The organism is Ruegeria sp. AF8 (assembly GCF_056541825.1).
In genome coordinates this window covers 168,026-224,539 of the sequence record NZ_JBQFYW010000004.1, presented here as the reverse complement: position 1 = coordinate 224,539, position 56,514 = coordinate 168,026, and the positions used below count along the sequence as shown (strand labels likewise).

Genomic DNA, 56,514 nt, shown 5'->3' with positions numbered 1-56,514 from the left:
GCCGGGACAACGGTATCCGCACAGGTTTCGCCAAACGGAGATATGACACCGCAAGCGCTGCTGGATTACTTCGCCGTCATGAGACAGACATTCAGAAGTGTCTCGGACACGGTCGATCTGGGTGGCTACCGCGCATCCTCCGCGTCACAGTCCGCGAAAACGCCTGCACCCGCACCGATTTCGTTCTATGCCGGCTCCGGCATAGATTTCAGCGCCCCCCTCAGGCCGGACCAGTGCGAGGATGAGGTAAAAAAGATACTGGTAAGCATTTCGGACATGCTGACGGTTCAGGGCGCTGGCACGGCGCGCGCCGCAAGCTCTCTGCAAAACCCCGAAATCCTGTTCGACATCACGCTGCGGACCAAGCTGATCCAGTTCATCCGCTGCGCCCGCAAACAGGAACCGCTGTCGCCATTCCATTGGCTGGGGTCCGGCAAGTCGTTCAAGATCGACAACACCTATCAGTTGCAGCGGGAATACCGGGTGGTTTCGAAATGGTGGCTGCCATCGCTGTACGGAGCGTTGGGAGCAATGGTTTATACGCTGGGCTTCATGCTGAGCCGGACCATACCCGACCCCAAGTTCTTCCGCTCGGTCGTTCGGTTGATGATGGGGTCGCTTGCGGGCGTGGCGGTGGTGAATTTCTTTACCCCCGAGGTCGCCAACATGATCTATGTGCCCTTCAAATCCATCGGATTGCTGGCACTGGCTTTTCTGGCGGGTTTCTCGATCGAAGTGGTGCTGGCGCTGCTGCGCAGTATCATCAACCGATGGAGCGAGCGGGTCTCGACCGTTGGCAGCGGGGCGCATTGACCGAAACAGAAAAGGGCCGCCCGGTCGCGGCCCTTCTCCGGATGTCCCTAATTTTCAGTTCTGCGCGCCGAAGGCTGACAGGCCCTTGAGAATATCGATGGCATAGGCCAGCTGATAGTCCTGCTCGCGCAGTTCGGCCGTCGCCTCTGCCTTGGCACGGTCCTCTTCAATCTGGCGAATTTCATCCTCGGACAGGCTGTCATTGTTCAGGCGACCGCGCAGATCGGCCTCGGACCGGGTGCGGGGGTTTTTCTCTTCCTCCGTCTCTGTCGCAGGCTGACGGCGCGGCTGTTCGACAACGATATCCGGGCTGACGCCCAGCGCCTGGATCGAACGGCCCGAAGGGGTATAGTAGCGCGCCGTGGTCAGGCGCATCGCGCCATCGCCACGCATCGGCATCACCGTCTGAACCGATCCCTTGCCGAAGCTTTTGGTGCCCACGACGATGGCCCGGCGGTGATCCTGCAAGGCACCGGCAACGATCTCGGACGCCGAAGCCGAGCCACCGTTGATCAGCACCACAACCGGCTTGCCCAGCGCCAGATCACCCGAGGTCGCATTGAACCGCTCGCCGTCTTCCGGGTTACGGCCACGGGTGGATACGATTTCGCCCTCTTCCAGGAACGCGTCCGACACCTTGATGGCCTGCGTCAGCAACCCGCCGGGGTTGTTGCGCAGATCCAGCACGACGCCGTTGATCTTGTCGATACCGCCCGCTTCCTCGACCTGTTTGTCCAGCCCTTCCTTGAGGTTCGGAAAGGTCTGGTCATTGAATGTCGTCACGCGCAGGACCACACTGGTGCCTTCGGTGCGTGCGCGCACGGCGGTCAGTTTGATCGTGTCACGGATGATCGTGATGTCAAAGGGTTCGGCCTCGCCTTCCCGTACGATGGTGATCACGATCTCGGACCCGACCGGCCCGCGCATCAGATCGACCGCCTTGTCCAGCGTCAGGCCCAGAACGCTCTCGCCATCGACATGGGTGATGAAATCGCCCGCCTCGACCCCGGCCTCGTCCGCCGGAGTGTCGTCGATCGGCGAGACGACTTTGACAAAACCCTCTTCCTGCGTGACTTCGATGCCCAGACCGCCGAATTCACCGCGGGTCTGGACCCGCATCTGTTCCGCATCGTCCGGCGACAGATAGCTGGAATGCGGGTCAAGCGACGTCAACATGCCGTCGATGGCGGCCTCGATCAGTTCGTTTGCTTCGACCTCTTCCACATATTGCGCACGGATGCGCTCGAATATGTCTCCGAACAAATCGAGCTGCTCATAAACGCTGGCATTGTTCTTTGCTTCCTGCGCAAGCAGCGGGCCGGCGATCTGCGTCGTCGCAATCACCCCCGCCAGTGTTCCGGCCAGACCGGCCATCACGAATTTTTTCATACTCGTCTATCCATCCTTGTCCGTTCGGAACCACGCCTCGGGGTCCACCGGGCTTTCGCCCTCTCTCACCTCTATATAGAGCGTTTCTGGGCGATCAGTTCCAGTGCCATCACCGCTTGTTGACAATATTGCGCCTATTTCCGGTGTCGACCCCGCCATGAGGCCGACCGGGCTGCCTGCGGGAACGACCTGACCGGGCGCGCCGAAAACCTCCTGTAGACCCGAGAAAACGAACAGCAAATCGGGTTGCGGTTCAAGAATGATCACATTTCCCAAATCCAGCAAGGGGCCGCGATACCGGATCGTCGCCGCCGTCGGAGAAATCACCAGCGCGCGCGGCCTGGTGGCGACGATCAGACCGTCGCGCCTGATTCCGGCAGCATCCGCCTCGCCGGCACGGCGCAGAACGAGGCCCTGCACCGGCAGCTCGATCCGGCCTTTCTGCGCCGATATGTCAGCTTCGGTCGCCGCAATTTCGCCCGCCGCGATTTCGGACAGCCCGCTGGCGAACCCTTCCAGTGTCTCGGTCGAAGAGATCAGAATCGCGGCCCGAATCGGATCTTCGGTGAAGCGGCGCGGCAGGTCGGTGCGGTCGGCTACCGCCTTGCTGAGTTCCGCCCGCGCCCTCTGAACCCCCGCCAGCCCTGTCGCAAGCGTATCCGCCGCCCTTTGCTGCAATTCGCGCAGGGTTTGCACTTCGTTCAGATCCCGCCTCAGTTCCTCTGCCCGCGCGGTCAGCCCCGGTGTGATCTCGGCCATCATCATCCCGGACCGGGCTGCGCCCAGAGGGCCCGACGGGTGCAGCGTCAGAACCGGCGGCGGTGTGGTTTCGATGGTTTGCAGCACACCCAGCAGATCCGATATTTCCTTTTCGCGCGCACGCAGCTGGGTCGCGAGCTGCGCCTCGCGGGTCGCCGCCTTGCGCAAGCCGTCGCGCATCGCCGCCAGCCCCGCCTCAAAAGCCTGAATGGTCGTGGTCAGCGCGCGCACCCGGTTGCGCGCGCCTTTGGCCTCGTCGAGAGAGACCGAAGCTTGCTCCAGCCTCGCCGCGGCCTCGCGCGCCTCGCTGGCGGCATCGCCTTGGGCATGGGCCGCGCCGGACCAGCACAGCGCAGCCAAAAGCGCCACCCGCAAAGTCATGCCAGCAGGCTCTCACCCGTCATCTCGGGTGGTTTGGGCAGACCCATCAGCTCCAGGATCGTCGGCGCCAGATCGGACAGACGCCCCTCGCGCAGTTTCGCCCCCCGGGGTCCGCCGACCAGTGCGACCGGGACCGGATTCAGCGTATGCGCCGTATGAGGGCCGCCGTTTTCCGGATCAGCCATGGTTTCGCAATTGCCGTGATCGGCAGTCACGATCATCGCACCGCCGGTCTTTTCCAATGCCGCCACCACTTTGGCCATCCCCTGATCCACCGCTTCACAGGCTTTGATTGCCGCCTTCAGATCGCCGGTGTGGCCAACCATGTCGGGGTTGGCATAGTTGGTGACGATCAGGTCATAGCCCGCCTCGATCGCTTCGACAAATTTCGCGGTCACCTCGGGGGCGCTCATCTCGGGTTGCAGGTCATAGGTGGCGACCTTGGGCGATTTCGGCATATAGCGGTCTTCGCCCGCTTCCGGCTCTTCCTTGCCGCCATTGAGGAAAAACGTGACGTGCGGGTATTTCTCGGTTTCGGCGAGACGGAATTGGCGCAGGCCCTGTTTGGCAACCCATGCGCCCAGCGTGTTGGCGATTTCGCGCTTGGGAAATACAGTGGTCATATAGGCATTGTGGCGGTCGGAATACTCGACCATGCCCAGCAGGGCGGCCAGTTCTGGGCGCGGGCCGGTGTCGAATTCGGCAAAGCCCGGCTCGCCGATGGCGCGCAGGATTTCCCGCGCCCGGTCGGCCCGGAAATTGAGGCAGAAAAAGCCGTCTCCGTCCTTGAGTCCCTGGTACCCGGAAAGGACGGTTGGGGCGATGAATTCGTCTGTTTCCGACTGGTTATAGGCATGGTCCACCGCCGAATGGGCGGTGCTAACCGGGCGGCCCTGGCCCTTGACGATGGCCTCATAGGCCTCGGCCACGCGTTCCCAGCGGTTGTCCCGGTCCATGGCGAAATAGCGGCCGCAGACAGTGACGATGCGGGCATCCTCGGGCAGGCGTTCCTCCAGCTCGGCGATATAGCTGAAGGCGGATTTCGGGGCCACGTCGCGCCCATCGGTAATGGCGTGCAGCGCAACCGGAACGCCGGCCCGCGTGATCGCCTGCGCCGCAGCGACGATGTGGTTGAGATGGCCGTGCACCCCGCCATCCGAAATCAGCCCCATCAGGTGCGCGACCCCGCCGGAGGCTTTTGTTTTGGAAACAAACTCTTGCAGGGCGGCGTTCTCAAAAAACGAGCCGTCCTCGATGGCGAGGTCGATCTGGCCGAGATTCATCGCCACCACCCGCCCCGCGCCGATATTGGTGTGGCCGACCTCGGAATTGCCCATCTGACCAGTGGGCAGACCGACATCCGGGCCATGTGTGATCAGACGGGCGTGCGGGCCTTTCGACATGATGGCATCGAAGGTCGGGGTGTGGGCCAGAACCGGGGCATTTGCGCGCGCGTCATCGGACAGGCCCCAGCCGTCGAGAATGCACAGGACAACAGGCTTGGGCGCGGGCATGGTGGTTCTCCGGAAACTGCTCTTGGCGGTCTTCTACCGCGTGCCCGACCGGGGGTGAACCTGCTTTTTTGTAGCAGTTTGTACCTGGTTTGCGGGAGCCATGGTGCGATTTGTACAATCCGCGCTGGCCGGCAACCTGTGCAGCACCCACAGGACATAGCCCGAAAGCACCGCCGCCAGAAAACACCAGATCGAGGTAAAGGCATAGGAGGCGAACAGGAAACCAACCGCGACGGAAACGGCGATCAGACAGCCGAAGATTTGCACCTGCCGATGGCTGGAGCCGATCAGCGGCACGACGATGATGGCGGCATAAACGATCCGTATCGCGGTCTGGAACACTTCTCCGGAAAATAGCCCGTCATATTCGTAGCGGATGGAATGATGCATCTGAACGATATGCAGGCTGTCCGGATCAAAAAGCATCGGCAGGAACAAAACCAGCCCCAGCACGAACCCCGCCACCGACAGCCACGAAAACAGCTTCGCGCGCGCCGCGTCGGTTTCGATCAGCGCCGAGGACAGAGGCACCCAGAAGGGCCAGAACCAATAGGCGAAGAACAGAAAGATCAGCTCGGGCGGCAGGGGCCAGCCCGCAGCGCCATCGAGCGACAGCCAGAGAAAGCCTTCGGACAGTTGCTGTATCCCGAAAAACAGCGGCAAGGCGGCAAGGGCAAGATAACGCCGCCCGGCACGGCGCGCGGCGGCGGTGGTGAAATAACTGCACGAGATCAGGGCGGCGCCGGCGACAAAGCTGGCCTGGGCGGAAAAACACATGGTGAGAGCAACTTACACCGTTCATCCCGATGCGCCACCGGCTGGTTCGGGAAATTTCCGTGCCGTCACTTTTCCGCCCGCGACCGTCCAAGGGCCCTGACGACATGGCGCAGGGCCCTGGCCGCCCCCTTGCGGTCGCCCGCCTGCCATTTGCCGTCGACGATATCCAGGGCCGCGTCGAGCCGCGCCGCCGCCTGCGGGTCGGTCCGCGACCGGGCCGAGACCAGCCGGCCGGCCCGCGCCCGCAGCCCGGTCCAGCCGCTGTCGGCGGAAATCTCGGGCGCGGCGACCTGTTCCAATGGGGGCGGGATGTCCTGCAGCACGACCTTGAGTTTCAGCCCCTGACCATGAAGGAAGCGCTTGATCCGCCGTGCCAGCCGCGGCGGCGGGCGGTTTGCGCAGCTGAGCACCATCACCCTGCCCCGTGTCGTGACCGTGCCATAGGCCACTTTCGGGGTCTCACCCAGATGTCTCGCCGTCCGGCCCATGACCTCCGGGGCGCGGTCGCGATGCATCACCAGAACGCTGGTTTCAACCGATGTGCCCACACAGAAGCCATAGCTGACCGGCCTCTGGCGCGACAGCGACACCATGGTTTTCAGGTCTTCGGCGTCGGGGACCGGCCCGCTCATCCCCACCCCCTGGCCCGGATCAGCCGGTGCAGGCACACCAGAACGACAATCCCCACAACCGAGAAGACCAGCAGCGTCGGCCAGTCGAGGTTGCGCATATGCGCGCCGAGCCAGGTTGACAGCAGCGTGATCGGCAGGATGCCGATGGCGGTTGTCCAGACAAAGGTCCAAAGTCGCACACCGCTCAGACCGGCGGCATAGTTGATCAGGTTGAAGGCGACCACCGGCAGGAACCGCAGAATCAGCAGCGTGAAGGCGCCTTGCCTGCGGGTCCAGTCATCCAGCCGATCCGCCTGCGACCGGCTGAGCCATCCCCGCACCACGTCACGCCCCAGCCAGCGGGCGAGACCAAAGGCCACCAGCGCCCCCGGCATCGCGCCGCACCAGATCAGAACCGCACCGGTCAGCGTGCCAAAGACCGCGCCGGCGCAGATGGCCAGAACCTCGGCCGGAAAGGGCACGAAACTGTGCAGAATCATCAGCCCGATCACCATCGCCGGAGCCCACATCCCATAGCTGCGCAGATAGGCCGCCATTTGCTCGGGCGTGGCGAAGCGGTCGCCATGGGCATAGGCCAGCCACGTCCCGGCCAGCAGGATGGCAAGCACCCCGGCACATAGGATCAGGCGGGCGGTTGTCGTCATGGTCGGTCGCCCCCTCGGCGGATCGGACGACATAGTATAGGGGGCCGCACCGGGAACATCCTATTGATTTCCCATCGGCCTCGCGAAGGTATGAACTCAGAACTTGCCGTTGTCGTTTTTCCAGACCTCGCGGGGCGGAACCGCTTCGATTGTGTCCCAGTGCTCGACAATCCGGTCCGACTCGACCCGGAACAGGTCATAAAACGAGCTGTGTACGCCCCGGCGGGACCCTTCGCATACCGACAGGACGAAATTGCCTTCGGCCAACAGACGGTGATTGCGACGGTATTGCAGCGCATTCGCCCCATCCGCTTGTTCTTCCAGAGCCGCGCGCAACGCTTCCGCTCCGTCCTCCATATCGGGATTATGCTGGATCAGCCGCGCATCGACGAAGACGTCCAGATCGGAGAGATGCCGTCCGATCAGGACACGGTCGACAAAGCGCCCGACCAGATCGCGGCTGGCCTCGGTCCGGTCGGTATCCGTGGCCTCGACCGGGCCGTCGACCATGCTGTGCCCCGAGGGGTTGGGGCCTTGCCGGGGCTGGATGTTGTCCCAGTGTTCGACCGCCTGCCCGTTCTCGAACCGGAACACTTCGAACCCGATGCGGGAGGTGGCGAAATCGTATTCGGTATGGCCGAACACGAAATCCCCGTCCTCGAAGGCCCGCACGACATTGACGCGGGGCGAGGTTTCGGAGAGCCGTTTGAACAGCGCGGCCAGCCCCTCGCTGCCTTCGTGGGTCTGTGGATTGTGCTGAATGTATTTCGCCTCGTTCACCACTGCGACGGGTCCGGGATCGCCGGTTTCGATGCTTTTGAGCAGCGCGCGGATCTTGTCCTTGTTGCTGGTGGTCATCGCGGTTGTCCCTTTTGTTTGTCGCAGGTTTGTTGAGGCCAGTCAGCCCGACGCGCTGCGATAGGCGAGCGCAGCCACGGCCAGATCGCCGATCGCCAACCCGCGAAACACGAACGCGGTACGGCGTGTGGGGACGAAGCGGTCCGGAGTATCGCCCGCGACCAGTGATGACAGGTCACCCGAGATCAGGCCCGGCGCGACCATCGGCTTGTCCATCGCCGCCTCCTGCTGCTGATCGTCCACATAGATGGCGCCAAATGTCAGCATCTTGCCGGGAAGCCATGGCAGGGCCAGATCGGTGACGGTGGCAAACGCGCCGGGTTTCAGCCAGCTGGCGTCGAGAAACGGCTCGATATCATAGTTCAGCGTGACTGATGTGACCACGATATCCGCGCCCTCCAGCGCCGCGCGCGGGTCGGCGACGGCCTGCGCGGCCAGCCCCTTGTCGCGGGCATAGGTGCAGAACGCCTCGACGTTGGCGGGAGTGCGGCCATGCGCGCGCACCTCGGACAGCGGGAACAGGTCGGCGAAGGCGTCAAGATGGCTGCGCGCCTGCACCCCGACGCCGACGAAGGCCGCCACGGTGGAGGCCGGGTTGGCCAGTCGCCGCGCGGCCACCGCGCTGAGCCCCGCTGTTCGCACCGCCGTCACCCAGCCGGCATCGAGCACCGCCCGCAACGCGCCGGTTTCACTATCGAGCAGCATGATCGCGCCATTGATTGCGGGCAGGCCGCGCCCGGGGTTGTCCGGGCTGACCATCACCGATTTGACGGCGATGACGGGCGGCGCATCGGCAACGGCAAGCGTCGCCATCATGTATCGCCCGTCGCCGGGCAGGATGGCCGCCTTGGGCGCTGTCCACAAGCGCCCGTCCGCCTGTTCGCGCAGGGCCTGTTCGATGCAGTCGGCAATCCCGGACGGCGGGATGTTCAGCGCGGCAAGGCGCGCGTCGGACAGATAATCGAAGGGCAGATGCGCGTCGGGCATGGCGAGAGGTCCTCCTTGGAATCAGTTCAGGAGTGGCAGAGTCCGCAGCCGCTCGGGGTAGTCCGCCGGGAATTGCCAGATGGCGTTGCCCTGCGGGCGCACGAGGCCGCGTTTGGCCGGAGAGGCGCCACGGCTGAGCGTCAGCAGGATGTCGCTGCTGGCCCAGGGGGCCGACCGGAAATACCAGTGCCCGTTGCCCGCATCCGCGCCCGGCGCGTCGGTGGCGTTGATCAGGGCAAGGCGGTTTTCGGCCAGCAGTTTCCGCTGCAGCCAGTCGGGCGTGGCCTCGGTTCCCGCGATCTGGCCCAGGCGGTTCTGGCCAAAGACGAATTCGGACAGGCCCAGCGCCGCGTCGCTGCCGGACATATAGATCGACAACTGGTCCATGCCGTCCAGAATACCGTCCGCCAGCGCGTTGACGAAATAGAGCCGGTCGAGATCGCTGCCGATCAGCACCACCTGCCCAAGTTGCGCGCGCCCCTCGCCCTGCAAAGCGATCTGATAGGCGGTCTCGAACACCAACCGCGATCCGGCGCTGTAGCCGATCAGATGCACCCGCCGCGCCTGGGTTCGGGTCGACAGAAACTCGATCAGTTCGCGCAGGTTGCGGCGGGTGGCACTGGCTGTTTCCAGATCGCGGAAATAGGCGAAACGGCTGGGCGTGGCGGGCCAGTTGTAACTGACAAAGGCGCCGCGATAGCCCAGATAGTGCTGCAATTCGCGCGCCACCAGCGTGGGATATTCGAAATCGACATTATAGCCGTGCACATAGATCACAACGTCGCGGCCGCCCGACAGCGACAGTTGCCGGTTGATCGCACCGGCAAAGTCGCGCGCGGCGCGGTCGGTCTGGGCCTGATCGATCTCGGCCCCGGTCCGGTCCGAGATGGAAAACGGCATCGGTCCGAATTCGCGCACCGCGACCACCGAGAGGCTGCGTTCGGTGTCATCCTGCCCGGTGGAGATCCGGCGCAGGGTATCCCAGTCGCCCGCAGGCGGGGTCATCGCCACATCCACCGTCCCGGTGCGCAGCACGAGGCCTCGGTCGTTGGCGTAGAAATCCGAGGCATCCTCCGGCCCAGCGACCCGGCGGTCGGTGGCATAAAACAGCTTGGCCTGCTGCGCCTTCCGGCGTGCGGTGGCCGAGGCGAAGGGATCGAGCGTGCCGCCCTCGTAAACCGTGGGCGGCGGCATGAGGGCGATCTCGTTATAGGATGTCTCGCCACAGGCCCCCAGCGCCGTGGCAAGGCAGAGCCCGGCAATCCATCGCTTGATGCGCCAATTTGAGATCCGCATATTCCCCCCGATCTGGCGGAATGACTAGAGCATAAATGCCGGGGCAAAAAAAGCCCGCGCCGACGTAGCGCACGGATCGGGCGAAATGTCGGGTGTTATGACGGTCCTGATTGAACTAGCGTCGGGCAGAATTCGGTTAAGTATTTGAATGGAAAATCAATGTCAGAAGACAATTCGGGAATCTGGGCGAGCTTGGCGGGGTTTGATCCGAGCACAAATAGGTTTTTTACCAGTGATGTTGAGTATCGAGACAAACAGCTTTCTTCCGATATTCGACATCGCATCAACAGAGGCGAGCCTCTACCTCCTGAAAGCTTCGCCAAAGAGATGTATGCCGACTACAAGGATACTATTCATAAACGCCAGCCTCACCTATTTCGCGTTGGTCCTTTTTGGGTTGTGTCTTCGCAATGCGCAGGGGTCTTGCGGCAATTTGATCTTGGGCAAGGCGGGCTGTATCCCACCCGGTTGTTTCAGTTCGACCGGAAAACGCCCGTTGAAGGCGAGTATTATTGTCTGAACATCGGAAATACGAAAAAGACCGCACTTCCGGAAATTTCGTCGGGTGTGGAGTATCTTGAAGTGGCGAAGGTCTGGTTCGCTTCTCCGGTCCTACAGGATGATGAGCTGATGGTTCTGCCTTCCGCGTCTTCCGGCCCTGACATTTGGATCGATCCGGATTTCGAGAAACGAATATTCTTCCTCAGCGATCTGCTGGCGCGTGCGCTCAAGAAAGCAAAGGTCTCACCCAAGTTCGGATTGCGCAGGTGCAAATCACACCTTTTGAACTAGAGAGGGTCAAATGCCAAAAAAACCCGCCGTTTCCGGCGGGTTTCTTGTTTCAAGTGGCGAGTGGCACCGCCCTTTAATGCACCACCGCATCATCGGGACGCGGCCGGTCGGAGGTGCCCAGCCGATCACCGATGATCAGCCCTTCGGACCCGGCGGAGACGGGGACGGTTTCACCATCCCTGATCTCGCCCCCCAGCAGTGCCTCGGCCAGCGGGTTCTGCAGGGCGCGCTGGATCACGCGCTTGAGCGGACGGGCACCGAACACCGGGTCATAGCCTTCGTTGGCCAGCCATTCCCGCGCGCCGTCGTCCAGCGCCAGCTCGATCTTGCGACCGGCCAGACGCTTTTGCAGGCGGGCAAGCTGAATATCGACGATGCCGTCCATATCCTCGCGCTTGAGCCGGTCGAAGATGATCGTCTCATCCAGACGGTTGAGGAATTCGGGGCGGAAATGCGCCCGCACCGCATCCATCACGTCACGCCGCGCCTGGCTGCTGTCGGCGCCCTCGGGCAACTGGCTGAGCGCCTGGCTCCCGAGGTTCGAGGTCAGCACGATCAGCGTCTGCTTGAAATCGACATGGTGACCCTGACCGTCGGTCAGAACGCCATCGTCGAGCACCTGCAACAGCACGTTGAACACATCCGGATGCGCCTTTTCGACCTCGTCGAACAGCACCACCTGATAGGGGCGGCGGCGCACGGCTTCGGTCAGCACCCCGCCCTCGTCATAGCCGACATAGCCCGGAGGCGCGCCGATCAGGCGGGCGACCGAGTGTTTCTCCATGAACTCGGACATGTCGATGCGCACCATCGCGGCGTCGTCGTCGAACAGGAATTCGGCCACGGCCTTGGTCAGTTCGGTCTTGCCGACGCCGGTGGGGCCGAGGAACAGGAACGAGCCCAGCGGGCGGTTCTCGTCGTTCAGCCCGGCGCGGGCACGCCGCACGGCATTGGCCACCGCGTTGACGGCGGCGTTCTGACCGATGACCCGGCGGTGCAGGTCGTTTTCCATCCGCAAGAGTTTCTCGCGTTCGCCCTCGAGCATCTTGGCGGTGGGGATGCCCGTCCAGCGTTCGACCACGGCGGCGATCTGTTCGGGGCGCACGGTTTCCTCGGCCATCAGGCCGCTTTCCTCATGCGCTTCGGCCTCGGACAGTTGCTTTTCCAGACCGGGGATCACGCCATAGCTGAGCTCACCCGCCTTGGCGAGGTTGCCTTCGCGCTTGGCGATGTCCAACTCGGCGCGGGCGCGGTCGAGCTGTTCCTTCAGGTCGCGGGCCGAGGCCAGCTTGTCGCGCTCGGACTGCCACTGGGCGGTCATCTCGGCGCTGCGTTCCTGCAGGTCGGCCAGATCCTTTTGCAAGGTGGCAAGCCGATCTTTCGATGCCGCGTCGTCTTCGAGTTTGAGCGCCTCTTCCTCGATCTGCATCTGCAGGATGTTGCGGTCGAGCTGGTCCAGTTCTTCGGGTTTGCTGTCCACCTCCATGCGCAGGCGGCTGGCGGCCTCATCCACGAGGTCGATCGCCTTGTCGGGCAGGAAGCGGTCGGTGATGTAGCGGTGCGACAGCGTCGCCGCCGAGACCAGCGCCGAATCCGAGATGCGCACGCCATGGTGCAGCTCGTACTTCTCCTTGATGCCGCGCAGGATCGAGATGGTATCCTCGACCGTGGGCTCCTGCACCACGACCGGCTGGAACCGGCGGGCAAGGGCGGCGTCTTTTTCCACGTATTTGCGGTATTCATCCAGTGTGGTGGCGCCGATGCAGTGCAGTTCCCCGCGCGCGAGCGCCGGTTTGATCAGGTTGGCGGCATCCATTGCGCCTTCGGATTTGCCGGCACCGACCAGCGTGTGCATCTCGTCGATGAACAGGATGATTTCACCTGCGGCCTCGGTGACCTCGGTCAGAACCGCCTTGAGGCGTTCCTCGAACTCGCCGCGGTATTTGGCACCGGCGATCAGCGCGCCCATGTCGAGCGCGAGCAGCTTCTTGTCCTTGAGCGATTCCGGCACATCGCCATTGACGATGCGCAGGGCCATGCCCTCGGCAATCGCGGTTTTACCGACGCCGGGTTCGCCGATCAGAACCGGGTTGTTCTTGGTGCGGCGCGACAGAACCTGCATCGAGCGGCGGATTTCCTCATCGCGCCCGATGATCGGGTCGATCTTGCCTGCGGCGGCGGCCTCGGTCAGGTCGCGGGCGTATTTCTTGAGCGCGTCATAGCCCTCTTCCGCCGAAGCGGTATCGGCGGTGCGGCCCTTGCGGATGTCGTTGATGGCCTCGTTGAGCTTCTGGGCCGTGACGGCCCCGGCCTCCAACGCCTCCTTGGCCTTGGATTTGACCATGCAGAGCGCCATCAGAACGCGCTCGACGGGGACAAAGCTGTCGCCCGCTTTCTTGGCGATCTTTTCGGCCTCGTCCAGCACCTTGGCGGTCTGGCCGTCCAGATAGACCTGACCGGCATCGCCGCTGATCTTCGGGATCTTCGACAACGCCACATCCAGCGCCTCGACGACGCGGGCCGGTGCGCCGCCGGAGCGGGAAATCAGATTGCTCGCCAGCCCCTGATCGTCATCCATCAATGCTTTGAGAATATGTGTGGGCTCCAGCCTCTGGTGCCCCTCGCGCAGTGCAATGGTCTGCGCGGCCTGCACGAAACCACGTGCCCGCTCGGTGAACTTCGACAAGTCCATCTTTATCTCCTTTTCCAAGCGCCCTGTTTTGTTGCGCCCGCTTGGCGGCACGCGTCTGTCTGGGCCTCGCATTCAATTTGGGGAATATCGCATCGGCTTCAAGAGGCTAGCGGTCAGAAATCGGCGTCAACCGCGTGGTATCGTGAAAACGGTATAGCCACCGGTTTCGGCCACCTGCTGCGCATTGTACATTTCAACAAGCGAGTTCTCTGCCTCGCTGCCTGTCGGGCAGGAGACAAGATCGGCGGTGTGGTCGAGGAAATTGGCGGTAAATTCGGTTTCCCCGGTCAGCTGGCACCAGTCGTCTTCCGAGCGATAGCCACGCACAAGGCGCAGATCATCATTGGTCAGTGCCGGCGCGGCACCGGTATCAGAACCACCGCGCTGCGGAGCTTGATCACAGGCTGCGAGTGCCACAAACAGTGAAAGTGCAGTCCGCATAGTCATCCCTGGGTCCCTCGGTTTGGCTTTCAGCTAAAGTTGCAGGCACGATAGCACAATCCGATATCCGCGCACTGACTTTGGTTCCGTGAACCAAACATGGACAGGCCGCCCCGAACCCGCTAGGAGGCAGGCGTTTGCCAAAAGGAGCGCCCCGATGTCCGATGACCGCCTGATCGTAGCCCTCGATGTTCCCAATGCCCTGCAAGGGCTGGCCATGGCCGAACGGTTGGGGGACAGCGTTTCCTTTTACAAGATCGGGCTGGGGATGCTGACAGGCGGAGGTCTGGCGCTTGCCAATGAGCTGAAACAGGATCACGGCAAGCGCATCTTTCTGGACATGAAGCTGTTCGACATCGGCAACACGGTGGAAAACGCCGTGCGCGGGCTGGCGCAGTTCGATCTGGATTTCCTCACCGTGCATGGCGATCCGCACGTGGTGCGCGCCGCGAAAGAGGGCGCATCGGGCAAGGACCTGAAGATTCTGGCGGTGACCATCCTGACCTCGCTGGAACGTTCCGATCTGGATGCGGCGCTGATCAAGCCGGGCGATGTGCGGGATCTGGTGATCGAGCGGGCTGCCAGGGCGTTCGAGGCCGGGGCCGACGGTGTCATTGCCAGCCCGCAGGAGGCCGCATTGATCCGCGCCCTGCCACAGGCGGAAGGGCGTCTGATCGTGACGCCCGGTGTGCGCCCGGCGGGGGCCGATCTGGGCGATCAGAAACGCGTCGCCACCCCGGCCAGCGCAGTTGCAGACGGCGCGGATCACATCGTGGTGGGCCGCCCGATCTATCGCGCCGCGGACCCGAAAGCCGCCGCCGAGGCGGTTCTTTCCGAGTTAAATTCTTTGACCCGGCACTGATCCGTCACCGGGATTCCGGGGCCAGAACGGGTCCGATGGTCCTGCAACGAATTGACCTTACGTCAGTTTTTCGGACAGCCGCGCCAAATCGTCTCTGTGCCTGAAAACACACATCAAAAGCTCGAGTTTTGGCGGTGTTCCGCCAAAGCTTTCGAAATCCGCGGATTCGGGCGATTCTAGGGGCGGAATACTCCCCGACGGGCCACCTCTTCCTGAGGTCCGTTACCTTCCCCCCGCGCCAATGCGGGGGGTCTTCTTGTCGGGCGCTCCACCCATTGCTCATGCTTTTGCCTTTGAAAGGGAACCCCGCAATCGGTCCGCAAAATGCGGAACGGCCAGAGGGTTTTCCAAATAGAGTTCCGGCGGCATCAGATGCCACCCCTGAAGCCTTCGAGGCGCTCATTAGACATCTCGCCAAGGTGGGCAAACAATGTATGATCAATTTTGTGACCGTTCGTTTGGGGAGAGGTTTCGCGAGTGCAACTGAGGGAGAACAAGAATGGAAGAGGAATTTATCTTTAGAAAAACAGTCGAAGCTGGACCGGGCGAAGAGAGAAGCAGCGGGCCGGGCGCCGGAGACGTGCCGATTTTACACACTGGCTGGACCCATCTGGGGCCGGCAAAAGTAAATGGCGACTTCGAATTCACAACGGATGCTGATTTGGACGATATCTCCGGGGACTTTGTCCTTCAAATCAACATATACACCAATCCTGTTGAGCTGGAGTTTATTTGAACCGGCCCTTTTCTGGCCGGTGTCCGTGATACGAATCAATTCCTGCCATGTTGCGGCCAAGGCCCCACGAACGCGGCAAATGCGGCTAAAAAGTGAGAGCCTTGGAACGGAATCGCATGTGGTATAGTCGAGATCGAAACGTGCCATTCTGAGGATCGTGTATGCCGGGCCTGTGCCGTGATTGCCTGAGCCGTTTCGAGGACGCGCGGCGCTGCCCGTCCTGCGGCAGCCCCCGTGTGAAAACACATCCGGAGCTATTCGATCTGACCATCGCGCATATGGATTGCGACGCGTTCTATGCCTCTGCGGAGAAGCGCGACAACCCCGAACTGGCAGACAAGCCAGTGATCATCGGCGGCGGCAAGCGCGGGGTGGTGTCAACCGCGTGCTATGTGGCACGCATTCGGGGTGTACGCTCGGCGATGCCGATGTTTCAGGCGCTGAAACTGTGCCCCGATGCGGTGGTGATCAAGCCGCGCATGTCGGTCTATGCGGCAATCTCGAAACAGATCCGCGCGATGATGGATGAGTTGACGCCGGTGGTGGAGCCCCTGTCGCTGGACGAGGCGTTCATGGATCTGTCGGGCACCGAGCGGCTGCATGGCGCGCCGCCAGCGGTGATGCTGGCGCGGCTGGTGAAGCGGATGAAGGACGAACTGGGGCTGACGGGCTCGATCGGGCTGAGCCACAACAAGTTTCTGGCCAAGGTGGCGTCGGATCTGGACAAGCCGCGCGGGTTTTCGGTGATCGGCCAGGCCGAGACGGCGGCGTTTCTGCATGACAAGCCGGTGCGGCTGATCTGGGGCATCGGTCCGGCGGCGCAGGAGTCGCTGGAGCGCGCCGGTATCCGCAGCTTTTCCGATCTGCTGCGCTGGGAGCAGGAGGCGCTGACCGCCCGGTTCGGCTCGATGGGTTATCGGCTGTGGCATCTGGCGCGCGGGCAGGACAAACGCAAGGTGTCGGCGCATGAGCCGATGAAGTCGATCAGCAACGAGACCACGTTTTTCGAGGATACCGCCAGTCTGGACATTCTGGACGGGCATCTGTGGCGGATGGCCGAAAAGGTGGCCGATCGGGCCAAAGCCAAGGATCTGGCCGGACGGGTAGTGACGCTGAAGCTGAAAAAGGCCAATCACAAGATCCTGACCCGGCGGGTGTCGCTGCGGGACGCGACGCAAATGGCCGACCGCATCTATCGCACCGCAAGGGGGCTGTTCGATCAGGTCGGCGATCAAGGCCCATATCGGTTGCTGGGCTGTGGCCTGTCGGATCTGTGCGACGCGGATCAGGCGGATGTTTCGGGCGATCTGCTGGACCCCGGTGCGGTGCGGCGGTCAAAGGCGGAACGCGCCACGGACGAAATCCGCAAACGGTTCGGCAGCGACGCCATCGTCAAGGGGCGGTCGCTCAGATAGGTCAGCCCGCGGCGCGCCAGCCGGTTAGGCTGTAGGTTTCAATCGGGTTGGACAATCCTTTCAGGGTCAGCGCGCCAATGGATTGAGCCGTGACCTGATCTTCGACTTCCATCAGGGCACGCTGGCCGATGAGGATCTGATCCTCGCCCGCCGCATCGCACAAACGGGCCGCGATGTTCACGACACCGCCGATCGCGGTGTAATCTGCGCGGCCCTTTTTCCCCACCAGCCCCATGGTCGCGTGGCCGCTGTCGATGCCGACACCCAATCCGACGGAATGGCCCATACGCCGCCACGGCGCGCAGATTTCCGAGAACGCTTCACGGATGTCCAGCGCCAGTGATACCACCTGTTGCACTGGTTCGTCGCACGGCACCGGGTCATTGAAGAACACCATCAGCCCGTCGCCCGAGCGATAGCCGATGGTACCGCCCCGCTCGGCCACCAGCGTGCCGGCGCTGTCGTGGAAGCGGCGCAGGATGTCGATGACGTCCTCGGGCTCCAGCGCTTCGGACAGGGCGGTGAAGTTGCGGATGTCGCAGAACAGGCAAGCGATATACCGGCGGTGAATCCGCAGCAGATCCTCGCGCCCGTCCGCGACCACGGCCTCGGCGATCTGGGGGGCCAGGAATTCCTTGAGCCGTTCCAGCCGCCCGATCTCGCCCGCCTGTTGTTCGACGCGGGTCTCCAGCTGCGCATTCAGGGCCGAGATTTCCGCCGTCTGCGACTGCACCGTGCGGTTGAGATCGCTAAGCAGGATATTCTGGTTCAGCAAGGTGGCAATCACCAAAAGCACATAGGCCAGCGCCTCGATCCGATGGTCGTAACGGACATAGAGCGTGACGATCAGGATCACGACCGCCGCGACGGCAAGGGCAAGCGGCAAGGCGCGGTTGTGGCGCGCATAGTCGCGCCAGACGAACCAGGTGGCCACCAGCGCCAGCCCCCACATGAACACCGCCTGCACATGCGGGTTGAAGGGCACGGCCTGCACGTTGAACAGGGTTTCGAGCGCAAAGCCGACATAGCACGCGATCAACGAGGCAAAGGCCGCAACCGTCGCCGCCCCGCCAAATGAAAAGGCGGAACGCGCGAGCATTGGAGACATGAAGCCCGGGAATTCGCGATGTATCATGGCCGTACAGCCCGTCCTTTGTCACATCAGACTAGGTGGGTTTCGGCAATGGGTCAAAACTTTGCGGGGCGCGGCTCCTGCCCTGCAGCCCGGTCATTCGGCGGCCAGCGGCACCGATTTCTGTCCGATGGCCGCGATTTGCGCGATGACATCCCGCAGGCGCGCGCGGAAGGCGCGATAGTTCCCGTTCGGCACGATCTGCTTTTCGTCGATGTAAAGCGAGCGGTCGATCTCGATCTGCACCGCGTGCTGCTGGCGGGAGGGGCGGCCATAGGACTGGGTCACATAGGCACCGGCAAACGGCGTATTGCGCATCACCTTGAACCCGGCCTCGGCAAAGGCGGCTTCGATCCGGTCCACCACCTCGCCCGAGGCGGAGGCGCCGAAGCGGTCGCCCAGTACGATCTCGGGGCGCCCCGAAGGCTTGCGATCCAGATTGGTCACCGCCTCGTGCGGCATCGAGTGGCAGTCGATAAGAATCGCCTGCCCGAAGGCGCGGTGCGACTCGTCCAGAAGCGACTGCAACCGGGCGTGGTAAGGTCGCCAAAAGGCGTCGATCCGGTGCCGGGCCTCGTTCATCGTCAGCTTGCCGCGATAAATCGCGCGCCCGTTGGCCACAACCCGGGGAATCACGCCCAGCCCCGAGGCCACGCGCGGATTGTGGCCGTGCTGGCGGGCACCTTCGATCACGGCCGGGTCAAGCTCGTCCGCGCTGCGGTTGAGGTCGAGAAACGCGCGCGGAACGGCCCCCTTGATCAGCGGCGCGCCGAATTCCGTCGCCGGTTCGAACAGCAGATCGACAAAGGCGTCCTCGGACGAGCGAATCACATGCTGATTCAGAACCGAACGCCGCAACAATTCCGGCGGATAGCTGCGGCCGCTGTGGGGCGAGGAAAATACCACGCAGGAAGTGCGATTCGCGGGTGTACTGAGATGATAGGCGACGTTCTGCATGGACTCTCCTTGTCAGGAACGAACATAGACCGGAAAATTGTTCGGCCAAACCCCTTGATCCCCCTCGCGACTCCTTTTATAGACCCCTCCACCGGCGCGGGGTTCCGCGCCCCATTTCGTTATGGGGCAGGTTTCGCAAAGGTCATGTGGGCGGTTAGCTCAGCGGTAGAGCACTTCGTTGACATCGAAGGGGTCACAAGTTCGATCCTTGTACCGCCCACCATCTATTCACTGCTTCGGGCTTCCGGGGCACCCGCTAACCCAGGCGCTGGCCACGTCCTTGATGAAGGCGCCGCAGATTGGAGACAGACCATGAAGGTCAAGAACTCGCTCCGCTCGCTGAAGAACCGGCACCGCGACTGCCGGATCGTGCGTCGCAAAGGCCGCGTTTATGTGATCAACAAGACGCAGCGCAAGTTCAAAGCTCGCCAGGGCTGAGAATTTTGCATATCGGTTGTGAAAACCGCGCCTTCGGGCGCGGTTTTTCGTTTTTGGCACTCCTCCAACTTTCGACGCCAAGGTTGGCCGGGCCAAGCTGCCGGTGAGTACAGGCGCAGATGCTTCGGTGCCGGTCACGTGTTATCCTTGGGCCAGAACAAGGGAGCGCGGATGACATGTCGGGATCGGACATCAAGGTTCTTGTGGGCACCACCAAGGGCGCATTCATCGTGAATGGCGGGGCGGATCGGTCCGGCTGGACGGTCAAAGGCCCTTATTGCGACGGCTGGTCGATCAACCATGTGATCGGCGACAGCGAGACCGGCACGCTGTGGGCCGGGGGCGGCAGCGACTGGCATGGCGCGGGGGTCTGGCGGTCGGACGATGGCGGCGACAGCTGGGAGGTCACCCGGCTGACCAAGGGCGAGCAGGACGAGTGGGCCGCAAACGATCCGGGCTTTGCCGAGATGATCGGATGGACCGGCGACCCGCTGCCCTTTGACGACCGGTTCTCGCAGATCTGGTCGCTGCGCTATGCCCATAGCACGCTGCTGGCCGGAACCAAACCGGCCCGGCTGCTGGCCAGCCGCGATGGCGGGCACACGTGGGAGACATTGGATGGGCTGACGGACCATCCTTCGGCGGACAGCTGGAACCCCGGCGGGGCGGGGCTGGTCCTGCATACCATCCTGTCCGATCCCGCCGATGCGCAAAAGCTGTGGGTCGGCATCTCGGCCGCCGGGGTCTTTGCCACCGAGGATGGCGGCGAGACCTGGGAGCGGCGCAACCGGCTGTCGAACGCCGATGCCTGCGGGCATCACGACCACCCGGCGGCACCGCGGGACGGCGAGACCGGGCATTGCGTGCACAACATGATGCGGGCGAACGGGTCAGCCGATCTGCTCTATCAGCAGAACCACCACGGCGTCTGGCGCTCGGGCGACGGGGGCCGCAGCTGGGAGGATATCACCGAGGGCCTGCCCTCAACCTTCGGATTCCCGATCCATGTGCATCCGCGCGATCCCAACATGATCTGGACGCTGCCCCTGAACGGCGACAGCATCGGGCGGTTTCCGCCGGATGCGGCGGCGGCGGTGTGGCGATCCTGCGATGGCGGCCAAAGCTGGCAGGATCACCGGCAGGGGCTGCCGCAAGAGGGCTGTTTCTTTACCGTGCTGCGGCAGGCGATGGCGGGCGACACGCGCGATCCGGCGGGGATTTATTTTGGCACCAACAGCGGCTCGGTCTTTGTCAGCACGGACGAAGGCGCAAGCTGGGACGAGGTGGCCCGGCACCTGCCGACCATTCTGGCGGTCGAGGTGCTGGACCAGGCGTAGCCCCGGCGCCCTCAATTCCCCATTGGCAGGAGCCCACATGACCCGAAAACCCAATGTCATCCTGATCCTTGCCGACGATATGGGATTTGCCGATCTCGGCTGCACCGGATCCGAGATCCGAACCCCCAATATCGATGCGTTGGCGCGGGACGGCGCGCTGCTGACGGCGATGTATAACTGCGCCCGCTGCTGTCCGACGCGCGCCGCGCTGCTGACCGGGCTTTACCCGCACAACGCCGGGATCGGGCATATGGGCGCCGATCTGGGCACGCCCGCCTATCGGGGGTTCCTGCGCAATGACGCGGCCACCATCGCCGAACATCTGCGCGCCGCCGGATACCGCACCTGCATGTCCGGCAAATGGCATGTGGGCGGCGACTTCATGGCGCGCGAGGTCGACAGCTGGCGGGTTGGCGACATCGACCACCCCACCCCGCGCCAGCGCGGGTTCGACCGGTTCTATGGCATCGTGGACGGGGTCACCCATTTCTTCTCGCCGCATTACATGCTTGAGGATGATGCCCGCGTCGAAACCTATCCCGACGATTTCTACTTCACGGACGCGATCACCGACAAAGCCATCGGGATGATCGAGGAATCGGTGGCGATGGAGCAGCCGTTCTTCCTGTATCTCGCGCATACCGCGCCGCATTGGCCGCTGCACGCCCATCCCGAGGATATCGCCCGCTATGACGGTGTGTACGACAGGGGCTGGGACGCGACCCGCACCGCCCGGCACGAGACGATGAATGCGATGGGGCTGTTTCAGGCCAACTGGCAGATCAGCCCGCGCGATCCCGACGTGCAGCCCTGGGCGGCCGAGCAGAACCGCGATTGGGAGGCACGCAAAATGGCGACCTATGCCGCGATGGTGGACCGGATGGATCAGTCCATCGGCACGCTGATCGCCGCGCTGAAGCGGCTGGGCCAGTTCGAGGACACGCTGATCCTGTTTCTCAGCGACAATGGCGGCTGCGCCGAGTTCATGGCCGAGGATGGCTGGGCCAAGTTCTTTCCCGACACCACCCATGACGGGCGGCGGATCACCATGGGCAACCGCCCCGATGTCATGCCCGGCGATGCGCTGACCTATCAGAGCTATGACAAGCCCTGGGCCAATGTCTCGAACGCGCCGTTCCGGCTGTTCAAACACTATGTGCACGAGGGTGGCATCTCGACCCCGTTGGTGGCGCATTGGCCCAAGCGGATAGGGGCGCGGCAGCCAGTGCATGCACCCTGTCACGTGGTCGATATCCTGCCCACCATTCAGGAAGTCACCGGCGCGCAATACCTGTCCGAGCTGGGCGGGCACCCGATCCAGCCCTGTCAGGGTGAAAGCCTGCTTGCGCTGCTTGGCGGCAAGGCGTGGGAACGCGAGCAGCCGATCTTTTTCGAGCACGAAGGCAATTCCGCAATCCGGCTGGGTCAGTTCAAACTGGTGCGCCTGCATGGGCGGGACTGGGAACTCTATGACATGGAAAGCGACCGGACCGAGCTTAACGACCTGATCCGCGGTGAAGGCCAGCGTGCGCGCGCGCTGACTCGGCAATATCAAGACTGGGCGGACAAGGTCGGCGTTCTGGACTGGAACATCGCTCTGCCCCGGCTGCTGGCGGCCTGGGAAATGGGCAATGCCGAAGGTTGATCTCTGCGACGATTTATTCCGAGTAATTCTGTCAGAATACCTTGCATCCCGTGTCAGCTTTGGTAATTGAGAAAATCAGTCAGATTATGTCCACCCCTAAATCAAGTTGGAAACCGTCATGATGAAATCACCCGCCTGTATCGCCGCTGCGCTGACGGCCCTTGTCGCCACTTCGGCCATCGCCGAGGGGGAGCTGAACATCTATTCGTCGCGCCACTATGATACCGACGAGCAGTTGTATTCGGAATTCGAAGAGGCCACTGGCATCACCGTCAACCGGATCGAGGGCAAGGCCGACGAACTGATGGCCCGGATACAGGCCGAGGGCGCAAACTCGCCCGCTGACATCTTCCTGACCGTCGACACCTCGCGCCTGGCCCGCGCCAAAGAGGCCGGTATCCTGCAATCGATCGACAGCGCGGTACTGGAAGACCGCATTCCGGCCAACCTGCAGGATGCCGACAACCAGTGGTTCGGGTTCTCACAACGCGCGCGCATCATCTTTTTCGACAAGGCCGAAGTCGCCAACCCGCCGGCGACCTATCTGGATCTGGCCAAGCCGGAATACAAAGGGCTGGTCTGCATCCGGTCTTCGACCAACACCTATAACCAGACTCTGCTGGCCTCGATCATCACCAATCACGGCACTGACGCTGCCCGCGAATGGGCAGCGGGTGTCGTTGGCAACATGGCCCGCGATCCGCAGGGCGGCGACACTGACCAGCTGCGCGGCATCGTGTCGGGCGAGTGCGAAATTGCGGTGTCGAATTCGTATTACTTCGCCCGCGCTCTGCGCAAGGACATCAAGGGCCTGACCGCCGATATCGATATGATCGGCATCCAGTTTCCGGCACAGGACGCGCAAGGCGCGCATATGAACCTGTCCGGCGCCGGTGTCGCCGTCAACGCCCCGAACAAGGAAAACGCCATCAAGTTCCTGGAATATCTGTCCAGCGACTCGGCGCAGGTCTATTTCTCGCGCGGCAATGACGAGTTCCCTTCGGTGCCGGGCGTCCCGCTGGCCGAGAACGTCGCCGCGCTGGGCGAGTTCAAATCCGATGACGTGAACTTGTCGGAAGTGGCCAAGAACATCCCCGAGGCACAGAAGATCTTTAACGAGGTCGGCTGGAAGTAAGCCGCACAAAAAACGGGCAGTAGCAGGCGCGGGAGAACTCCCGCGCCTGTTTTCCTTTGATTATTGTTCTATTTCAATGCAGCATTCCCATAATTGAAAATATTTCTCGGATTAGATCAATGCTGGATGACCTGTCGGAACGCCTTGCGGGGCATTTGAAGGATCTGCGGCTGGGGCGGGGCTGGTCGCTGGATCAACTGGCCAACCAAAGCGGGCTCAGCCGGGCGACGCTGTCACGGATGGAAAAGGCCGAGGTCAGCCCGACCGCCGAGAGCCTGGGCCGGCTGTGCTCCGCTTACGGGCTGCCGATGTCGCGTTTGCTGATGATGGTCGAGGACAGTTTCGCCCCCAGGGTGCCTTTCGAACACCAACCGGAATGGACCGACCCCGAGACGGGTTACACCCGACGGGCGGTTTCGCCGCCCGCTGCGGGGCTGAATGCCGAGGTGCTGGAATGCCACCTGCCGTCGGCCGCCGCCATCGCCTATGACACCCCGCCAAAGCCGGGGCAGGAGCATCATCTGGTGATCCTCGATGGTGCGCTGACGCTGACGCTGGACGACACGCCGCATCACCTGAACGCGGGCGATTGCCTGCGATATCACCTGTCGGGCCCCAGCCGGTTCGAAACCGGCCCGCAGCGCGGCGCGCGCTATATGCTGGTGCTGATATGATCGCGCGGGCGAACGGCGCCGAACTGCCGGCGGTTCTGGACGAACTTGCCGACATCCTGCACGCCAGCGTTCACGCGGGCGCAAGCGTCGGGTTCATCCTGCCCTTTTCCCGGGCCGAGGCGCGCGCCTATTGGCAGGACCGGGTGTTTCCCCCGGTTCGCTCGGGGGGCGTCGACCTGTTTCTGGCGCGCGAAGGCGGCCGCGTTCTGGGAACGGTGCAGCTGGCGAAAGCGACGATGCCCAATCAGCCGCACCGGGCCGATGTGGCCAAGCTGCTGGTGCACCCGGGCGCGCGGCGGCGCGGTCTGGGCCGGGCGCTGATGCACATGTTGGAGGCACGCGCGCGCCAGCTCGGCAAGACGCTGTTGGTGCTGGATACCCGCAGCGGCGATCCTTCAGGCCGACTTTACCAAAGTCTCGCCTTCGAGGTGGTGGGGGAAATCCCCAACTATTGCCGCAACCCGTTTGAAGACGTGTTCGAGCCGACGACCTATATGTACAAGGAATTGATCTGAGGCGGCGCCTCTAGCGCTGGCGCCCGACCTGTCGGCAGATCAGGATCACCGGCAGCAGACCCACGGCAAGGATCACCAGCGACGGCACCGCCGCCCCTTCCAGCCGTTCATCCGAGGCCAGCCGGTACGCCTGCACCGCCAGCGTGTCAAAGTTGAAGGGCCGCATGATCAGCGTCGCGGGCAGTTCCTTCATCACGTCGACAAAGACGATCAGCAGCGCCGTCAGCAGCGACGGTGTCAGGATCGGCAGATGCACCCGCCGCAATGTGCCCAGCGGGGTCTGGCCCAGCGACCGGGCGGCGGCGTCCATATTGGCGTGCACCATGCTCTGCCCGCCCTCATAGGCGCTGAGCGCGGCGGCCAGAAAGCGCACCGTATAGGCCGCCACCAGCAGCCAGATCGACCCGGTGACCAAAAGCCCGGTCGAGACCCCGAAGGTGTCGCGCATCCAAGCATCCAGCGCATTGTCGAAACCGGCAAAGGGCACCATCAGCCCCACCGCGATCACCCCGCCCGGAACCGCATAGCCCAGGCGCGCCAGATAGGCCGCCCCGGCGGCCCTGCGTCCCGGTTTCAGGCGCTGAAAAAAGCCCACGCAGATCGCCGCGCCCACCGTGACAATCGCCGCTGTTCCGGCCAGGATCAGCGAATTGCGGACAAAGCCGATATAGCGCCGCGACAGCAGGTTCTGTTCCGACTCCAGCCCCATCTGGATCAGAATCACGACCGGCAACAAAAAGCCCAGCAGCACCGGGATCGCGCAGAGAACAAAGGCCGCGACCGACTGCCACCCCTTGAGCTGCGCTGCGGGCATGGTGGCATGGCGCTTGCCGGCCTGATAGTATTTCGCCTTGCCGCGCTGGGTGCGTTCGGCCACGGCCATGACCAGCGCGATCCCCAGCAGACACAGTGCCAGCTGTGCCGCCGCCGCGCGGTCGCCCATCGAAAACCAACTGGTATAGATGCCGGTCGCGAAGGTCTGCACCCCGAAATAGGCGACGGTTCCGAAATCGGCGATGGTCTCCATCACCGCCAGCAGCACACCGCCCGCGATTGCCGGGCGCGCCATCGGCAGCGACACCCGCCAGAACGCGGTCCACGGGCTTGAACCCAGCGCGCGGGCGGCCAGAAAGGCGGTGGCGCTTTGCTGCAAAAACGCGGCGCGGGCCAGCAGATAGACATAAGGATAAAGGACAAGGATCAGCATCGCCGCCGCGCCCTCGGTCGAGCGGATTTCCGGGAACCAATAGTCACGCGGCCCCCAGCCCATCACCTGCCTGAGAGTCGCCTGAACGATGCCGGGGTGATCCAGCACGAAAGTATAGGCATAGGCCAGCACGTAAGCGGGAAAGGCCAGCGGCAGGACCAGCGCGATCTCCATCAGGCGCACGCCGGGAAAGCGCGTCATCGTGACCAGCCACGCCGCCCCGACGCCCAGACAGAACGTGCCGGTCGCGACCAGCGCCACCACGACGGCGGTGGTTCCCAGATAGCGCGGCAGCACCGTTTGGATCAGATGGGTGATCGTATCCGTGCCGCCGGTCAGCGCCGCAAACGAAACCGCCACCATCGGCAGCAGACAGGCCAATGCGATGGCATAGGCAAGACCCCCAAGTACCCGGGTTCCAAGCGCGTTACGGTGGCGCGAGCCGTGTTCTGCGTATTCGATCTCAGCCATGATCCCAAAAACAGCGAAGCGGGGCGTCCTTCCCCGCCCCGCCCTTATTCGAGCAATTCAGTCGGAATTACCAGAGCCAATGCTCAGTCGTAAACCCGCTGATCCTCGATCACCAGCCCGTCCTTGGGCAGGGTGCCGGGGGCGACGACCTCGACCGCGCCCTTGAGTTTGAGCACCTCGACCACCGATCTGGCATAGGCGGAACTGTCCTGGCTCGGGCTTTCGATGCGGACGGTCATCGTGTCCATTTCCCCGTCCCGCGTGGCGATGACGCGCGCCTTGACGATCTCGGAGTGCTTCTCGACCAGCGCCGCCACCTGTTCGGGCCGGACGAACATGCCCTTGATCTTGGTGGTCTGATCGGCGCGGCCCATCCAGCCCTTGATCCGCAGGTTGGTGCGGCCGCAGGGCGACTGCCCCGGCAGAATGGCAGAGAGGTCACCGGTGGCGAAGCGGATCAGCGGGTAATCGGGGTTCAGGGAGGTAACCACGACCTCGCCCACCTCACCCGGCGCCACCGGCGTGCCGGTGCCGGGAGTGACGATCTCGACGATCACATGCTCGTCGACGATCATCCCCTCCATCGCGGTGCTTTCATAGGCGATATTGCCCAGATCCGCGGTGGCATAGCTTTGCAGACAGGTGATACCCCGGTCGGCGTATTCCTGGCGCAGGCTGGGGAACAGCGCACCACCCCCGACAGCGGCCTTGGAAAACTTCAGGCTGACGCCCATCTCGTCGGCCTTGTCGAGGATCACCTTGAGATAGTCCGGCGTGCCCGCATAGGCGGTGCAACCCACATCGCGCGCGGCGGTCACCTGCAACTCGGTCTGGCCGGTCCCGGCGGGCAGAACGGCGGCCCCGACGGCACGGGCGCCGTTTTCAAAGATCATGCCGGCGGGCGTCAGGTGATAACCAAAGCAATTCTGCACGATGTCGCCCGTCCCGATTCCCGCCGCATGCAGAAACCGGCCCATGCGCCACCAGTCATGATCGACGCCACCCGGCTCATAGATCGGCCCCGGCGACTGAAAGATTTGGGCAAACCCATGCGCGGGCTTGACGGTAAACCCGCCGAAGGGGGGATGTTCGGACTGCGCCCGGGTCAGCTCGGACTTGCGCAGAACGGGCAGCGCCACCAGTGCCTCGGGGGTCGTGACCGCCCCTGCATCGACATCCTGCAACGGGGTTGCGAACCCCGGAGCCGCCTGAGCACGGGCGATCTGCTGCGGCAGTTCCCGAGCGAGACCAGCGGCGCGTTCGTCGGCCGAGCGGGTTTCGAGCGCATCAAAATGCTGTGTCATGGACAGGTCCTCCATGCGCTGCGCGGGGCGCGACAGCTTGCCTGATTGAGATTGTGTTGACCTTGGGGCAAGTCTCTGCATGCCATCGCATACAATTTGACCCGACCACATTGAAAGAACGGAGAGAGGAGACCGACGTGACCGATTTCGACACCGCAGACCTGGACCGCAGGATCACGTTTCACGACGCGCTGCAAACTATGGAAGCGGATTTCTCGGGTTTTCATTTCGACAACTCGGAAACGGTCAACCGCTTTTACGACCGGCTGGAAGAGCGCATCGCGCAAACCGGTGAAGAGAAATGGTTTTTTCTGGTCAACCTGCATGGAACACAGATCGACCCCGAGGCCTGGCTGGCCTATTCCCGCCGCGGCAAGTCGCTCAATCTGGCGCATTCCATGGGCTCGGTGCGCTACGATCCGTCCGAGGAAACCCGCACCCAGATCGAACGCGCGGCCAACACCGAATTCTTCGATCCGAATCTGTTTGCCAGCCGCGAAGAGGCGCTGGCGCGAATCAGTCAGCTTCCCAGCACGCGCCGCAAGCGGGTCCAGCACGATCCGAACTATGTTCTGAGCGATTTCGTGCGCAGAATCTCGTTTGACGCCGAGGCCGGAATCATGAACGCGAATTTTTCGCATTTCGTCTTTCATCACTCGCGCGACGTGAACGAGTTTTATGACTATATCGAGGAGCGCATCGCCGAGACCGGCCGCAAATGGTATTTTCTTGTCGATCTCAACGGCTGCGAAATCCTGCCCGCGGCCTGGGTGCAATACGCCCACCGGGGTAAGAAGCTGAACGCCGCCCATTCGCTGGGCTCGGTGCGCTATGCCGCCGGGTCCGAGACCGAGGCCGACATCCGCATGCGCGCCGAAACCCAGGGGTTCCGCCCCAATATCCGCAACACCCGCGAAGAGGCGCTGGAACGGATTGCCGAGATGAAAGCGGAAACCGAGCACGCCTGAGCCCTCACAACCACCGCTTGCGGCGGCGGTACGAGCGCACGTCGCGAAAGCTCTTGCGGCCTTCGTCGGACATGCCGAGATAGAATTCCTTTACATCCGGGTTCTCGCGCAGTTCGGCGGCGGGGCCGTCCATCACCACGCGGCCCGACTCCAGGATATAGCCGTAATGGGCAAACCGCAGAGCCACGTTGGTGTTCTGTTCGGCCAACAGGAAGGACACGCCTTCTTTTTCGTTCAGATCCTTGACGATGCCGAAAATCTCTTCGACCAGCTGCGGCGCAAGCCCCATCGAGGGTTCGTCCAGCAGGATCGTCTCGGGCCGCGACATCAGCGCCCGGCCCATCGCCACCATCTGCTGCTCACCGCCCGAGGTATAGCCGGCCTGAGAGCGGCGGCGTTCCTTGAGGCGCGGGAAATAATTGTAGACCAGTTCAAGGTCCTGTTGAATCGCAGCGCCCCCGTCCTTGCGGGTGTAGGCGCCGGTCAGCAGGTTTTCCTCGACCGTCAGGTGTTCGAAGCAATGCCGCCCCTCCATCACCTGGATGACGCCCTTTTGCACCAGATCGGCGGGGTCCAGTTCGTGGATGTCCGCGCCACGGTACTTGATCGAGCCTTTGGTAACCTCGCCGCGTTCGGAATGCAGCAGGTTCGACACCGCCTTGAGTGTTGTCGTCTTTCCCGCGCCATTGCCGCCCAGCAAGGCCGTGATGCCGCCTTTGGGCACGTTCAGGCTGACGCCCTTGAGCACGAGGATCACGTGATTGTAGATCACCTCGATATTGTTGACCTCAAGCAGGGTTTCCGCCTGCACGTCGGTGGTTGTTGCCGCATCCAGCATCAGCGCTTGTCCTCATGCCTGTCCCGTAATGCCGGGACTTGTCCGGTGCGGAGCGGCGGGCCTGCCGCCGCCCCCGGTTGATCTGTGCCCCGGCGCGTGCCGGGACACGGTCGACTTAGTTGCAGCCCGCTTCGATGGCATTTTCCGAAGCGTAGGCGCCCGAGTCTTCTTCGATCAGTGCGCCGATCACTTCGCCATCGGTCGGCTTGTATTCCGAGATCAGCGACCAGGACTTGTTGGCCGCATCCCACTGGGTCACACCAACCAGGGCGTCACCGCCGTGGTTTTCACAGTTGACCGAGAAGGCCGGACCAAAGTTCGGAAGACCCAGTTCGGCCATCTTGGCTTCGGTGATCTCCAAGGCTTCCATGCCGTCGCGCATCATACCGCCGGTGATGTCCTTGGTGCCGTGGATTTCCATCGCTTTCTTGGCAGCTTCTGCGGCCAGCATCGCGGCATAGAGACCCCGGTTGTACAGAACGGTGCCAACCTGATCGCCAGCGCCAGCAGCCTTGCCCGCGCCAATGACGTATTTGTTCAGGTCTTCGAACAGCGGGAAATCACTGCCGACGTTGTGGAAGGTCAACGACTTGTAGCCATTGGCTGCATCACCAGCGGGCAGCACGTCGTTTTCCGAACCCGACCACCAGATGCCGATGAAGTTTTCCATCGGGAAGCGGATGTTGGCGGCTTCCTGAATAGCAACCTGGTTCATCACGCCCCAGCCCCACATCAGGACATAGTCGGGACGGTCGCGGCGGATTTGCAGCCACTGAGACTTCTGTTCCTGACCCGGGCTGTCGACCGGCAACAGGATCAGTTCATATCCGTGCTTCTTGGACAGCTCTTCCAGGGTCCGGATCGGCTCCTTGCCGTAGGCCGAGTTGTGATAGACCAGCGCGATTTTCTTGCCGTTCAGGTCACCACCGTTTTCGTCCAGCAGATAGTTGACCGCGCCCGACGCACCATCCCAATAGTTGGCGGGATAGTTGAACACGTGGCTGAACACCTTGCCGTTCTTGGCCGAGGTGCGACCATAACCCATCGAGTGGATTGGGATATCGTCTGCGGTCGCTTTCGGGATCAGCTGATAGGTGATGCCGGTCGACAGCGGCTGATAGATCAACGCGCCTTCGCCCTTGGTCGATTCATAACATTCCACACCTTTTTCGGTGTTATAGCCGGTCTCGCATTCGATCACCTTGGCCGACACGCCTTCGATGCCGCCGTCACGCTCGTTCAGCAGGGTGAAATAATCCGCATAACCATCGGCGAACGGAATACCGCCAGCAGCGAACGGACCGGTCCGATAGCTGAGCGACGGAAACACGAGGTCTGCCATCGCCGGGCCTGCGGCCATCATGGCGCCGAGCGCCAGGGTTGCCAGTTTTGTCTTCATCGGGTTAGTCCTCCCTTGGTTTTGACCGATGTTTCCACCCCGTTAATCCGGCCGGGGCCATCCGTAGGGCGGGTTGCCCCACCCGGCCCTTCGTCAATAGGGGAAGGGCCAAAGTCTCAGTTTTTCCTTCGCCACGCGCCACAGCTGGGCCAGCCCGTGCGGTTCGAGGATCAGGAACATGATGATAAGCGCGCCCACGATCACCAGCTGCAGATGCGCCACGATATCGGTGGGCCAGCCCAGCATGTCGGCGCCCACGACCTTGAGCACCACCGGCAGCAGCACCAAGAAGGCCGCGCCTGCGAAGGATCCGAAGATTGAACCGAGACCGCCGATGATGACCATGAACAGCACCAGGAACGATTTCTGGATGCCGAACGCCTCGCCGACCTCGACCGCGCCGAGATAAACCGAGAAGAACAGCGCACCCGAGATGCCGACAAAGAAGGACGAGACGGCAAAGGCGCTCATCTTGGCCTTGAGCGGGTTCACCCCGATGATCTCGGCGGCGATGTCCATGTCGCGGATTGCCATCCAGGTGCGGCCCGTGGTGCCGCGCGTCAGGTTGCGCGCGATTAGCGCCGAAACGGCCAGGAAGATCAGGCAGAACATATAGGTCGCCCAGGCCGGCGCGTTCGGGCCGGTGATGATGATGCCGAACACGTCACGTTCCGGCGCGTTGATCTGGCCTGAGGCCGAGTAGTTGTAGAACCACGGCACCCGGTTGAAGAGCCAGACCAGAAAGAACTGCGCTGCCAGCGTCGCCACCGCCAGGTAGAACCCCTTGATCCGCAACGACGGCAGGCCGAACAGAACGCCCACAATTGCGGTGATCCCGCCTGCGAGAATGACGTGGACAAACATGCTCACGTCCGGGAAAGCGGTCATCAGCTTGTAACAGGCATAAGCCCCCACCGCCATGAACCCGCCGGTACCCAAGGACACCTGTCCGCAATAGCCCACCAGGATGTTCAGCCCGATCGCCGCGATGGCATAGATCAGGAACGGCAGCAGCAGCGCGTTGGCCCAATAGTCGTTGATGATGAAAGGGATGATCCCGAAAGCAACCGCCAACACGACATAATAGCGATACCGGTCGAACCTGATCGGGAAGGTCTGGCTGTCGTCCTGATAGGAGGTTTTGAAATCTCCGGCTTCACGATAGAACATGGCTTATTTTTCCCATTCTTCCTGCGCCCGGTTTCGGGGCGCCGGGTCCTTGCCCGGATTGGCGTTGCGGTTCAGATCGAAGCTGCACACGGTCTATACCCTTTCGATGATCTTCTCTCCGAACAGCCCCTGCGGGCGGAACACCAGAAAGATCAGAGCCAGCACATAGGCGAACCAGTTCTCGGTGGCGCCGCCCACCAGCGGGCCGATGGCAAATTCGAACAGCTTCTCGCCTACGCCGATGATCAGCCCGCCGACGATGGCGCCGGGGATCGAGGTGAACCCACCCAGCATGAGAACGGGAAGCGCCTTGAGCGCGATAAGGCTCAGCGAGAACTGCACACCCGATTTGGTGCCCCACATGATGCCCGCAACCAGTGCGACAAAACCCGCCACCGACCAGACCATGACCCAGATGAAGTTCAGCGAAATGCCGACCGACAGCGCCGCCTGATGGTCATCCGCCACCGCGCGCATCGCCCGGCCCTGCTTGGTGTATTGGCTGAACGCCACCAGCGCAGCCACCAGCAACGCCGCGATCACAGTGGCCACGATGTCGAGATTGTCGATGAAGAAGCCGTAGCCGAAGATGTTGAACGTGGCTTCGTCGATCCACAGGTTGATGCCCTGCGGCAGGCCCACATCCAGCGTCTTGATCTCGGACCCCCACATCAGGTCGGCCACGCCTTCAAGGAAATAAGCCAGACCGATGGTGGCCATGAACAGGATGATCGGCTCCTGTCCGACCAGATGGCGCATGACGAAGCGCTGCACCGCCCAGGCCAGCAGCACCATCACGCCCATGGTCAGCAAAATCGCCAGCAATGCGGGCACATTCCATCCAAAGTAATGGATATGCGTGCCGAGGATCGCATTGATCAGATGCGAAAATGGCACCTGTCCGTTCATGATCCCGACCAGCGTCATCGCCGCGAACAGGGCCATAACCCCCTGTGCGTAATTGAAAATGCCGGACGCCTTGTAGATCAGCACAAAGCCCAGCGCGACCAGCGCATAGAGCACCCCGGCCATCAGGCCGTTGAGGATGACCTCCATCGCGAATACGAGTTGTTCAGGCATGGTTGCCTCCCCACTTGTCTTTTTGGCGCTCAGTCATGGCTCACCCCCAGATAGGCGTCGATGACTTCTTGGTTATTGCGCACCTCGTCTGGCGTGCCGTCGCCGATCTTCTTGCCGTAATCCATCACCACCACCCGGTCGCTCAGGTCCATCACCACGCCCATATCGTGTTCGATCAGGGCGATGGTGGTGCCGAACTCGTCATTCACGTCGAGGATGAAGCGGCTCATGTCCTCTTTCTCTTCGACATTCATGCCCGCCATCGGCTCATCCAGCAGCAAAAGCTTGGGTTCGGCCGCCAGCGCACGGGCCAGTTCGACGCGCTTTTTCAGCCCGTAAGGCAGGCGCGCCACCGGTGTCTTGCGGATGTGCTGAATCTCCAGAAAGTCGATGACCTTTTCCACCGCTTCGCGGTTCTCGGTTTCTTCCGCCTCGGCCCTGCCTTTCCACAGCGCCTGCTGAAACAGATTGGTCTTCATATAGTTCAGCCGGCCCGTCATCACGTTGTCCAGCACGCTCATGCCCTCGAAAAGGGCGATGTTCTGGAACGTGCGCGCGATGCCCTGCCGCGCCACCTCATAGGGGCGCATGGCCGGGCGTTTTGCCCCATGGAACCAGACCTCGCCCTCCTGCGGGACGTAAAAGCCCGAGATCACGTTCAGCATCGAGGACTTGCCCGCGCCGTTCGGTCCGATGATCGCGCGGATCTCGCCCTCGCGGATGTCGAAACTGATATCCTTGATCGCCACCACGCCGCCAAAGCGCAGGGTGATGTTCTTCATTTCCATCACCACGCCGCCAATCTTGCGGCCGTCTTCGGTGACGTAGGAGTCCACTGCATCTTTCACTGGGAGGTTACCTCCGCTTCTGCCGCCGCAATAAAGGCGTAATTACTGGATTGGTCATGATAGACGAATGCCGCGACTATCCGCCCATTGGGGTTTGGGCCAATTGTTTCAATCGCGAAGATTCGCGCGTTTTCAACACGATCCGTGCTTCGTTCCTGAAAGCGGCCTCCCGCGATCAATTTCTTGGCTACTTCGGAAAATTCAGACCAAAGCAATGATGCCTGTTCAGGCGTACCGTGTGCAACATCGTCGAGCGCCTGAGCACCACCCAAGCTTATGTCACAAGCGTTCAGAAGCCCGGAATTCATTTCACTCAGAAGAAAGCCTTCATCCGTTTGCCACTGGCGGCCGGTGTAACTCCCGTTTGGCGCAACATTCTCCTCCGGACCAAGAGATGACAGGTCTCCAATCGGCGTTCCTTCTACAAGGGGAGCGAGACAAGCTTCAAAAAACACATCGCCGATTTGAGATGCTTCCGCACTTGTTGCCGCGATCACCGATGCAGCAAGCACTGGTAAGAGGCCCCTCATTCCGCCGCAACCTTGTGCTGAGCCACCGGTACGACCGGCGCGTCGACGATTTCCAGCGTGGCGCTGATCGAGCCCTTGCGGCCGTCCTCATAAGTGACTTCGGTGGTCGTCGATACCTGACTGGACCCGTCATAGAGCGCCGCGATGATGTCGTGGAACTTCTCCTCGACAAACCCGCGTCGCACCTTGCGGGTCCGGGTCATCTCGCCGTCATCGGCATCCAGTTCCTTGTGCAGCACCACGAACCGATGCACCTGACAGCCCGACAGCATCTCATCCGCAGCGACCGACTTGTTCACTTCTTCAACGTGGGACTTAATCGTCTCCAGCACACGCGGATGTCCCGCCAGTTCCTGATAGGACGCATAGGCCACGTTGTTGCGCTCGGCCCAGTTGCCCACCGCCGTCAGGTCGATATTGATGAAAGCGACGCAGCGATCCTTGCCGTTGCCGAACAGCACGACTTCCAGAATATCCGGATAGAATTTCAGCTTGTTCTCGACATATTTCGGCGCGAACATCGAGCCATCGGCCATCTTGCCCACATCCTTGGCGCGGTCGATGATGCGCAGGTGGCCCGAGCTTTCCTCGATGAACCCGGCATCGCCGGTGGCGACCCAGCCCTCGGCATCCTTGGTCGAGGCAGTGGATTCCGGGTTGTTGTAATATTCCACGAAGACGCCGGGCGAGCGGTAGTGGATCTCGCCCTTGTCGTCGATCTTCAACTCAACCGCCGGCGCAGGCACACCAACCGTATCCGCGCGCACCTCGCCATCCGGTTGAACCGTGATGAAAACGGTGGCCTCGGTCTGGCCGTACAGCTGCTTCAGGTTGATGCCGAGCGAACGGTAGAAATCGAAAATCTCCGGCCCGATCGCCTCACCCGCCGTATATCCCACGCGGAACCGGCCATAGCCCAGCGTGTCCTTCAGCGGGCCATAGACCAGCAGATTGCCCAGCGCGTATTTCACCCGGTCGCCGAAACCAACCGGCTTGCCGTCCAGAATGCGCCCGCCGACCTTTTTCGCATGCGCCATGAAGTGGTGGAACATACGCTGCTTCAGCTTGCCCGCATCCTCCATCCGGATCATCACGTTGGTGAGCTGGGTTTCGAACACACGCGGCGGGGCGAAGAAATAGGTCGGCCCGATCTCGCGCAGGTCGGTCATCATCGTGTCGGCGCTTTCGGGGCAGTTGACACAGAAACCGCACCAATAGGCCTGACCGATGGAAAAGATGAAATCGCCCACCCAGGCCATCGGCAGATAGGACAGGATGTCCTCACCCCGGCTCAGATGGTCGAACTCGGCCGAGTTCTTCGCACTTTCGATCACGTTGCGGTTCGACAGCACCACGCCCTTGGGCTTGCCGGTGGTGCCCGACGTATACAGCATCACGCAGGTGTCGTCATAGGTGATACTGGCGATGCGCTTGTCCAGTTCCGCGTCAAAACGCTGATGACCCGCACTGCCTTCGGCCATCAGGTCTTCCAGTGCGTTCATCTGGGAATGGTCGTATTTCCGCATGCCGCGCTTGTCGGTATAGAGGATGTGCTTGACCTGATGCACCTTCTCCTGAATTTCGATGACCTTGTCGACCTGTTCCTGATCACCGCAGACGACGTATTTCGCGCCGCAATGCTCCATCACATAGGCCATCTCCTCGGCCACCGAATCCTGGTACAGGGGCACTGGCACCGCGCCCACCATCTGGGCCGCGACCATCGACCAGTAATGCGCCGGGCGATTGCGCCCGATCACCGCAATGTGGTCGCCCTTTTCGATGCCAAGCTCCAGAAAGCCCAGCGCGATGGCGCGGATTTCCCGCGCTGCGCCGGCCCAGGTCCAGCATTGCCAGATGCCGAATTCCTTTTCCCGATAGGCCGGGGCATCCCCGAACTGCGTTGCGTTGCGATGAAGCAGCGCCGGAAGGGATTGCATCCCCTCGGCGCCAGACTGCGTCTGAGCCAATTTCTCTCTCCTCCCCATCCCGGCCATCACCTCGGGGCCGGGAACGTCCACGAATGCGAATCCGCCGTTCCGAAGACAGTCAAACGTTGATCCGAAATTTTTTCCTGATGTTTTCCCAAATCTTACGAATTGTAACAAGTCCGCAGAAAAGGGTCGCGGGTTGTTACATTTGGCCACAGCGGAAGGGATGGCGGCAAAGGCTCTACCCGCCGTATCTGTCCGGTGATAGGCATGGGTGCGGGGAGGATGGCATTGGGCAATTCCGAACAACACATCAAGGCGATGACCACGGCGGGGCTGAACCTGATCGGGCAGGCCCTTTCGATCTATGACAGCGACCTGCGGCTGGCGCTGAGCAACCGGCGGTTTCAGGAAATGTTCGACCTGCCAGCCAGTCTGGCGCGGCCCGGGGCCGCCTTTGCCGACACCATCCGATACCTGGCGGAAAACGGCGAATACGCGCCCGAGACGGATATCGAGGAAATCGTGCAAAGCCGCGTCCGGCAGGCCATGGCGTTCGAGCCGCACTATATCGAACGCATCCGCCCCAACGGCCAGGTCATCTCGGTCGAGGGCGCGCCGCTGCCACAGGGCGGCTGGGTGGCGGTTTATACCGACATCTCGCGCACCAAACGGGTCGAGGAAATGCTGCGTTCGCGGTCCGAAGAGCTGTCCGATCAGTTGCTGACCCATGCCGAGGAACTGTCGGCCACCAACCGCGAACTGGCCGCCACGATCAGCGCGCTGGAAGAAGCCAAGCGGCAGCTGACCGAGATCGAATCGCGCACCCGCCTGACCACGGAAATGATGCCCGCCCATATCGCGCATGTGGATGCGGGCGGCCACTATACCTATTCCAACCGCCGCCTCAGCTCGGTGATGCCGGGGCGGCCTTCGGATATTCTGGGCCTGCATATCTCCGAGGCGTTGGGGCCATCGGCCTTCGCCCGCGTGGCACCGCATCTGCAAAAAGCATATGGCGGACGCACTTCGGTCTTCGAATTCACCGAGAATCACGATCAGCGCCGAATCCGCGCCTCGTTCACGCCGGATCAGGAGGGGGGCGTCTATATCCTGTCGATGGACGTGACCGAGGAAACCCAGGCCCGTGTGGCGCTACAGCAATCACGGCGCCGCGCGATGGCGGCGCAGATGACCAGCGGGCTGGCGCATGATTTCTCGAACCTGCTGACGATCATCCTCGGGATGCAGGGCAAGCTTGAAAAGATGGCCCTGCCCGAAGAGGCGGCCGAACTGGTCGCCGCCACCCAGCAGACCGCCCGCCGGGGCGGGCAACTGCTGAACCGGATCGCCGACATGACCGGCAACCGAACCCTGCATCCGCAGGCAACCGACATGCGCGGCCTGCTGGAGGACATGAAGATCCTCGCCTCGCCCTCGCTGCCGCGCGGCATGGGGCTGTCGGTGGTCAACACCCTGCCTGATGAGGCGCTGCTGCTCGATCCCGGCATGTTGCAGGACGCCTTGCTGAACCTGGTGCTGAACGCCCGCGACGCCTGCGGCGCAACCGGGCAGATCACCATCAGCGCCCATGCCATCGGCAATATCTGGATCGAAATCACCGTCACAGATACCGGCCCCGGCTTTTCACCCGACGCGCTGGACAAGGCATTGAACCCGTTCTTCACCACCAAGGGCAGCGAGGGGTCGGGGCTGGGCCTGCCGATGGTCTATGACATGGTCAAGCTGGCGGGCGGCGACCTGCAACTGCGCAACTCTCCTTCGGGTGCGGCGGTGATCCTGCGCCTGCCCTATCGCGCCGCCCCGCCGGCGCAGGGCGGGCTGGCCCTGCTGGTCGAGGACAATGACGATCTGCGCAGCCAGTTCCGCGACCTGCTGATCGACCTCGGCCTGTCGGTGATCGAGGCGACCTCGGTCGACGAGGCCTGCGCGCTGACCGCCGACATCGAGGATATCTCGCTGGTGCTGTCGGATATCAAACTCGAAGGTCCCGCCACCGGCATCGACCTGATCAAGCGCCTGCAGCCCGGCCTGCCCTGTATCCTGATGACCTCGCTGCCGCTGACCGACCCGCTGCACCGCGAAGCCCTTGCCCTGGGCCCGGTTTTGCGCAAACCCTTCTCGCGGGCGCAGCTTTCCGCCCTGATCCGACCCGAGGCCGCCCAATGACGCAACCGCTGGTGACCATTCTCGACGACGAACCTGAAATCCGGCAAATCCTGACCGAGGCGCTGGAAGAGGCCGGATTTCGTACGCAAAGCTTTTCGCGCGCCCGCGAATTCGAGGCCTCGCTGAAACGGGTGACGCCGGATGTCTGTCTGGTGGACCTGTCGCTGCCCGATACCGACGGGCTGGCGCTGGTGCATCGGCTGGCGCTGGAACAGGGGGCAGCGGTGATCATCATCTCGGGCCGGGCGCAGGTGCAGGACCGGGTGACCGGGCTGGAGCTGGGCGCCGACGACTACATCACCAAGCCTTTCGATCCGGCCGAGGTGGTGGCCCGCATCCGCGCCCGCCTGCGCGCGCCGCGTGTCGCCGCACAACAGGGCGGCAACACCGCCCATTTCAACGGCTGGACCGCGCATTTCGACAGCTACATTCTGGAGAACGAACAGGGAGTCGAAACCCCGTTCAGCCATGCCGAAGGCGAGGTGCTGCGGCTGTTTCTGGAAAGCCCAAAACGCTTGATCAGCCGGGCGCAGATGCAGGAAATGCTGGGCGGCGGCGCCGGTGAAAGCTTTGACCGGGCGATGGATGTGCGTATCTCGCGCCTGCGCACCAAGCTGGGCGAAGATCCCAAGAACCCGCGCCTGATCAAGACGATCTATGGCGCTGGGTACATTTTTCTGGGCGATGTGAACTGGCGGTGAACCCGCCGCCCCGGATTCGGCGGGCGATCTATGCAATCAGTTTCTGCACTTCCTGCTTCACCAGATGCGGGACGAAAATATAGGGCCCTTCCTTCAGGTATTCCCTGGACAACAGATCAAAGACATCCCTGGACAGAATGACGGGAAGATATTCGGCCCGCTGATGCGCCACGACCTGATGTTCCGTTTCCAGATCCGAGATGTCGTATCCAACCGTCAGAACCGCCTCTTTTGACGGCTGATACCCCAGAATCGAAAGCCTGCGATAGAACTCGTTGCCATATTTTTCCGCCCCGCGGTCCGATGCCCGGAAATAAATCCGCCGCCCGTCCGCGAATTCGATAATCTTCGCAAGCGTGATGTCGGTCGGGTCCGCAACGATGACGTTTTCGTAAGTGTCTGATATCGTGCGCAGGCTTATGTCATCAGCCTCCGCTTTCGTTTCCGCCCTGTCCGAAACGGTAACGAACCGGCTTTCCTGTTCCTTGTCGCCGACGATGACGATCCGCTTGGGCATCCATTCGTTGTCAGATTCGAACCGCCGAATGCGGCGCACGGCGATTTCCACACGATGCGGCGGGATATCGTAATCCGCCGCGCCCGGCAGAAAAAGATGTTCGTCGACCACCGGAAACAGAACGAACTCGCCGGCGTCTTCGGTATTGAATTGCGACAGGACTTTCTCGAATCCCTCATCTCCCTCTGCGGCCACGAATTTCCCCCACAGATCCGTATAGGGTTGGCGTCTGGAGGAAACGGTCGGCCCGACGGTGGCGTCATCCAGCACCAGGCTTTTGGCGATGCGGTCACCCTCCCCGACGAACAAGACCGAAAATCCCGGATCAAAGCGGAACCGTGCCCGCCCTTCGGCTATCATCCGGCCCAGCATGTCCTGCGATGCCTCCACACGGTCTTTCCAGTTGTTCTTGTGGATCCTGCGCCAAAGCTGGCGAATTCCGGCAACCCCGAACGCATAGATGATGATATTCGGAAGGTGATACATCAGATGGTCTTTTTTGACGGGTTTTCCGACCAGTCCCCAGACGTAGTCCAGTGCCCGTGACACGCGTTCGGGCAATTGGAAAAAGCCGGGCAGGACCTCTATCAGCATCTCCCCGACCTCGGGAAAGATCACCAGAACGGATGCGAAAAACAATGACAGTCCAGCAGCGATCCGCAGCATGATCCGGCTCAGCCCCGAGGTTTCCCGAAACTCATGCGCCAGAAACGGCCCGACAATTCCGGCGCTAATGCGGCTTCCGCCCCGGATCGCCCTGGCCACCCTGATCAGTTCCTTTTTTGATAAAGTCTGATCCATTTCGCAATCTCATCCTCAAACCCCAATTCCCGGCGGAGCGCGGCAAAGTAATTGGTTAACAATATTCCTTCGGGGAATTTTCAATTCAAACAAAAATTTGCGGGCCTGCATCGGGGCCTCGAATGCCGCCCGGTCCCGGCCCGGTCCTTTTCGGGCTGGAACCGCCTCAAGCTCTTTTCCCGGCCAATATGGAACCCCCGCGAACCGGATTTCGTGACCGCTGTTGCGACAAACCGTTGCCGGACACGCCGCCGGCAGCAGGATCAAAACCCATGAGATGGTGAGATCGCCGCTACAACCGCTGAAAAATTTTCTCCAGCACCTTCAGCCCGGCCACCAGATCGGCCTCATCCGTATCCTCGGCAAAGTCGTGGCTGATGCCGCCGATGGAGGGCACGAACAGCATCGCCACCGGCATCAAACGTGAAACGTTGGTGGCGTCATGCAGCGCGCCGGACGGCATGCGCCGCCAGCGCCCGGGCGCAACCGCTTCGGCCCCCGCTTCCAGCGCGGCGCGCAGGCGGGCATCCATCGGAACCGGCTCCAGCCCCAGAAGCGGGCCGAATTCCAGCGCCATGCCCGCTTCGTCCGCGACCTCTTCTGCGGTCTGGCGAACGATCTCCTCCATCCGGTCCAGCCGCCCGGCCTCGCCGTCGCGCCATTGCATGGAAAACTGCACCCGGCCCGGCACGATGGACGAGGCATTGGGATGCAGCGACACATGCCCGATGGTCCAGACCGTGCGCGGGGTGAGCACGTTGCGGAACCGGTCGATCAGGCGCGTATTGAACAGCGACAGCGCCTGAAACGCGTCGCGGCGCAGGTGCATCGGCGTGGTGCCCGCGTGGTTCTGCTGGCCCTGAAAGGTAATCTTCATATCCCGGATGCCGACGATATCGGTGACGACGCCGATCTGCCCGCCGTCGCTGTCCAGCGCCGGACCCTGTTCGATATGCATCTCGACAAAGCCGGTGAAGCGGGCGGGCTCGACGAATTCTCCGGCCAGACCGGCCATCGCTGCACGCGCGGCCTCGAACGTGGTTCCGGCATGATCGGTCAGCGCGTCCGCCCGATCCAGCGGCAGATGCCCCGACCAGATGGCCGAGCCGGTGGTGACGCCGAAACGGCCCTCTTCGTCCTGAAAACTGACGACCGAGACCGGGCGGTCCGCCGACCGCGCCACTTCCAGCGCCGCGATCACGCCCAGCGCGCCGTCCAGCCAGCCGCCCTCGGGCTGGCTGTCGGTGTGCGACCCCATCAGCAGCGACGGGCCATCGGCCAGACCGAACAGGTTGCCCACCGGGTCGAATTGCACCTTCAGCCCTGCCTCCTCCATCCGGCCAGCCAGCCATTCGCGGGCGGCAATGTCGGCCTCGGAATAGGCCGGGCGAATGACGCCTTTACCGACCCCGGATGCCCCAAAGCTGCGCAGTGTATGCAAATCCCCCAGAAACCGTTCCACATTCACCGCCATGGGATTTTCCTTTCCGGTCTGGTACCTGAAGGTTCGTTATTCGTCTGACTACACGCCAAGAAGTGACAGGACCAGGGCGGAGAGGCAAATGCCAAAGACGGCAAATGTCACTGACGCATCCGGCGGTAATGTGCACGGCGTGCATGGCGCGGCAAACACCGCCTGTGTAGCCGTGTTGGCGCGGCAGCCGCCATACCAACGATCCGCGATCGGCTATCTTTCGAAACCGGTCGCAAAATTGTGCCGCTCAATTGCCCACCGGCAACCCGCCCGTTCGGTCACGTGCCTGCAAAGATCCCTAATGCAGGGCATCTGTTCAAAAAGGTCGCCCGGTGTAACGTGCCACGTCGTCATCATTTGCAGATAGATGTCACAAGCCGAAAACCGCTCGCCAAGCAGCCAGGGTCCCTGCGTCTTCAGGTGGTTTTCCACAATGGAAAGCTGATCGAGCGCCATGGACAAGGCCCGGTCTTTCACCCCCGCCGAATGATCCGGGGACGCGGTGTAACGATCCGGGTGATAGTAACGGTTGTACGAAGGATAGACCGTGTCGGCCAGAAACAGCATCCACTGCAAATACGCGGGCCGGTCGGGCGCGCCGGTCGATGGCGCCAACTTCATGCCCGCGTGCCGGTCGCAGAGAAAAAGGATGATTGCCGCCGACTCGAACATCGAACGGCCTTTGCCAAGGGACAGCGCCGGGATCAGGCCGAGAGGCTGCAATCGTCGGTAGCTGTCCGTCCGGGTTTCGCCGCCGTCATAGTCGACCTCATACAGATCGAACTCGACCTCCAGCTCTTTCAGAACGGCCATCGGTGCGTAGGATGAAGACCATGGGTGCCAGTAAAGTGTATACATGCCCCCCTCCGACCAGCGTGAATATCCTTGGCCCCTGCAACACTACACGATTTTCCGTTTCCGGTCGCGGTACCGGATTGCGGGGCGCGGATGCCCAAACCCCTCTGGTCACTGCCCCGATCCTGACCTAAGACTGCCGCAAGAGGAGCCGCAAATGTCCCACATCACACTGGTGCGCCACGGACAGGCCAATTCCGAGGCGCGCGACGAGGAAAGCTATGACCGGCTGAGCGATCTGGGCCATCAGCAGGCCCGGTGGCTGGGCGCGCATCTGGCCGATACCCGCGCCCATTATCCCCGGTGCTATTGCGGCACCCTGACCCGCCATGTCGAAACCGCCGCCAGCATGGGGCTGGCCGATCCGGTGCGCGACGCACGGCTGAACGAGATAGAGTATTTCGCCCTTGCGCAGTTGTTCGAAGACCAGCACGGGGTCGCCATCCCGCAGGATCGCGAAGGCTTTGTGCGGCACCTGCCGATGACCTTCACAGCCTGGGCCAATGGCGAGATCGAGAATGCGCCCGAAACCTTTGCCGAGTTCGAGGGCCGCGTTTCAGCCGCCCTGCGCGAGATCGGCACCGAGGGCGGGCCGGCCATCGTGGTAACCTCAGGCGGGTTGATCTCGATGGTGGTGCGGCAGGCGATGGGGCTGGATATCCCGGCGATGGCGCGGGTCGCCCTTGCCATCATGAACACGTCGATGCATCGTCTCTATCCGATCGGCGATCACCTGAGCCCGGTCCTGTTCAACGCCGTGCCGCATCTGGAAACGCCCGAGCGGCACTTCGCCCAGACCCATTTGTGACGGAGACAACGGATGCAGCTTTACTATGCCCCCCGCACCATTTCCATCGCCGTTGCCATCGCCCTGGAAGAGGCCGGGCTGGGATATGAGGCGATCCGGCTGGATTTCGCCGGCGGCGAACAGACCAAACCCGCCTACAGGCAGATCAACCCCAAGGGCCGGGTGCCGGCACTGGTGGTGGATGGCGGCATCCTGACCGAAACCGGCGCTTTGCTGGAATATGTCGCGGCCAGGGCACCGCAGGCCGGGCTGGTGCCCGACGATCCCGTGATGGCCGCCCGCATGCGCGAGGTGATGTATTATCTGGCCTCGACCATGCATGTGAACCACGCCCATGCGCGGCGCGGTGCCCGCTGGGCCGACAGGAAAGCCAGCCACAAGGACATGAAGGACAAGGTGCCGCAAACCATGACCGCCTCGTGCAAGTATATCGAGACGGCGGGCCTGCGCGGGCCGTTCGTGCTGGGCGACCGGATCAGCCTTGCCGATTGCTATCTTTTTGTGGTGTGCAGTTGGCTTGAGGGCGACGGCGTGGATGTCTCGGCCTTTCCCAAGATTCTCGCCTTCCGTGACGCAATGGAGGCTCGTCCTTCGGTTCTGGCGGTGCGGGCCGCCGGAATGCTCTGACAAAAGGATAACGCATGACACATCTCTGGGTCCGGGCAGAACAGCGCCCGAATGAGGAACGGGTGGGGCTGACACCGGAAGGGGCCGCCGCGCTCATCGCGGCAGGTATCCGCGTGACGGTCGAGGAAAGTTCGGTCCGCGCCATCTCGATTGACGGCTACAGGGATGCCGGTTGCGAGATCGCGGTCGAGAATTCCTGGCCCGAGGCCCCGCTGGACGCGATCATCTTCGGCCTCAAGGAACTGCCCGAGGACAGCACGCCCCTGCCCCATCGCCATATCATGTTCGGCCACGCCTTTAAGGGCCAGCATTCGGGCCGCGCTCTGTTGCAGCGGTTCAAGGCTGGGGGCGGTACGCTCTATGATCTGGAATATCTGGTCGATGAAACCGGGCGTCGGGTGGCCGCGTTCGGGTATTGGGCGGGCTATGCCGGCGCGGCGGTGACGCTCAAGACATGGGCCGCGCAGCAACGGGGTGAAGAATGCCCCCCCGTTGGCGTCTATCCGGGCAAGGACGTGCTGAACGCCGAACTGCTGGCCGAGCTTGACGCCACTGGCGCTGCGCGTCCCCGCGCCATCGTCATCGGCGCCCTGGGCCGCGTCGGCACAGGTGCGGCTGACCTGTGCGAGGCGATGGGCGTGCCCGTCACCAAATGGGACATGGCCGAGACCGCCAGCCGCGGTCCGTTCCCGGAAATTTTGGACCACGACCTGTTCCTGAACTGCATCTTCGCCCGCCCCGGCACGCCGGTCTTTGTCCCGCGCGACGCGCTGACCGCCAAACGCAACCTGACCGCCATTGGCGACGTGGCCTGCGACCCAGACAGCGACTACAACCCGGTACCTGTTTATGACCGTGCGACCACATGGGATCACCCCGCCCTGCGCGTGGCGACCGATCCGGTGCTCGACGTGATCGCGATCGACAACCTGCCGTCGATGCTGCCGGCCGAAAGTTCAGAAGATTACGCGGCGCAACTGCTGCCCTCTTTGCTGACCCTGACCAACATCGAAAATGGCGTCTGGGGCCGGGCGGCGGCAACCTTTAACACTCATATCGAAGGGATCTGAGCGATGACGATTCACTGGTGTGGCACCGGCCTGTCGGCCATTCCCGGCCTGCGCCGCTTGATCGAGGCCGGACACAAGGTCACCGTCTGGAACCGAACCGTGGAAAAGGCCAGGGCCGAGGTCGGGGATCTGACCGACGACATCCGCGCCTTCGACATCGACGCTCTGGGAAAAGTGCTGGGAAAAGGCGACGTGATCGTCTCGATGCTGCCGGGTGACTGGCACGTACGTCTGGCGGAACTGGCGATCTCGAATCAGGCCAACTTCGTCTCATCCTCCTACATCGCGCCCGAGATGCGCGCGCTGGATGACAAGGCGCGTGAGGCCGGTGTCGCGCTTGTCAACGAGGTCGGGCTGGACCCCGGCATCGACCACCTGATGGCGCATGCTCTGGTCGACGACTACCGTGCCTCGGATGCGTTCGATGCGGAAAACCACCTGAGTTTCATTTCCTATTGCGGCGGCATCCCCAAGAACCCCAACCCGTTCCGCTATAAGTTCAGCTGGTCACCCTTGGGCGTCCTCAAGGCGCTGCGCTCACCCTCGAAATCAATCCGCGACTACGCCCCGCTGGACGTCGCCCGCCCATGGGACGCGATCAGCAGCTATGTCGCGCCGCTGCCGACACCGGAAAGCTTTGAGGTCTATCCGAACCGAGATTCGATCCCGTTCATGGCGCAGTACCATTTCGAGGACCACTGGCCGGTCAGGGAATTCGTCCGCGGCACCCTGCGCCTGAACGGCTGGGCCGACGCCTGGTCGGATGTGTTCACCGAGATCGAGACCCTGTCGGGCCCCGAGGGCGACGCCCGACTGAAAGAGATGTCGGACCAGTTCTGGAAAGAAAACGCCTATGACGAGGGCGAACCCGACCGGGTGGTTCTGTGCGTGGGCCTGAAGGCCGAGAAAGACGGGGCCGAGGTCTGGCACAAAACCTATGTCATGGACGCATGGGGCGACGAGCGCGGCACCGCCATGGCGCGGCTGGTGTCGATTCCGGTATCGCTGGCCATCGAAGCGGTGCTCAACCGCGCCATCCCGGCGGGCGTTCACGCCGCCCCCAGCGATCCGAAACTGGTACAGAACTGGATGGGCGAGATCGACAAGCTGGCGCAGCACCTGCAGGTGGTGGATCACACGACCTGACGAGCCGTGACCTGCTCCATCACAAAGATTGATGGGGCAGGTCACAGAAATCGGCGTTTCCTTTCCAATTCATCCTGCCATAAACACCCGGCAATCCGACCGGAGTTCCCCATGGCGCAGCACGCCGACCGACCTGCTGAAAACGTCGACACACCGCAAGGTCTGGCCTTTGCCATCACCGCCTATCTGCTGTGGGGGTTCCTGCCGGTCTATATGAAGGCGCTGGCCCATATTCCGCCGGCCGAGGTTGTCGCGCACCGGATCATCTGGTCGGTCCCGGTCGCCGGCGCGCTGCTGATCATACTGCGCCGCACCCGTGACCTGCGCGCCGCGCTGAGCCATCCGCGCACCCTGGCGATGGGCTGCATGACCGCCGCGCTGATCTCGGTCAACTGGGGTATCTATGTCTGGGCCATCGGGGCCGGCAAGGCGCTGGACGCCGCGCTGGGATATTACATCAACCCGCTGTTCAGTGTCGCCCTGGGCGCGCTGTTGCTGCGGGAAAAGCTCAGCCCCGCCCAGATTGCGGCCATTGCCCTCGCCGCCGCCGCCGTCATCACACTCGCCGTCGCGGCAGAGCGCCTGCCCTGGGCCGCGATCGGGTTGACGCTGACCTGGGGGTTTTATGCCTTCTTCAAGAAATCCCTGCCCATCGGCCCCAATCAGGGTTTCATGCTCGAAGTGCTGATCCTGTCGGTCCCGGCGCTGGGATATCTCGCCTATCTGTCGGCTCAGGGGCAAAACAGCTTTGGCGGCGACACCGCCGACACCTGGCTTTTGATCGGCTGTGGCGTGGTGACGGCAGTGCCGCTGATCGTCTATGCCAACGGGGCCAAACTGTTGCGTCTGTCGACTATCGGTATCCTGCAATATATCGCGCCGACGATGATATTTCTGACCGCCGTCTTCATATTTGGCGAGGAATTCGACGGCGCCCGCATGATCGCCTTTCCGATGATCTGGGCGGCGCTGGTGATCTATAGCGTGCCGATGATCCGGCGTATGCGCGCTCAGACCTGATCGAGGATCACCCGCGCCAGCTGTTCTGCCCAAAGCGCATAGGCGCGCGGGCTGGGGTGATAGCCGTCGGGCGCGGCCAGCGCCGCATCGTCCGGCAGACCCAGCGCCAGATGCCGGACCTGCGGAAATTGTGCCGCCACCTCGCGCAGCCCCTGATCCAGCCGCGCGGCCTGCCGCCCCAGCACCCAGGCCAAAGGTTGTGGCAGCGCCGGAAACCTGTGCATCTGCGGCACCCCCGTGACCACGACGCGGCGCGCGCCCAGTGGCCCGGTCAACTGCCGCATCAACGCCGTCTGCCGCGCCATGAACTGCACCTTTGTCGTACCCAGCGTCACGTCATTGACGCCCAGCGCCGTCACCACCACGTCGAACCTGTCGCGAATGCCCAACAACCGCTCCAGCGTGTCCTGTGTGCCGTGCCCGGTCGTGGCCTCCAACCGCCATTCGACCGCGTGGTGCCGCCGCAACTGCCGGACAAGCTGGCCCGACAGCGCCTGCGCCTGCGTGCCGGCGCCGACGCCCGCCGCCGAACTGTCCCCGGCGATCAAAAGGCGCAGGGCCGGCCCCTGCCCGTCGCATCCCCGCCGCGCACCTTCGGGCTCGGGCAGCAACTGCGCCTTGCGCCGCACGGATAACCCCTGCACCGCCAGAACCGGCAGCAAAGGCACCCGCAGGATCTGATCGGCGGCGATCAGGGCTGCACCTTTTGCATGTTTTCGATGGCTGGGGGCATTTCGGCTCCTTTCCTTTGACCAAAGATTTGCGAAACGGCCCACGCCGCGCAAGGGCGACGTTGCGGGACCCGGCCCGCTGCGCTAGGCAGGCGCGCATGAGCGAAACCTATGATCCCCCGCAAACGCCGCTGGATGTCCTGCACGAAGACGCGCAGCTGATCGTGGTGAACAAACCTCCGGGCCTGTTGTCGGTACCGGGGCGTGGGGAACACCTGGCCGACTGCCTGTTGACGCGGGTACAGGCCGCCTTCCCGCAGGCGTTGCTGGTGCACCGGCTGGACCGCGACACCTCGGGTGTGATGGTGTTTGCCCAGACCCCCCACGCCCAGCGCCACCTGGGGCTGCAATTCGAGAACCGGCAGACCCGCAAGACCTATGTCGCGCGGGTTTGGGGGCGGCTCGAACCCAAGACCGGCACCGTCGAGCTGCCCCTGATCGTGGACTGGCCGAACCGTCCCCGACAGATGGTCTGTCACGACACCGGCAAACCCGCGGTGACCGATTGGCGCGTGGTGAAATACGAAGGCACCACCACCCGCGTCCGCCTGTTTCCGAAAACCGGCCGCTCGCACCAGTTGCGCGTGCATATGCGGGCGCAGGGCCACCCCATCCTTGGCGATCCGTTTTACGCTGACGGACAAGCGCGCGACTTCCCCCGCCTGATGCTGCATTCCGAGGAACTGCGCCTGAAACACCCCGAGGGCGGCGTGTCGATGAAGTTCCGCGCTGCGGCGGCGTTCTGATCCTTTGCGAAACAACCGGCAGTGGCGGATATGATCCCAAGACGGATGGGATCGTCTGAAACGTTCGGCCCGATTATTCCGGCCATCTTCCGGATCGGCGGCAGGCGCCCGCCGCTGTTTGCCCCATTCCTCAATTCGGCACATCCGGGGACGTGCTCAAAAAAAATCGAGCTTTGCTTGTCTGCGGACAAAAACTCTCAGCTGCTCGAGATAATGGCCGGATAGATCAATCTTCGGCTGGTGAAACGGCCCGCTGATAGAGATGCCATGTGGTATGGCCAAGGATCGGCAGGGTGAAGATCAGACCCAGAAACGCCGGAGCCATCGACAACAGCATGGTGATCGAGATGATCCCGGCCCAGCCCAGCATGACGACTGGGCTTTCCGCGACAACGCGCAAAGACGTCAACATGGCGGAAACGAAATTGGTTTCCCGGTCGAGCAGCATGGGCATGGCAACGACGGTCACCGAGAACAGGACGGCCGAAAGAAATGCGCCGATACAGGTGCCGACAGCAAGAAAGGTCCAGCCCTGCGGTGTGAAGAAGACGGTGTTCATAAACCCGTTAAAATCCGAGAAGGATGCATTCTGCAGGATGATCGCCAGCCAAAGCCGAATCTGGTAGGTCCACACCCAGAAAATGAACAGGGTGACAAAGGCCATCCAGCCCATTTCCCGCTTGCGTTGATTGGCCATGACAGTGAGGATTTCAAACCAGCCGAAACTCTCTCCTTTCTGCAACCGGCGGGACATCTCATAAAGCCCGGCAGCGGCGAAAGGCGCGACCAGCGGAAAGCCTACAGCGGCGGGAATGATCATCCAGATCTTGCCGAGCCAGATCAGGCACCAAATAAACAGAATCCCGAAAACCGCATAAAACAGGCCGAAAAAGCCGCTCATGAAGGGGCGCGCCAGAAAGTCGGAAAATCCGGCTTTCAGCGACGCGGTGATATCATCTGCACTCACCCTGTTGACCTTGGGCATGTCCTGCTGCTGCGGCGTCAGATTGTCTGGCGGTTTGGAACCTGCGGTCTTGGACGTCATGAAACACTCCTCCCAAAGCATGGTATCGCGACGGTCCGTTTGCCGACAGATCCAACGGTGAAACAGACATCCCTCCTCCGCACGCAAGTCTGCATCAGGTGAGGCATAAGGGCAAGGGAGGTGCATGGCAGCCAAATCCGCAAAGCGGTCACTCATGGTGTTTTGGCGAATGACGGCAATGAGCCCAAGATGTCGCTTGCTGTAAAAGGAACGAATTGGCGCAATGCGTAGCGAACGGACGTAGCCGGCGAAAGGCAAGGCTAATCGAGCCACTCATTTTGGGCTGGGCCTCCATGTTGCTGCACCCCAATTACCGTTGTCTATTCGCTCATCAGTTTTTTGTCGCCGATGATTGAAGCGAGAAGGAGCCTTCATCGTAAGAATTCTCGCCGCTCATGCGGCCGCCTCGGCGTAGGGGCATTGACCGAGCCATGTGGTCATGGTGCGTTCCAGTAACCGGTCACCAGAAAGGAAAATCCGTCCCGCACCGATCTCGACTTCGAGAGAAGCGTAGCCCATCCAGGCTGCGGTCAGCGGCTGGACTTCGCACTCGATATAGAGGTCGACCTCGAAGCCCGGGTCAGACATGCAGAGGTCGATTTCGGTCCCGGGCCGGATCACGAGCCAGTAGAGTTTCTGCCCATCGGGGCGGTCTGTGAAATGAAAGCGGATTACCGCACGTCCACGCGGCAGTTCGGCGGGGTCGATGGTGCGCCGCAGCTGCCACATCAAGTAGTCTGGGTTTGGTTCACCCAGAACCAACGAGGCTTCGAGATTACGGTAGGACCAGTCGCCGAGCGCTGTCATGATCGGCTCTAATTCCACGGCCAGCGGCGTCCGGATGTAGTCGACCGTCCCGCGCGCATGGTCCTCGACACGTTCGACCAGCCCCTTGGCCTCCATCTCCTTTAGCCGCCGCGACAGGAGCGTTGGCGAGATACCGGGTACCCCACGTCGGATCTCGTTGAAGCGGGTCGAACCGTCCCACATTTCAGCCAGGATCAGGAGTGTCCAGCGCGGTTCAAGTGTCTCGCAAGCCATCGCAAGGGGACAAAAGAGGTTATAACTTTTCTCGCCCATAGTTGAGTCCTCCTCCTTTCAGGATAACGCCCGAGGCGCCTCGCGCCCAGTCCACAAAGTGTACCGGACCTAGTCCACTCTGTTGACTAGGAGGGAACGTGGGGCGAGGCGATGATAGCAACGTATGCGACCAATGGAGGATACGATGACAGATGCAATGGAAGTAGTAGAGACGATGTGTGAGCGTTACAGTAGCGCGGTTAGCGCAAATGATTCCGCTGCTTATGGCGCGCTATTCGCAAGCGACGCGATCCGGGTGCCGCCTGGGTCGCTACCCGAGCGTGGACCCAATGAGATCACAGCCGGTGAACAGGCGGATTACGACGTTGAGCACTACACCTGCCGCTCCCGGCCACTCGACGCGCTCATGATCGACGAGACCCGCGTCTTCGGCTTGGCTGAAGCGGCAGTCACAACCGTTCGCCACGACACTGGCGCGACCCGCAACTTCACCGCGACCAAGTCCTGGCTGATCGAGCGCCAACCCTCTGGCCAATGGCTTATCAAAAGGCAGATGTGGAATCTGCGCTAAGGTCACAAACTGAAAATAACGGCTATTCGAGTGTGCAAATCGAACGGCAGGAAGGTTGCGCAAAGCGGTCACTCATGATACTTCAGCGAATGATGGCACCGAGCCCAAAGTGGACATCCCCCAGCAAACCTTCAGTGTCGGGTACGTACCATTTCTTGCCACTAACGCACTCTGACAACCCCATCTTATGCGTGGAATTCGTTCCAATTGGATTCTTGCCACGTCCAGAGCTAATCTGATGGCAATAGGAGAAGTTTCTTGGAACGCCGGCTTGCTGCGATACTCGTTGCCGATGTGGTTGGTTATACGCGCCTTATGGGGCAAGACGAGGCTGGCACCCTTAAACGCATGACTGCTGTTCGCAGTGAAATCATCGAACCGCTTGTTGCTCAACATCATGGTAGTATTGTAAAGCTGTTAGGTGACGGTTTGTTGGTAGAATTTGCAAGCGTCGTCGATGCGTTGGCCTGCGCAATCGACTGGCAAAACTCCCTGATTCGGCAGAAGAAATTGGATCAAGATCCAGCGCGTCTTAGGTTTCGCATCGGACTTAATCTTGGGGATGTAATTGTTGAAAGCGACGACCTGTACGGCGACGGGGTCAATATAGCCGCCCGACTTGAAGCCCAGGCTGATCCAGACGGTATCTGCTTGTCCGAGGATGCTTACCGGCAGGTCAAAGGGAAGATTGAGGCCGAGTTTTCAGACTTGGGTGAACTCGAACTCAAGAACGTGGCCCAACCCGTTCGCGCTTATCGAATTGTGTTGGAGGACTCCGTTCAATTTGCCGATAATCCGTCAACATCAATGCCGAGTTCCAAAAAGCCTTCCATTGCCGTCCTTCCGTTCCACAACTTGAGCGGTGAAAGTGATCAAGAGTATTTCGCGGACGGCGTTTCAGAAGACATCATTTCCGCCCTGTCTTGAAACCGATGGCTGATGGTAATCGCCCGCAATTCCAGCTTCGCCTACAAGGACGAAAATAATAACCTGAAGGAAATCGGCAAACAGCTTGATGTACGCTATGTGCTTGATGGAAGCGTCCGAAAGGGGGGAAACCGCATCCGGATTGCCGCTCAATTGATCGACGCGGCGTCGGGTAATCAAATTTGGGCCCAGCGATATGATCGAGTTCTCGAAGACATATTTGCGGTCCAGGATGAAGTAACCGAAGCGATCGTAGCGGCCATCGCACCAGAGCTGGATAAGGCAGAGCAACACCGCGCCACCTTAAAAAAGATTAACAATTTGAATGCTTGGGAAATTTATCAAAGAGGAATGTGGCATCTTTACAAGCGGACCAAGGAGGATCTTTCCGAAGCCCGCAGGCAGTTTAAGGCCGCGCTTTCTCAAGATCCAAACCTGTCGCTGGCTTGTTCTGGTTTGGTGGACGCCTACTACTACGAAGTGGTGCTTGGGTTAGCGGGTTCACCGCAAAAGAACTGTGAAGAAGCCCTTCGTGTTGCACGTTCAGCAGTAGAACTAGATCCGGATGACGCAGCCGCCCATTGCGCTATGGGAAAGGCCCGAATTGTCAACCGCGAGCACGAAAACGCAACCCCGGATCTCAAGCTGGCGGTTGAACTCAACCCCAGTCTCGCTTGGGCACATTACGGTCTTGGTGCTGCCGCAGTGTTCCTGGGAAATGCGGATGATGCGATCCCACATCTGGAAGACGCCATTCGCCTAAGCCCCCGCGACCAGCATATGGGATCGTATATGGTAAGGTTGGCCGAGGCGTTTTTATTGAAACGCGACTACCAGTTGGCAATTGAATGGGGAAGGAAAGCGCTTCAACAGCAAGGGTTCCAATGGTCTCGCTACGCCGTTGTTCTCGCGGGTCTCGGCTACTTGGGTAGAACCAACGAAGCCTCGCGTGTGTTTGGTGAATGCCTGACCCACCGACCTGATTTTTCTGTATCCATGGTACGCCGATGTCATCTTTATACCCATGCTCCGGCACTAGAGCACTACCTCGAAGGGTTGAGAAAAGCTGGACTACCGGAATGACCAATTCTGCTCATGAATGGACTTCGCAAACCCCACTGTGAGAAGTCGCTTCGCCCGCAGAGCAGACCTGCAAAGCGCGCCGATATCGTGGGTGTTCGCAAGGCGCATGGCAACGCCTTGCGATGTTTCGGGTTTTTCCTTCGGCCTATTCCGCCGCCCAGCCGCCGACGGCCTTGACCTCCAGAAAATCCTCAAGGCCCCAGACGCCGCCCTCGCGTCCGTTGCCGGACTGTTTCATGCCCCCGAACGGAGAGCCGGCAGCGCGGGACTGGCCGTTCATCTCGACCATGCCCGAGCGCAGCCGCCGTGCCATGCGGTTGGCACGGCCTGCGTCCTGTGTCTGGACATAGTTGGTCAAGCCGTAAGGCGTGTCGTTGGCGATCTCGACGGCCTCTTCCTCGGTGTCAAAGGGGATCATGGTCAGAACCGGGCCAAAGATTTCCTCGCGCGCGATGGTCATCTGGTTGTTGGCGTCGGCAAAGACGGTGGGGCGCACGTAATAGCCTTTGTTCAGCCCCTCGGGCCGCCCGGTGCCGCCCGCCACCAGCCGCGCGCCTTCGTCGATGCCCTTCTGGATCAGGTCCTGAATCTTGGTCCACTGCACCTCGTTCACCACCGGGCCGATATGGCGGCCTTCCTCCAGCGCGCTCCCGACCGTGACCTTGCCCGCGACTTCCGCCGCCGTTTCCACCGCCTGATCATAGATCGGGCGCTGCACCAGCATCCGGCTGGGCGCGTTGCAGCTTTGGCCGGTGTTGTTCATCATGTGCAAAACGCCGCGCTTGATCGCCTTTTCATCGGCATCGGCAAAGACCACATTCGCGCCCTTGCCACCCAGTTCCAGATGAACCTTCTTGAGCGTATCGGCGGCAGCCTTGGAAATCGCCGTGCCCGCCCGGGTCGACCCGGTAAAGCTGACCATGTCGATATCGGGATGCGCCGACAGTTGCGAGCCGACGCCCGCACCATCGCCGTTCACCAGGTTGAACACACCCGGCGGAAAGCCTGCCTCGTCCATCATTTCAGCAAAGATCATCGCGTTCAGCGGACTTTGTTCGGATGGCTTCAGTACCATCGTGCAGCCTGCGATGGCGGCCGCGCCAACCTTGAGCGTGACCTGATTCATCGGCCAATTCCACGGCGTGATCAGCGCCGCGACGCCCACCGCCTCATAGATGATCCGGTCGTTGGGCGCATGATCGCCAAGCGGGCGTTCGAACCGGAACGCCTTGGCGGCGCGGATGAAGTTCTTCAGATGCCATGTGCCCGCACCCACCTGCTGACTGCGCGACATGTCGATGGGCGCACCCATCTCCAAAGACATGGCCTGTGCCAGATCTTCTCCGCGGGTCTGGTAGATTTCGATAAGTTTCTCGACGAGCGCAATCCGCTCTTCGACCGGAGTTGCCATCCACCCCGGGAGCGCCGCCCTGGCAGCGGCGACGGCGGCGTTGGTATCCGCCTCCGAGCCCAGCGAGATCACTGCGCAGGGCTCTTCCGTCGAGGGATCGATCACCTGAAAATCATTGGCAACGGCCGGGGCCACCCAGTTCCCGTTAATGTAAAAGTCGCGTTTCTCGATCATGGCTCTCCCTCCTGATCCGGCAAGATTTCGACCGCGCGGTCGAATTTCCCGGCCACTCTGTCATTGCCTTGCCGGTCGGGCAAGAGGGGTATTGGAAAATTTGATCAAATTTTTTCGACGCGCAAAAATTTGCTTTGGACTCTCCGGATTTCCCATGGCTCTTTGCGGCGTATATTGTAACCTCACTCCCCAGTGACTGGTTTGGCACCAACCGACTCGAAATCTCAACGAAAGGATATGAGCCATGGGTTTGCGCATCAACGATACAGTTCCCGATTTCACCGCGGAATCCGATCAGGGAACCATTCAGTTTCATGACTGGATCGGCGACAGCTGGGCGATTTTGTTCTCGCATCCCAAGGATTTCACCCCCGTCTGCACCACCGAGTTCTCGGTCGTGGCGCAGCTGGCGGACGAATGGGAAAAACGCAATACCAAGGTGATCGGCATCTCGGTGGACAGCGCCGAGGATCACAAAAAGTGGAAGGGCGATATCGAAGCCTATGGCAAGGCCAGCCCGGGTTTTCCGATCATCGCCGACAAGGGTCTGGCGGTGTCCAAGGCCTTCGACATGCTGCCCGCCGACTATTACCTGCCGGAGAACCCGACACCGATGGACAGCCAGACCGTGCGCGTTGTCTTCATCATCGCGCCCGACAAGACGCTGAAACTGTCGATGACCTATCCGATGAATGTGGGCCGAAACTTTGCCGAGGTGCTGCGCGCGCTGGACGGGTTGCAGACCGCCGCCCGCGAAAACGTGGCAACCCCGGCGAACTGGATCCCGGGCGACGACGTGGTCATTCCCGTCGCGGTCAGCAACGAGGACGCCAAGGCGAAATACGGTGAATTCACCACCCATTTCCCCTATCTGCGCACCACGAAACTGCCCGGCTAGGGTTTCTGCGGATACCGGTGCAACTGCATCCGGTACCAGCCGCGCCTGATTTCCCGTCCCAGCTTTTCGCCGGGGCGGGTTTTTTTCTGGATCGTCGATCCGCCGATCTGG

The 56,514-nt window shown here is 61.9% G+C and carries 54 protein-coding genes and 1 tRNA gene (2 of these 55 only partly in view); 25 read left to right on the top strand and 30 right to left on the bottom strand.

Annotation, left to right across the window (positions count from 1 at the left end):
- Nucleotides 1-813, top strand: partial view of a hypothetical protein gene (locus ACR0AO_RS09960; protein WP_480602988.1) — the final stretch only. 831 nt of this gene lie to the left of the window's left edge; the window shows 813 of its 1,644 coding nt (coding positions 832-1,644); its start codon lies beyond the left edge, outside the window; its stop codon occupies nt 811-813.
- 54 nt (nt 814-867) lie between these two features.
- Here the strand turns inward: ACR0AO_RS09960 and ACR0AO_RS09955 are convergent, their stop codons facing one another.
- The 9 genes from ACR0AO_RS09955 to ACR0AO_RS09915 form a co-directional block, all read right to left on the bottom strand.
- Nucleotides 868-2,202: a S41 family peptidase gene (locus ACR0AO_RS09955; RefSeq protein WP_480602986.1), complete on the bottom strand. Its 1,335-nt coding sequence runs from the start codon at nt 2,200-2,202 to the stop codon at nt 868-870.
- A gap of 6 nt (nt 2,203-2,208) precedes the next feature.
- On the bottom strand, nt 2,209-3,342 hold the full coding sequence (locus ACR0AO_RS09950; protein WP_480602984.1) for a murein hydrolase activator EnvC family protein: 1,134 nt from the start codon (nt 3,340-3,342) through the stop codon (nt 2,209-2,211).
- Nucleotides 3,339-4,856, bottom strand: coding sequence for a 2,3-bisphosphoglycerate-independent phosphoglycerate mutase (gpmI, locus tag ACR0AO_RS09945; protein WP_480602982.1), 1,518 nt, complete (start codon nt 4,854-4,856; stop codon nt 3,339-3,341). The genes ACR0AO_RS09950 and gpmI overlap by 4 nt, the downstream gene beginning before the upstream one ends.
- A 33-nt stretch (nt 4,857-4,889) precedes the next feature.
- Complete coding sequence (locus ACR0AO_RS09940; protein ID WP_480602980.1) at nt 4,890-5,633, bottom strand: DUF6629 family protein; 744 nt, start codon at nt 5,631-5,633, stop codon at nt 4,890-4,892.
- 65 nt (nt 5,634-5,698) lie between these two features.
- Complete coding sequence (locus ACR0AO_RS09935) at nt 5,699-6,265, bottom strand: hypothetical protein (RefSeq protein ID WP_480602978.1); 567 nt, start codon at nt 6,263-6,265, stop codon at nt 5,699-5,701.
- A complete protein-coding gene (locus ACR0AO_RS09930) occupies nt 6,262-6,909 on the bottom strand; it encodes a TVP38/TMEM64 family protein (protein ID WP_480602976.1) in 648 nt (215 codons plus the stop codon). Before ACR0AO_RS09930 ends, ACR0AO_RS09935 begins: the two co-directional genes overlap by 4 nt.
- A gap of 96 nt (nt 6,910-7,005) precedes the next feature.
- The gene (locus ACR0AO_RS09925) at nt 7,006-7,767 is read right to left on the bottom strand and encodes a nuclear transport factor 2 family protein (protein WP_480602974.1); all 762 of its coding nucleotides are present in this window, start codon (nt 7,765-7,767) and stop codon (nt 7,006-7,008) included.
- 42 nt (nt 7,768-7,809) lie between these two features.
- Nucleotides 7,810-8,754 carry an ornithine cyclodeaminase family protein gene (locus tag ACR0AO_RS09920; RefSeq protein WP_480602972.1) on the bottom strand — a complete coding sequence of 315 codons (945 nt, stop codon included), beginning with the start codon at nt 8,752-8,754 and terminating at the stop codon, nt 7,810-7,812.
- Between the two features lie 21 nt (nt 8,755-8,775).
- A complete protein-coding gene (locus ACR0AO_RS09915) occupies nt 8,776-10,050 on the bottom strand; it encodes an alpha/beta hydrolase (protein WP_480602970.1) in 1,275 nt (424 codons plus the stop codon).
- A gap of 159 nt (nt 10,051-10,209) precedes the next feature.
- On the opposite strand from ACR0AO_RS09915, the gene ACR0AO_RS09910 reads away from it, so the two are divergent.
- A complete protein-coding gene (locus tag ACR0AO_RS09910; RefSeq protein WP_480602968.1) occupies nt 10,210-10,842 on the top strand; it encodes a hypothetical protein in 633 nt (210 codons plus the stop codon).
- Nucleotides 10,843-10,915: 73 nt separating this feature from the next.
- Here the strand turns inward: ACR0AO_RS09910 and clpB are convergent, their stop codons facing one another.
- Both clpB and ACR0AO_RS09900 read right to left on the bottom strand, forming a co-directional pair.
- On the bottom strand, nt 10,916-13,534 hold the full coding sequence (gene clpB / locus ACR0AO_RS09905; protein WP_480602966.1) for an ATP-dependent chaperone ClpB: 2,619 nt from the start codon (nt 13,532-13,534) through the stop codon (nt 10,916-10,918).
- Nucleotides 13,535-13,660: 126 nt separating this feature from the next.
- A complete protein-coding gene (locus tag ACR0AO_RS09900) occupies nt 13,661-13,981 on the bottom strand; it encodes a hypothetical protein (protein ID WP_480602964.1) in 321 nt (106 codons plus the stop codon).
- A 151-nt stretch (nt 13,982-14,132) separates the two neighbouring features.
- Here ACR0AO_RS09900 and pyrF point away from each other — a divergent pair, with 151 nt between their 5' ends.
- The 3 genes from pyrF to ACR0AO_RS09885 all read left to right on the top strand — a co-directional run bounded on the left by pyrF (nt 14,133) and on the right by ACR0AO_RS09885 (nt 16,988).
- Entirely contained in the window at nt 14,133-14,837 is a 705-nt protein-coding gene (pyrF, locus tag ACR0AO_RS09895; RefSeq protein WP_480602962.1) for an orotidine-5'-phosphate decarboxylase, read from the top strand.
- Between the two features lie 499 nt (nt 14,838-15,336).
- The gene (locus ACR0AO_RS09890) at nt 15,337-15,573 is read left to right on the top strand and encodes a hypothetical protein (protein ID WP_480602960.1); all 237 of its coding nucleotides are present in this window, start codon (nt 15,337-15,339) and stop codon (nt 15,571-15,573) included.
- A 161-nt stretch (nt 15,574-15,734) separates the two neighbouring features.
- Nucleotides 15,735-16,988 (top strand): DNA polymerase IV, encoded by a 1,254-nt coding sequence (locus ACR0AO_RS09885; protein ID WP_480602958.1) that lies wholly within the window; start codon nt 15,735-15,737, stop codon nt 16,986-16,988.
- 1 nt (nt 16,989) lies between these two features.
- Here the strand turns inward: ACR0AO_RS09885 and ACR0AO_RS09880 are convergent, their stop codons facing one another.
- Entirely contained in the window at nt 16,990-18,087 is a 1,098-nt protein-coding gene (locus ACR0AO_RS09880) for an adenylate/guanylate cyclase domain-containing protein (protein WP_480602956.1), read from the bottom strand.
- A gap of 129 nt (nt 18,088-18,216) precedes the next feature.
- Nucleotides 18,217-19,077 (bottom strand): N-formylglutamate amidohydrolase, encoded by an 861-nt coding sequence (locus ACR0AO_RS09875; RefSeq protein WP_480602954.1) that lies wholly within the window; start codon nt 19,075-19,077, stop codon nt 18,217-18,219.
- Nucleotides 19,078-19,225: 148 nt separating this feature from the next.
- Here ACR0AO_RS09875 and ACR0AO_RS09870 point away from each other — a divergent pair.
- The 7 genes from ACR0AO_RS09870 to ACR0AO_RS09840 all read left to right on the top strand — a co-directional run bounded on the left by ACR0AO_RS09870 (nt 19,226) and on the right by ACR0AO_RS09840 (nt 24,821).
- Nucleotides 19,226-19,300, top strand: a tRNA-Val gene (locus ACR0AO_RS09870).
- 89 nt (nt 19,301-19,389) lie between these two features.
- Nucleotides 19,390-19,515 (top strand): type B 50S ribosomal protein L36, encoded by a 126-nt coding sequence (gene ykgO / locus ACR0AO_RS09865; protein ID WP_008755722.1) that lies wholly within the window; start codon nt 19,390-19,392, stop codon nt 19,513-19,515.
- 176 nt (nt 19,516-19,691) lie between these two features.
- A complete protein-coding gene (locus ACR0AO_RS09860; protein WP_480602952.1) occupies nt 19,692-20,852 on the top strand; it encodes a WD40/YVTN/BNR-like repeat-containing protein in 1,161 nt (386 codons plus the stop codon).
- Nucleotides 20,853-20,889: 37 nt separating this feature from the next.
- The gene (locus ACR0AO_RS09855; protein ID WP_480602950.1) at nt 20,890-22,497 is read left to right on the top strand and encodes an arylsulfatase; all 1,608 of its coding nucleotides are present in this window, start codon (nt 20,890-20,892) and stop codon (nt 22,495-22,497) included.
- 118 nt (nt 22,498-22,615) lie between these two features.
- A complete protein-coding gene (locus tag ACR0AO_RS09850) occupies nt 22,616-23,632 on the top strand; it encodes a Fe(3+) ABC transporter substrate-binding protein (RefSeq protein ID WP_480602948.1) in 1,017 nt (338 codons plus the stop codon).
- 119 nt (nt 23,633-23,751) lie between these two features.
- Nucleotides 23,752-24,306 carry a helix-turn-helix domain-containing protein gene (locus tag ACR0AO_RS09845; RefSeq protein WP_480602946.1) on the top strand — a complete coding sequence of 185 codons (555 nt, stop codon included), beginning with the start codon at nt 23,752-23,754 and terminating at the stop codon, nt 24,304-24,306.
- Nucleotides 24,303-24,821, top strand: a complete 519-nt coding sequence (locus ACR0AO_RS09840; RefSeq protein WP_480602944.1) for an N-acetyltransferase family protein — start codon at nt 24,303-24,305, stop codon at nt 24,819-24,821. Before ACR0AO_RS09845 ends, ACR0AO_RS09840 begins: the two co-directional genes overlap by 4 nt.
- 10 nt (nt 24,822-24,831) lie before the next feature.
- Here ACR0AO_RS09840 and ACR0AO_RS09835 read toward each other — a convergent pair whose 3' ends face one another.
- Both ACR0AO_RS09835 and ACR0AO_RS09830 read right to left on the bottom strand, forming a co-directional pair.
- Entirely contained in the window at nt 24,832-26,499 is a 1,668-nt protein-coding gene (locus tag ACR0AO_RS09835; protein ID WP_480602942.1) for an ABC transporter permease, read from the bottom strand.
- A gap of 83 nt (nt 26,500-26,582) precedes the next feature.
- Complete coding sequence (locus ACR0AO_RS09830) at nt 26,583-27,803, bottom strand: phenylacetate--CoA ligase family protein (RefSeq protein ID WP_480602940.1); 1,221 nt, start codon at nt 27,801-27,803, stop codon at nt 26,583-26,585.
- A gap of 137 nt (nt 27,804-27,940) precedes the next feature.
- Here ACR0AO_RS09830 and ACR0AO_RS09825 point away from each other — a divergent pair, with 137 nt between their 5' ends.
- Nucleotides 27,941-28,771: a hypothetical protein gene (locus tag ACR0AO_RS09825; protein WP_480602938.1), complete on the top strand. Its 831-nt coding sequence runs from the start codon at nt 27,941-27,943 to the stop codon at nt 28,769-28,771.
- Nucleotides 28,772-28,775: 4 nt separating this feature from the next.
- Here ACR0AO_RS09825 and ACR0AO_RS09820 read toward each other — a convergent pair whose 3' ends face one another.
- From ACR0AO_RS09820 to ACR0AO_RS09790, 7 genes are all read right to left on the bottom strand, one after another.
- Nucleotides 28,776-29,609, bottom strand: coding sequence for an ABC transporter ATP-binding protein (locus ACR0AO_RS09820; protein ID WP_480602936.1), 834 nt, complete (start codon nt 29,607-29,609; stop codon nt 28,776-28,778).
- Nucleotides 29,610-29,724: 115 nt separating this feature from the next.
- Complete coding sequence (locus ACR0AO_RS09815; protein ID WP_480602934.1) at nt 29,725-31,008, bottom strand: ABC transporter substrate-binding protein; 1,284 nt, start codon at nt 31,006-31,008, stop codon at nt 29,725-29,727.
- Nucleotides 31,009-31,101: 93 nt separating this feature from the next.
- Nucleotides 31,102-32,178 (bottom strand): branched-chain amino acid ABC transporter permease, encoded by a 1,077-nt coding sequence (locus ACR0AO_RS09810; protein WP_480602932.1) that lies wholly within the window; start codon nt 32,176-32,178, stop codon nt 31,102-31,104.
- Between the two features lie 93 nt (nt 32,179-32,271).
- Entirely contained in the window at nt 32,272-33,258 is a 987-nt protein-coding gene (locus ACR0AO_RS09805) for a branched-chain amino acid ABC transporter permease (protein ID WP_480602931.1), read from the bottom strand.
- A gap of 29 nt (nt 33,259-33,287) precedes the next feature.
- Nucleotides 33,288-34,106, bottom strand: coding sequence for an ABC transporter ATP-binding protein (locus ACR0AO_RS09800; RefSeq protein ID WP_480602929.1), 819 nt, complete (start codon nt 34,104-34,106; stop codon nt 33,288-33,290).
- Nucleotides 34,103-34,618, bottom strand: coding sequence for a hypothetical protein (locus ACR0AO_RS09795; RefSeq protein WP_480602926.1), 516 nt, complete (start codon nt 34,616-34,618; stop codon nt 34,103-34,105). The genes ACR0AO_RS09800 and ACR0AO_RS09795 overlap by 4 nt, the downstream gene beginning before the upstream one ends.
- 14 nt (nt 34,619-34,632) lie before the next feature.
- Nucleotides 34,633-36,576 (bottom strand): AMP-binding protein, encoded by a 1,944-nt coding sequence (locus tag ACR0AO_RS09790; RefSeq protein WP_480603172.1) that lies wholly within the window; start codon nt 36,574-36,576, stop codon nt 34,633-34,635.
- A gap of 276 nt (nt 36,577-36,852) precedes the next feature.
- On the opposite strand from ACR0AO_RS09790, the gene ACR0AO_RS09785 reads away from it, so the two are divergent.
- Complete coding sequence (locus tag ACR0AO_RS09785; RefSeq protein ID WP_480603170.1) at nt 36,853-38,757, top strand: PAS-domain containing protein; 1,905 nt, start codon at nt 36,853-36,855, stop codon at nt 38,755-38,757.
- On the top strand, nt 38,754-39,458 hold the full coding sequence (locus tag ACR0AO_RS09780; RefSeq protein WP_480602924.1) for a response regulator transcription factor: 705 nt from the start codon (nt 38,754-38,756) through the stop codon (nt 39,456-39,458). Before ACR0AO_RS09785 ends, ACR0AO_RS09780 begins: the two co-directional genes overlap by 4 nt.
- Before the next feature lie 28 nt (nt 39,459-39,486).
- Here the strand turns inward: ACR0AO_RS09780 and ACR0AO_RS09775 are convergent, their stop codons facing one another.
- The 3 genes from ACR0AO_RS09775 to ACR0AO_RS09765 all read right to left on the bottom strand — a co-directional run bounded on the left by ACR0AO_RS09775 (nt 39,487) and on the right by ACR0AO_RS09765 (nt 43,108).
- On the bottom strand, nt 39,487-40,776 hold the full coding sequence (locus tag ACR0AO_RS09775; protein ID WP_480602923.1) for a hypothetical protein: 1,290 nt from the start codon (nt 40,774-40,776) through the stop codon (nt 39,487-39,489).
- Nucleotides 40,777-41,068: 292 nt separating this feature from the next.
- Nucleotides 41,069-42,250, bottom strand: a complete 1,182-nt coding sequence (locus tag ACR0AO_RS09770) for a Zn-dependent hydrolase (RefSeq protein ID WP_480602922.1) — start codon at nt 42,248-42,250, stop codon at nt 41,069-41,071.
- 213 nt (nt 42,251-42,463) lie between these two features.
- The gene (locus tag ACR0AO_RS09765; RefSeq protein WP_480602921.1) at nt 42,464-43,108 is read right to left on the bottom strand and encodes a glutathione S-transferase family protein; all 645 of its coding nucleotides are present in this window, start codon (nt 43,106-43,108) and stop codon (nt 42,464-42,466) included.
- Nucleotides 43,109-43,262: 154 nt separating this feature from the next.
- Here ACR0AO_RS09765 and ACR0AO_RS09760 point away from each other — a divergent pair, with 154 nt between their 5' ends.
- The 5 genes from ACR0AO_RS09760 (at nt 43,263) to rarD (ending at nt 47,776) form a co-directional block, all read left to right on the top strand.
- Nucleotides 43,263-43,913 (top strand): histidine phosphatase family protein, encoded by a 651-nt coding sequence (locus tag ACR0AO_RS09760; RefSeq protein ID WP_480602920.1) that lies wholly within the window; start codon nt 43,263-43,265, stop codon nt 43,911-43,913.
- A 12-nt stretch (nt 43,914-43,925) separates the two neighbouring features.
- The gene (locus tag ACR0AO_RS09755; protein WP_480602919.1) at nt 43,926-44,540 is read left to right on the top strand and encodes a glutathione S-transferase family protein; all 615 of its coding nucleotides are present in this window, start codon (nt 43,926-43,928) and stop codon (nt 44,538-44,540) included.
- Between the two features lie 14 nt (nt 44,541-44,554).
- Nucleotides 44,555-45,610, top strand: coding sequence for a saccharopine dehydrogenase (locus tag ACR0AO_RS09750; protein ID WP_480602918.1), 1,056 nt, complete (start codon nt 44,555-44,557; stop codon nt 45,608-45,610).
- 3 nt (nt 45,611-45,613) lie between these two features.
- Nucleotides 45,614-46,756 carry a saccharopine dehydrogenase family protein gene (locus ACR0AO_RS09745; protein WP_480602917.1) on the top strand — a complete coding sequence of 381 codons (1,143 nt, stop codon included), beginning with the start codon at nt 45,614-45,616 and terminating at the stop codon, nt 46,754-46,756.
- Between the two features lie 111 nt (nt 46,757-46,867).
- The gene (gene rarD, locus ACR0AO_RS09740; protein ID WP_480602916.1) at nt 46,868-47,776 is read left to right on the top strand and encodes an EamA family transporter RarD; all 909 of its coding nucleotides are present in this window, start codon (nt 46,868-46,870) and stop codon (nt 47,774-47,776) included.
- On the opposite strand, the gene ACR0AO_RS09735 is transcribed toward rarD, so the two are convergent.
- Nucleotides 47,767-48,444: an SGNH/GDSL hydrolase family protein gene (locus ACR0AO_RS09735; protein WP_480602915.1), complete on the bottom strand. Its 678-nt coding sequence runs from the start codon at nt 48,442-48,444 to the stop codon at nt 47,767-47,769. The genes rarD and ACR0AO_RS09735 overlap by 10 nt on opposite strands.
- A gap of 161 nt (nt 48,445-48,605) precedes the next feature.
- On the opposite strand from ACR0AO_RS09735, the gene ACR0AO_RS09730 reads away from it, so the two are divergent.
- Nucleotides 48,606-49,253 carry an RluA family pseudouridine synthase gene (locus ACR0AO_RS09730; protein ID WP_480602913.1) on the top strand — a complete coding sequence of 216 codons (648 nt, stop codon included), beginning with the start codon at nt 48,606-48,608 and terminating at the stop codon, nt 49,251-49,253.
- A 226-nt stretch (nt 49,254-49,479) separates the two neighbouring features.
- Here the strand turns inward: ACR0AO_RS09730 and ACR0AO_RS09725 are convergent, their stop codons facing one another.
- Nucleotides 49,480-50,298 carry a DUF2189 domain-containing protein gene (locus tag ACR0AO_RS09725; protein WP_480602912.1) on the bottom strand — a complete coding sequence of 273 codons (819 nt, stop codon included), beginning with the start codon at nt 50,296-50,298 and terminating at the stop codon, nt 49,480-49,482.
- A 393-nt stretch (nt 50,299-50,691) separates the two neighbouring features.
- The gene (locus ACR0AO_RS09720) at nt 50,692-51,378 is read right to left on the bottom strand and encodes a winged helix-turn-helix transcriptional regulator (protein ID WP_480602910.1); all 687 of its coding nucleotides are present in this window, start codon (nt 51,376-51,378) and stop codon (nt 50,692-50,694) included.
- Between the two features lie 145 nt (nt 51,379-51,523).
- Here ACR0AO_RS09720 and ACR0AO_RS09715 point away from each other — a divergent pair, with 145 nt between their 5' ends.
- The 3 genes from ACR0AO_RS09715 to ACR0AO_RS09705 all read left to right on the top strand — a co-directional run bounded on the left by ACR0AO_RS09715 (nt 51,524) and on the right by ACR0AO_RS09705 (nt 53,920).
- Entirely contained in the window at nt 51,524-51,910 is a 387-nt protein-coding gene (locus ACR0AO_RS09715) for a YybH family protein (protein WP_480602908.1), read from the top strand.
- Between the two features lie 258 nt (nt 51,911-52,168).
- Entirely contained in the window at nt 52,169-52,837 is a 669-nt protein-coding gene (locus ACR0AO_RS09710; protein ID WP_480602907.1) for an adenylate/guanylate cyclase domain-containing protein, read from the top strand.
- A gap of 12 nt (nt 52,838-52,849) precedes the next feature.
- Entirely contained in the window at nt 52,850-53,920 is a 1,071-nt protein-coding gene (locus tag ACR0AO_RS09705; protein ID WP_480602905.1) for a tetratricopeptide repeat protein, read from the top strand.
- Between the two features lie 145 nt (nt 53,921-54,065).
- Here ACR0AO_RS09705 and ACR0AO_RS09700 read toward each other — a convergent pair whose 3' ends face one another.
- Nucleotides 54,066-55,505, bottom strand: coding sequence for an aldehyde dehydrogenase family protein (locus ACR0AO_RS09700; RefSeq protein ID WP_480602904.1), 1,440 nt, complete (start codon nt 55,503-55,505; stop codon nt 54,066-54,068).
- A 244-nt stretch (nt 55,506-55,749) separates the two neighbouring features.
- Here ACR0AO_RS09700 and ACR0AO_RS09695 point away from each other — a divergent pair, with 244 nt between their 5' ends.
- Nucleotides 55,750-56,403 carry a peroxiredoxin gene (locus ACR0AO_RS09695; protein WP_480602903.1) on the top strand — a complete coding sequence of 218 codons (654 nt, stop codon included), beginning with the start codon at nt 55,750-55,752 and terminating at the stop codon, nt 56,401-56,403.
- Here ACR0AO_RS09695 and ACR0AO_RS09690 read toward each other — a convergent pair.
- Nucleotides 56,400-56,514 carry the 3' portion of a glycosyltransferase family 25 protein gene (locus ACR0AO_RS09690; protein WP_480602902.1) on the bottom strand. 602 nt of this gene lie beyond the right edge of the window, so the window shows 115 of its 717 coding nt (coding positions 603-717); the start codon falls outside the window, past its right edge; the stop codon is at nt 56,400-56,402. The two genes, ACR0AO_RS09695 and ACR0AO_RS09690, sit on opposite strands and share 4 nt — an antisense overlap.

Bases quoted from the DNA above. Each gene is read 5' to 3' on its own strand.
- ACR0AO_RS09890 (WP_480602960.1), top strand. From the start codon at position 15,337: ATGGAAGAGGAATTTATCTTTAGAAAAACAGTCGAAGCTGGACCGGGC.
- ACR0AO_RS09725 (WP_480602912.1), bottom strand. From the start codon at position 50,298: ATGACGTCCAAGACCGCAGGTTCCAAACCGCCAGACAATCTGACGCCG.
- ACR0AO_RS09950 (WP_480602984.1), bottom strand. From the start codon at position 3,342: ATGACTTTGCGGGTGGCGCTTTTGGCTGCGCTGTGCTGGTCCGGCGCG.
- ACR0AO_RS09940 (WP_480602980.1), bottom strand. From the start codon at position 5,633: ATGTGTTTTTCCGCCCAGGCCAGCTTTGTCGCCGGCGCCGCCCTGATC.
- ACR0AO_RS09700 (WP_480602904.1), bottom strand. From the start codon at position 55,505: ATGATCGAGAAACGCGACTTTTACATTAACGGGAACTGGGTGGCCCCG.
- ACR0AO_RS09845 (WP_480602946.1), top strand. From the start codon at position 23,752: ATGCTGGATGACCTGTCGGAACGCCTTGCGGGGCATTTGAAGGATCTG.
- ACR0AO_RS09935 (WP_480602978.1), bottom strand. From the start codon at position 6,265: ATGAGCGGGCCGGTCCCCGACGCCGAAGACCTGAAAACCATGGTGTCG.
- ACR0AO_RS09885 (WP_480602958.1), top strand. From the start codon at position 15,735: ATGCCGGGCCTGTGCCGTGATTGCCTGAGCCGTTTCGAGGACGCGCGG.
- ACR0AO_RS09815 (WP_480602934.1), bottom strand. From the start codon at position 31,008: ATGAAGACAAAACTGGCAACCCTGGCGCTCGGCGCCATGATGGCCGCA.
- ACR0AO_RS09840 (WP_480602944.1), top strand. From the start codon at position 24,303: ATGATCGCGCGGGCGAACGGCGCCGAACTGCCGGCGGTTCTGGACGAA.
- ACR0AO_RS09695 (WP_480602903.1), top strand. From the start codon at position 55,750: ATGGGTTTGCGCATCAACGATACAGTTCCCGATTTCACCGCGGAATCC.
- ACR0AO_RS09805 (WP_480602931.1), bottom strand. From the start codon at position 33,258: ATGCCTGAACAACTCGTATTCGCGATGGAGGTCATCCTCAACGGCCTG.
- ACR0AO_RS09810 (WP_480602932.1), bottom strand. From the start codon at position 32,178: ATGTTCTATCGTGAAGCCGGAGATTTCAAAACCTCCTATCAGGACGAC.
- ACR0AO_RS09765 (WP_480602921.1), bottom strand. From the start codon at position 43,108: ATGTATACACTTTACTGGCACCCATGGTCTTCATCCTACGCACCGATG.
- ACR0AO_RS09915 (WP_480602970.1), bottom strand. From the start codon at position 10,050: ATGCGGATCTCAAATTGGCGCATCAAGCGATGGATTGCCGGGCTCTGC.
- gpmI (WP_480602982.1), bottom strand. From the start codon at position 4,856: ATGCCCGCGCCCAAGCCTGTTGTCCTGTGCATTCTCGACGGCTGGGGC.
- ACR0AO_RS09925 (WP_480602974.1), bottom strand. From the start codon at position 7,767: ATGACCACCAGCAACAAGGACAAGATCCGCGCGCTGCTCAAAAGCATC.
- ACR0AO_RS09820 (WP_480602936.1), bottom strand. From the start codon at position 29,609: ATGCTGGATGCGGCAACAACCACCGACGTGCAGGCGGAAACCCTGCTT.
- ACR0AO_RS09790 (WP_480603172.1), bottom strand. From the start codon at position 36,576: ATGCAATCCCTTCCGGCGCTGCTTCATCGCAACGCAACGCAGTTCGGG.
- ACR0AO_RS09830 (WP_480602940.1), bottom strand. From the start codon at position 27,803: ATGACACAGCATTTTGATGCGCTCGAAACCCGCTCGGCCGACGAACGC.
- ACR0AO_RS09745 (WP_480602917.1), top strand. From the start codon at position 45,614: ATGACGATTCACTGGTGTGGCACCGGCCTGTCGGCCATTCCCGGCCTG.
- ACR0AO_RS09730 (WP_480602913.1), top strand. From the start codon at position 48,606: ATGAGCGAAACCTATGATCCCCCGCAAACGCCGCTGGATGTCCTGCAC.
- ACR0AO_RS09875 (WP_480602954.1), bottom strand. From the start codon at position 19,077: ATGCAGAACGTCGCCTATCATCTCAGTACACCCGCGAATCGCACTTCC.
- ACR0AO_RS09715 (WP_480602908.1), top strand. From the start codon at position 51,524: ATGACAGATGCAATGGAAGTAGTAGAGACGATGTGTGAGCGTTACAGT.
- ACR0AO_RS09860 (WP_480602952.1), top strand. From the start codon at position 19,692: ATGTCGGGATCGGACATCAAGGTTCTTGTGGGCACCACCAAGGGCGCA.
- clpB (WP_480602966.1), bottom strand. From the start codon at position 13,534: ATGGACTTGTCGAAGTTCACCGAGCGGGCACGTGGTTTCGTGCAGGCC.
- ACR0AO_RS09755 (WP_480602919.1), top strand. From the start codon at position 43,926: ATGCAGCTTTACTATGCCCCCCGCACCATTTCCATCGCCGTTGCCATC.
- ACR0AO_RS09705 (WP_480602905.1), top strand. From the start codon at position 52,850: ATGGTAATCGCCCGCAATTCCAGCTTCGCCTACAAGGACGAAAATAAT.
- ACR0AO_RS09780 (WP_480602924.1), top strand. From the start codon at position 38,754: ATGACGCAACCGCTGGTGACCATTCTCGACGACGAACCTGAAATCCGG.
- ACR0AO_RS09910 (WP_480602968.1), top strand. From the start codon at position 10,210: ATGTCAGAAGACAATTCGGGAATCTGGGCGAGCTTGGCGGGGTTTGAT.
- rarD (WP_480602916.1), top strand. From the start codon at position 46,868: ATGGCGCAGCACGCCGACCGACCTGCTGAAAACGTCGACACACCGCAA.
- ACR0AO_RS09880 (WP_480602956.1), bottom strand. From the start codon at position 18,087: ATGCTCGCGCGTTCCGCCTTTTCATTTGGCGGGGCGGCGACGGTTGCG.
- ACR0AO_RS09835 (WP_480602942.1), bottom strand. From the start codon at position 26,499: ATGGCTGAGATCGAATACGCAGAACACGGCTCGCGCCACCGTAACGCG.
- ACR0AO_RS09920 (WP_480602972.1), bottom strand. From the start codon at position 8,754: ATGCCCGACGCGCATCTGCCCTTCGATTATCTGTCCGACGCGCGCCTT.
- ACR0AO_RS09775 (WP_480602923.1), bottom strand. From the start codon at position 40,776: ATGGATCAGACTTTATCAAAAAAGGAACTGATCAGGGTGGCCAGGGCG.
- ACR0AO_RS09760 (WP_480602920.1), top strand. From the start codon at position 43,263: ATGTCCCACATCACACTGGTGCGCCACGGACAGGCCAATTCCGAGGCG.
- ACR0AO_RS09955 (WP_480602986.1), bottom strand. From the start codon at position 2,202: ATGAAAAAATTCGTGATGGCCGGTCTGGCCGGAACACTGGCGGGGGTG.
- ACR0AO_RS09900 (WP_480602964.1), bottom strand. From the start codon at position 13,981: ATGACTATGCGGACTGCACTTTCACTGTTTGTGGCACTCGCAGCCTGT.
- ykgO (WP_008755722.1), top strand. From the start codon at position 19,390: ATGAAGGTCAAGAACTCGCTCCGCTCGCTGAAGAACCGGCACCGCGAC.
- ACR0AO_RS09855 (WP_480602950.1), top strand. From the start codon at position 20,890: ATGACCCGAAAACCCAATGTCATCCTGATCCTTGCCGACGATATGGGA.
- ACR0AO_RS09720 (WP_480602910.1), bottom strand. From the start codon at position 51,378: ATGGGCGAGAAAAGTTATAACCTCTTTTGTCCCCTTGCGATGGCTTGC.
- ACR0AO_RS09850 (WP_480602948.1), top strand. From the start codon at position 22,616: ATGATGAAATCACCCGCCTGTATCGCCGCTGCGCTGACGGCCCTTGTC.
- ACR0AO_RS09770 (WP_480602922.1), bottom strand. From the start codon at position 42,250: ATGGCGGTGAATGTGGAACGGTTTCTGGGGGATTTGCATACACTGCGC.
- ACR0AO_RS09750 (WP_480602918.1), top strand. From the start codon at position 44,555: ATGACACATCTCTGGGTCCGGGCAGAACAGCGCCCGAATGAGGAACGG.
- ACR0AO_RS09785 (WP_480603170.1), top strand. From the start codon at position 36,853: ATGGCATTGGGCAATTCCGAACAACACATCAAGGCGATGACCACGGCG.
- pyrF (WP_480602962.1), top strand. From the start codon at position 14,133: ATGTCCGATGACCGCCTGATCGTAGCCCTCGATGTTCCCAATGCCCTG.
- ACR0AO_RS09930 (WP_480602976.1), bottom strand. From the start codon at position 6,909: ATGACGACAACCGCCCGCCTGATCCTATGTGCCGGGGTGCTTGCCATC.